This window comes from Pontibacter sp. YIM B11418, assembly GCF_059278805.1.
Genome location: NZ_JCAEMH010000003.1, coordinates 57,672 through 115,342 on the forward strand (window position 1 = coordinate 57,672; position 57,671 = coordinate 115,342).

The 57,671-nt window shown below is 50.2% G+C and carries 50 protein-coding genes and 2 tRNA genes (1 of these 52 only partly in view); 27 read left to right on the plus strand and 25 right to left on the minus strand.

What is annotated here, in order from left to right; translation table 11 throughout:
* Positions 1–601 carry the 3' portion of a redoxin domain-containing protein gene (locus AC4QZR_RS07945; RefSeq protein ID WP_494480430.1) on the plus strand. The gene continues 509 nt to the left of window position 1, outside the view, so the window shows 601 of its 1,110 coding nt (coding positions 510–1,110); the start codon falls outside the window, past its left edge; the stop codon is at positions 599–601.
* Positions 602–669: 68 nt separating this feature from the next.
* On the opposite strand, the gene AC4QZR_RS07950 is transcribed toward AC4QZR_RS07945, so the two are convergent.
* The 3 genes from AC4QZR_RS07950 to AC4QZR_RS07960 form a co-directional block, all read right to left on the minus strand.
* On the minus strand, positions 670–1,329 hold the full coding sequence (locus tag AC4QZR_RS07950; protein WP_494480431.1) for a hypothetical protein: 660 nt from the start codon (positions 1,327–1,329) through the stop codon (positions 670–672).
* 15 nt (positions 1,330–1,344) lie between these two features.
* Positions 1,345–1,875 carry an acyl-CoA thioesterase gene (locus AC4QZR_RS07955; RefSeq protein WP_253406535.1) on the minus strand — a complete coding sequence of 177 codons (531 nt, stop codon included), beginning with the start codon at positions 1,873–1,875 and terminating at the stop codon, positions 1,345–1,347.
* 86 nt (positions 1,876–1,961) lie between these two features.
* The gene (locus tag AC4QZR_RS07960; RefSeq protein ID WP_494480432.1) at positions 1,962–2,624 is read right to left on the minus strand and encodes a protein-L-isoaspartate(D-aspartate) O-methyltransferase; all 663 of its coding nucleotides are present in this window, start codon (positions 2,622–2,624) and stop codon (positions 1,962–1,964) included.
* Positions 2,625–2,867: 243 nt separating this feature from the next.
* Here AC4QZR_RS07960 and AC4QZR_RS07965 point away from each other — a divergent pair, with 243 nt between their 5' ends.
* Positions 2,868–3,455: a riboflavin synthase gene (locus AC4QZR_RS07965; RefSeq protein ID WP_494480433.1), complete on the plus strand. Its 588-nt coding sequence runs from the start codon at positions 2,868–2,870 to the stop codon at positions 3,453–3,455.
* 3 nt (positions 3,456–3,458) lie between these two features.
* Here the strand turns inward: AC4QZR_RS07965 and AC4QZR_RS07970 are convergent, their stop codons facing one another.
* The 4 genes from AC4QZR_RS07970 to hemF form a co-directional block, all read right to left on the minus strand.
* On the minus strand, positions 3,459–4,391 hold the full coding sequence (locus tag AC4QZR_RS07970) for a DUF4249 family protein (RefSeq protein WP_494480434.1): 933 nt from the start codon (positions 4,389–4,391) through the stop codon (positions 3,459–3,461).
* Between the two features lie 4 nt (positions 4,392–4,395).
* Entirely contained in the window at positions 4,396–6,768 is a 2,373-nt protein-coding gene (locus AC4QZR_RS07975; RefSeq protein ID WP_494480435.1) for a TonB-dependent receptor, read from the minus strand.
* 43 nt (positions 6,769–6,811) lie between these two features.
* The gene (locus AC4QZR_RS07980; protein ID WP_494480436.1) at positions 6,812–7,399 is read right to left on the minus strand and encodes a phosphatase PAP2 family protein; all 588 of its coding nucleotides are present in this window, start codon (positions 7,397–7,399) and stop codon (positions 6,812–6,814) included.
* A gap of 113 nt (positions 7,400–7,512) precedes the next feature.
* Positions 7,513–8,412: an oxygen-dependent coproporphyrinogen oxidase gene (gene hemF, locus AC4QZR_RS07985; RefSeq protein WP_494480437.1), complete on the minus strand. Its 900-nt coding sequence runs from the start codon at positions 8,410–8,412 to the stop codon at positions 7,513–7,515.
* Positions 8,413–8,606: 194 nt separating this feature from the next.
* Here hemF and AC4QZR_RS07990 point away from each other — a divergent pair, with 194 nt between their 5' ends.
* The gene (locus tag AC4QZR_RS07990; RefSeq protein WP_494480438.1) at positions 8,607–10,685 is read left to right on the plus strand and encodes an alpha-ketoacid dehydrogenase subunit alpha/beta; all 2,079 of its coding nucleotides are present in this window, start codon (positions 8,607–8,609) and stop codon (positions 10,683–10,685) included.
* Positions 10,686–10,750: 65 nt separating this feature from the next.
* Here AC4QZR_RS07990 and tamL read toward each other — a convergent pair whose 3' ends face one another.
* Positions 10,751–13,237: a translocation and assembly module lipoprotein TamL gene (gene tamL, locus AC4QZR_RS07995; protein ID WP_494480439.1), complete on the minus strand. Its 2,487-nt coding sequence runs from the start codon at positions 13,235–13,237 to the stop codon at positions 10,751–10,753.
* Between tamL and AC4QZR_RS08000 the strand changes: the two genes are divergently transcribed.
* Positions 13,196–13,948, plus strand: a complete 753-nt coding sequence (locus AC4QZR_RS08000; RefSeq protein WP_494480440.1) for a TrmH family RNA methyltransferase — start codon at positions 13,196–13,198, stop codon at positions 13,946–13,948. The two genes, tamL and AC4QZR_RS08000, sit on opposite strands and share 42 nt — an antisense overlap.
* 63 nt (positions 13,949–14,011) lie before the next feature.
* Here the strand turns inward: AC4QZR_RS08000 and AC4QZR_RS08005 are convergent, their stop codons facing one another.
* From AC4QZR_RS08005 to AC4QZR_RS08015, 3 genes are read right to left on the minus strand one after another with little or no spacing between them, the layout of a single operon-like run.
* A complete protein-coding gene (locus tag AC4QZR_RS08005) occupies positions 14,012–15,139 on the minus strand; it encodes an outer membrane beta-barrel protein (RefSeq protein WP_494480441.1) in 1,128 nt (375 codons plus the stop codon).
* A 12-nt stretch (positions 15,140–15,151) separates the two neighbouring features.
* Complete coding sequence (locus tag AC4QZR_RS08010) at positions 15,152–16,036, minus strand: hypothetical protein (protein ID WP_494480442.1); 885 nt, start codon at positions 16,034–16,036, stop codon at positions 15,152–15,154.
* Positions 16,037–16,053: 17 nt separating this feature from the next.
* Positions 16,054–16,587, minus strand: coding sequence for an RNA polymerase sigma factor (locus AC4QZR_RS08015; RefSeq protein ID WP_494480443.1), 534 nt, complete (start codon positions 16,585–16,587; stop codon positions 16,054–16,056).
* A gap of 258 nt (positions 16,588–16,845) precedes the next feature.
* On the opposite strand from AC4QZR_RS08015, the gene AC4QZR_RS08020 reads away from it, so the two are divergent.
* From AC4QZR_RS08020 to AC4QZR_RS08030, 3 genes are all read left to right on the plus strand, one after another.
* Complete coding sequence (locus AC4QZR_RS08020; RefSeq protein ID WP_494480444.1) at positions 16,846–17,169, plus strand: DUF6660 family protein; 324 nt, start codon at positions 16,846–16,848, stop codon at positions 17,167–17,169.
* A 103-nt stretch (positions 17,170–17,272) separates the two neighbouring features.
* Positions 17,273–21,670: a CusA/CzcA family heavy metal efflux RND transporter gene (locus AC4QZR_RS08025; RefSeq protein WP_494480445.1), complete on the plus strand. Its 4,398-nt coding sequence runs from the start codon at positions 17,273–17,275 to the stop codon at positions 21,668–21,670.
* A 1-nt stretch (position 21,671) separates the two neighbouring features.
* The gene (locus tag AC4QZR_RS08030; RefSeq protein WP_494480446.1) at positions 21,672–22,844 is read left to right on the plus strand and encodes an efflux RND transporter periplasmic adaptor subunit; all 1,173 of its coding nucleotides are present in this window, start codon (positions 21,672–21,674) and stop codon (positions 22,842–22,844) included.
* A gap of 183 nt (positions 22,845–23,027) precedes the next feature.
* Here the strand turns inward: AC4QZR_RS08030 and AC4QZR_RS08035 are convergent, their stop codons facing one another.
* The gene (locus AC4QZR_RS08035) at positions 23,028–23,747 is read right to left on the minus strand and encodes an arylesterase (RefSeq protein ID WP_494480447.1); all 720 of its coding nucleotides are present in this window, start codon (positions 23,745–23,747) and stop codon (positions 23,028–23,030) included.
* Between the two features lie 145 nt (positions 23,748–23,892).
* Between AC4QZR_RS08035 and AC4QZR_RS08040 the strand changes: the two genes are divergently transcribed.
* Together AC4QZR_RS08040 and AC4QZR_RS08045 are read left to right on the plus strand one after the other, a co-directional pair.
* Positions 23,893–24,609 (plus strand): ABC transporter ATP-binding protein, encoded by a 717-nt coding sequence (locus AC4QZR_RS08040; protein ID WP_494480448.1) that lies wholly within the window; start codon positions 23,893–23,895, stop codon positions 24,607–24,609.
* 221 nt (positions 24,610–24,830) lie between these two features.
* Complete coding sequence (locus AC4QZR_RS08045; protein WP_494480883.1) at positions 24,831–27,341, plus strand: ABC transporter permease; 2,511 nt, start codon at positions 24,831–24,833, stop codon at positions 27,339–27,341.
* A gap of 142 nt (positions 27,342–27,483) precedes the next feature.
* On the opposite strand, the gene AC4QZR_RS08050 is transcribed toward AC4QZR_RS08045, so the two are convergent.
* The 3 genes from AC4QZR_RS08050 to AC4QZR_RS08060 form a co-directional block, all read right to left on the minus strand.
* Positions 27,484–27,846, minus strand: a complete 363-nt coding sequence (locus tag AC4QZR_RS08050; protein ID WP_188499522.1) for a CoA-binding protein — start codon at positions 27,844–27,846, stop codon at positions 27,484–27,486.
* Positions 27,847–27,936: 90 nt separating this feature from the next.
* A complete protein-coding gene (locus AC4QZR_RS08055; protein WP_494480449.1) occupies positions 27,937–29,514 on the minus strand; it encodes an NAD(P)/FAD-dependent oxidoreductase in 1,578 nt (525 codons plus the stop codon).
* A gap of 221 nt (positions 29,515–29,735) precedes the next feature.
* On the minus strand, positions 29,736–30,704 hold the full coding sequence (locus tag AC4QZR_RS08060; protein ID WP_494480450.1) for a tryptophan 2,3-dioxygenase family protein: 969 nt from the start codon (positions 30,702–30,704) through the stop codon (positions 29,736–29,738).
* A gap of 346 nt (positions 30,705–31,050) precedes the next feature.
* Between AC4QZR_RS08060 and sdaAB the strand changes: the two genes are divergently transcribed.
* The 7 genes from sdaAB (at position 31,051) to AC4QZR_RS08095 (ending at position 38,581) form a co-directional block, all read left to right on the plus strand.
* Positions 31,051–31,728 carry an L-serine ammonia-lyase, iron-sulfur-dependent subunit beta gene (sdaAB, locus tag AC4QZR_RS08065; protein WP_494480451.1) on the plus strand — a complete coding sequence of 226 codons (678 nt, stop codon included), beginning with the start codon at positions 31,051–31,053 and terminating at the stop codon, positions 31,726–31,728.
* A 14-nt stretch (positions 31,729–31,742) separates the two neighbouring features.
* Complete coding sequence (locus AC4QZR_RS08070; RefSeq protein ID WP_494480452.1) at positions 31,743–33,221, plus strand: TolC family protein; 1,479 nt, start codon at positions 31,743–31,745, stop codon at positions 33,219–33,221.
* Positions 33,222–33,230: 9 nt separating this feature from the next.
* Complete coding sequence (locus AC4QZR_RS08075) at positions 33,231–34,622, plus strand: efflux RND transporter periplasmic adaptor subunit (RefSeq protein WP_494480453.1); 1,392 nt, start codon at positions 33,231–33,233, stop codon at positions 34,620–34,622.
* Positions 34,623–34,631: 9 nt separating this feature from the next.
* Complete coding sequence (locus tag AC4QZR_RS08080) at positions 34,632–35,621, plus strand: NAD(P)H-dependent glycerol-3-phosphate dehydrogenase (protein WP_494480454.1); 990 nt, start codon at positions 34,632–34,634, stop codon at positions 35,619–35,621.
* An 85-nt stretch (positions 35,622–35,706) separates the two neighbouring features.
* On the plus strand, positions 35,707–36,696 hold the full coding sequence (locus tag AC4QZR_RS08085) for an acyltransferase family protein (protein ID WP_494480455.1): 990 nt from the start codon (positions 35,707–35,709) through the stop codon (positions 36,694–36,696).
* Between the two features lie 37 nt (positions 36,697–36,733).
* On the plus strand, positions 36,734–37,138 hold the full coding sequence (locus tag AC4QZR_RS08090) for a (deoxy)nucleoside triphosphate pyrophosphohydrolase (protein ID WP_494480456.1): 405 nt from the start codon (positions 36,734–36,736) through the stop codon (positions 37,136–37,138).
* Positions 37,139–37,189: 51 nt separating this feature from the next.
* Positions 37,190–38,581, plus strand: a complete 1,392-nt coding sequence (locus tag AC4QZR_RS08095) for a methyltransferase RsmF C-terminal domain-like protein (protein ID WP_494480457.1) — start codon at positions 37,190–37,192, stop codon at positions 38,579–38,581.
* A gap of 131 nt (positions 38,582–38,712) precedes the next feature.
* Here the strand turns inward: AC4QZR_RS08095 and AC4QZR_RS08100 are convergent, their stop codons facing one another.
* The 4 genes from AC4QZR_RS08100 to pdxH form a co-directional block, all read right to left on the minus strand.
* Positions 38,713–39,900 (minus strand): class I SAM-dependent rRNA methyltransferase, encoded by a 1,188-nt coding sequence (locus AC4QZR_RS08100; RefSeq protein ID WP_494480458.1) that lies wholly within the window; start codon positions 39,898–39,900, stop codon positions 38,713–38,715.
* 166 nt (positions 39,901–40,066) lie between these two features.
* A complete protein-coding gene (locus tag AC4QZR_RS08105; RefSeq protein ID WP_494480459.1) occupies positions 40,067–40,648 on the minus strand; it encodes a Maf-like protein in 582 nt (193 codons plus the stop codon).
* A complete protein-coding gene (locus AC4QZR_RS08110; protein WP_494480460.1) occupies positions 40,614–41,912 on the minus strand; it encodes a DUF1015 domain-containing protein in 1,299 nt (432 codons plus the stop codon). Before AC4QZR_RS08110 ends, AC4QZR_RS08105 begins: the two co-directional genes overlap by 35 nt.
* A gap of 61 nt (positions 41,913–41,973) precedes the next feature.
* A complete protein-coding gene (gene pdxH, locus AC4QZR_RS08115) occupies positions 41,974–42,624 on the minus strand; it encodes a pyridoxamine 5'-phosphate oxidase (protein ID WP_494480461.1) in 651 nt (216 codons plus the stop codon).
* A gap of 276 nt (positions 42,625–42,900) precedes the next feature.
* Here pdxH and AC4QZR_RS08120 point away from each other — a divergent pair, with 276 nt between their 5' ends.
* From AC4QZR_RS08120 to AC4QZR_RS08165, 10 genes are all read left to right on the plus strand, one after another.
* Complete coding sequence (locus AC4QZR_RS08120) at positions 42,901–43,470, plus strand: YqgE/AlgH family protein (RefSeq protein WP_253405697.1); 570 nt, start codon at positions 42,901–42,903, stop codon at positions 43,468–43,470.
* Between the two features lie 26 nt (positions 43,471–43,496).
* The gene (locus AC4QZR_RS08125) at positions 43,497–45,656 is read left to right on the plus strand and encodes a DUF349 domain-containing protein (RefSeq protein WP_494480462.1); all 2,160 of its coding nucleotides are present in this window, start codon (positions 43,497–43,499) and stop codon (positions 45,654–45,656) included.
* A 130-nt stretch (positions 45,657–45,786) separates the two neighbouring features.
* Positions 45,787–45,859: transfer RNA gene (locus tag AC4QZR_RS08130), tRNA-Thr, on the plus strand.
* A 22-nt stretch (positions 45,860–45,881) separates the two neighbouring features.
* Positions 45,882–45,954, plus strand: a tRNA-Thr gene (locus AC4QZR_RS08135).
* A gap of 168 nt (positions 45,955–46,122) precedes the next feature.
* A complete protein-coding gene (locus tag AC4QZR_RS08140) occupies positions 46,123–47,289 on the plus strand; it encodes a hypothetical protein (RefSeq protein ID WP_494480463.1) in 1,167 nt (388 codons plus the stop codon).
* 2 nt (positions 47,290–47,291) lie between these two features.
* Entirely contained in the window at positions 47,292–48,311 is a 1,020-nt protein-coding gene (locus AC4QZR_RS08145) for a metal-dependent hydrolase (protein ID WP_494480464.1), read from the plus strand.
* A 10-nt stretch (positions 48,312–48,321) separates the two neighbouring features.
* Positions 48,322–49,092, plus strand: a complete 771-nt coding sequence (locus AC4QZR_RS08150) for an SDR family oxidoreductase (RefSeq protein ID WP_494480465.1) — start codon at positions 48,322–48,324, stop codon at positions 49,090–49,092.
* Between the two features lie 147 nt (positions 49,093–49,239).
* Positions 49,240–49,482 carry a hypothetical protein gene (locus AC4QZR_RS08155; RefSeq protein WP_188499541.1) on the plus strand — a complete coding sequence of 81 codons (243 nt, stop codon included), beginning with the start codon at positions 49,240–49,242 and terminating at the stop codon, positions 49,480–49,482.
* Between the two features lie 67 nt (positions 49,483–49,549).
* Positions 49,550–52,102, plus strand: a complete 2,553-nt coding sequence (gene gyrA, locus AC4QZR_RS08160) for a DNA gyrase subunit A (RefSeq protein ID WP_494480884.1) — start codon at positions 49,550–49,552, stop codon at positions 52,100–52,102.
* A 73-nt stretch (positions 52,103–52,175) separates the two neighbouring features.
* A complete protein-coding gene (locus AC4QZR_RS08165; protein WP_494480466.1) occupies positions 52,176–53,309 on the plus strand; it encodes a tetratricopeptide repeat protein in 1,134 nt (377 codons plus the stop codon).
* 193 nt (positions 53,310–53,502) lie between these two features.
* Here AC4QZR_RS08165 and AC4QZR_RS08170 read toward each other — a convergent pair whose 3' ends face one another.
* From AC4QZR_RS08170 to AC4QZR_RS08195, 6 genes are all read right to left on the minus strand, one after another.
* Complete coding sequence (locus AC4QZR_RS08170; RefSeq protein WP_494480467.1) at positions 53,503–53,640, minus strand: hypothetical protein; 138 nt, start codon at positions 53,638–53,640, stop codon at positions 53,503–53,505.
* A gap of 245 nt (positions 53,641–53,885) precedes the next feature.
* Entirely contained in the window at positions 53,886–54,320 is a 435-nt protein-coding gene (locus AC4QZR_RS08175) for a phage holin family protein (protein WP_494480468.1), read from the minus strand.
* A gap of 93 nt (positions 54,321–54,413) precedes the next feature.
* Entirely contained in the window at positions 54,414–55,046 is a 633-nt protein-coding gene (gene msrA, locus AC4QZR_RS08180; RefSeq protein WP_494480469.1) for a peptide-methionine (S)-S-oxide reductase MsrA, read from the minus strand.
* Between the two features lie 160 nt (positions 55,047–55,206).
* Entirely contained in the window at positions 55,207–56,202 is a 996-nt protein-coding gene (locus tag AC4QZR_RS08185; protein ID WP_494480470.1) for a cation diffusion facilitator family transporter, read from the minus strand.
* A 120-nt stretch (positions 56,203–56,322) separates the two neighbouring features.
* The gene (locus AC4QZR_RS08190) at positions 56,323–56,670 is read right to left on the minus strand and encodes a GIY-YIG nuclease family protein (RefSeq protein ID WP_494480471.1); all 348 of its coding nucleotides are present in this window, start codon (positions 56,668–56,670) and stop codon (positions 56,323–56,325) included.
* Positions 56,652–57,062, minus strand: coding sequence for a hypothetical protein (locus AC4QZR_RS08195; RefSeq protein ID WP_494480472.1), 411 nt, complete (start codon positions 57,060–57,062; stop codon positions 56,652–56,654). Before AC4QZR_RS08195 ends, AC4QZR_RS08190 begins: the two co-directional genes overlap by 19 nt.
* A 180-nt stretch (positions 57,063–57,242) precedes the next feature.
* Here AC4QZR_RS08195 and AC4QZR_RS08200 point away from each other — a divergent pair, with 180 nt between their 5' ends.
* Complete coding sequence (locus AC4QZR_RS08200; RefSeq protein WP_494480473.1) at positions 57,243–57,662, plus strand: hypothetical protein; 420 nt, start codon at positions 57,243–57,245, stop codon at positions 57,660–57,662.
* Positions 57,663–57,671 lie beyond the last annotated feature (9 nt).

Genomic DNA, 57,671 nt, shown 5'->3' on the forward strand with positions numbered 1-57,671 from the left:
GGTTAAAAAATTCATTGCCAGTCACCCGCAATCCATCGTGTCGGCTTTTGGAACACTGAGCCTGGTAAACCCACAGCTAGACTTCGCTTTTGCCGATAGCATGCTTACGCTTTATACCCAGCACCTACCAGAGTCGAAGTACACAAAAACATTGACGGAGCGACTAGGATCTTTGCGCACGACGGCCATTGGCTCTGCTGCGCCGGACTTTAAGCTCCCGACACCAGAAGGCGGAGAAATTGCCTTGTCCTCACTCAGAGGCAAATATGTTCTGATCGACTTCTGGGCTAGTTGGTGCGCACCATGCCGCAAAGAGAATCCGAACGTGGTGAAGATGTACAACAAGTATAAAGACAAAGGTTTCGAGATTTTCGGTGTATCGCTGGACCAGTCACGTGAAAAATGGCTGAAGGCAATCGCAGATGACAAATTAACCTGGCCGCAGGTTTCGGACCTGAAAGGCTGGGAAAGTTCTGCGGCTCAACTTTACCAGGTAGATGCCATCCCACAGACCATCCTGCTTGACAAAGAAGGAAACATTATCGCCAAAGGTTTAAGAGGAGAAGAACTGGAAGCTAAAATTGCTTCGCTCGTTCAATAAGGTATAGCTATACCTCTAAAACGAGAAAAGCCCTTCCGTACAGGAGGGGCTTTTCTCGTTTATAAGCATTATTTTTTAAACACGCGTTGCAGCGCTCCCCAAAGCAGCTTTTTCTGCTCCTGATCACCATCGAGCACAGCTAAAGATTGCGTAAACACTACAGGTACACTACCAACCAGCACCGGATTGTAAAGCGTAAATTTATCGTGTGGCAGCTCAGTATCCAGGCGGCTGGCGAAGCTGAGGATATAATTGGTTTGAAGTGCATCACAAAGTGCCTCAAACCTGGTCGTGGCACCGGATACGTTATTTACAAAAGCGACATCGGCAGGTCCAAAACCAATTGCGGCCAGAATCTTGATCAGGAAATCGGACTGCGGTAAAGCTTTAAATGCTGGCTCTGGCAACGTGACCAAAACGACCAGACCTTTACGGTTTTCACCGATCACCTCAAAAGACTTTGGCTGTTGCGTCTTTTCAACTTTTGGTATTTTAGGTATAGCTGCAGCAGGAACTGGGGAAACCGGGGCTGTAGTTGCCTGGCTGGCAGACTCGGCTGGTTGTTCGGAACTTCCTGAAACAGGGAAATCTGATGCACTCCCTGCTTCAGGCGCAACAGCAGGCACATCGAGCCCAGCTACTTGATCTTCTGCAATCAGGTATAGCGTTTCCGGCATAAAATGTCGGAGAAACTCGCTGTTTAGTTGCTCTGGGGTGAGTGCGGTCATTGGTATAGGTATAAATTAATCCTGATCTTCCTTCAGATCGAAAATGGAGCGCAATTCGTTTGCTTCACTCGGCTTCATACGGCCAGCCAGCACCAGGCGCAGCTGGCGACGACGCAGCGCACCTTCATAAAGCTTGATTTCTTCTTCTGTTTCAGGTATAGCCTCTGGCACATCGATCGCTTTGCCGGACTGATCAACTGCAACAAAAGTAAAGAATGCCTGATTTGACATTACTTTTCTTCCGGAAGGTATGTCCTCGGCATACACCACGATGTGCACCTCCATGGAAGAAGAGAAAGCGCGGGTTACTTTGGCTTCGAGGGTGATTACGTTGCCCAGTTTTATACTCTCAGCAAATGACACGTTGTCCACCGAAGCCGTTACCACGATGCGGTTGGAGTGGCGCTGAGCAGCGATGGCCGACACAATGTCCATCCAATGCATCATTTTGCCACCCATCAGATTATTCAGGGTGTTGGTATCGTTAGGCAATACCAGCTCGGTCATGATCACGTAGGATTCGCTTACTTTTTTCTGTTTACGCATGTCTCTTCTATAAATTCTGCCGCAAAGATAGGTGACGGAGGTCCAAACAAAAAGCCGGGTATAAATTAAGAGAGTTTTACTTTATCTTAAAATGAAGGCTTGTCCCAGCCGGATTTGCCGAGCAACGGTACGAATTTGAAATCGGTGAAAGCCTCCTGTGAAAATTCACTTTCGCTGGTACGGGTAATGCGCAGCATTTTCTGGCTCGACTCGCCTCCGACAGGAATAACCAGAATGCCGCCAATGTTCAGCTGACTGACCAGTGTTTTCGGTATACCTGGCGCACCTGCCGTCACAATGATCTTATCGTAAGGGGCATGTGCTGGCAATCCCTGAGAACCATCGCCGTGGAAGGTATGCGGAAATAAGCCATACGTTTTGAAAAACTTCACTGCTTTCTCATAGAGGGGCTTGTTGTACTCGATGGTGTATACCTTTGGCGTGATCTGCAGCAGCACACAGCATTGGTAACCGGAACCGGTTCCGATCTCGAGCACTTTATCGGTTGGCTGCAGCCTTAAAAGCTCCGTCTGAAAGGCCACGGTATATGGTTGCGAGATGGTCTGGCCCTCGCCAATCGGGAAGGCTTTGTCCTGGTAGGCTTGCTCAAGGAACGCTTTCTCAAAGAAAAAATGCCGTGGTACAGTTTCAATTGCCGCTAACACCCGTTCATCGCGTATACCTTTGTCTCTCAACTGTTTTACCAAGGCGCGGCGCATGCCTTTGTGCTTGTACAAATCTGTCTGCATTTCCCTCTGAATCTGTAAAATGAAAAAAATAAAGCAAGCTGAACAGTTTCAGGTATAGAAATTCTGCTATATCTTGTCTGAACCCCGCCTGAAACTCGTGTATTGCGAAAATAAGCATACCTGCCCACAGTTACCTAACCCAATCGCAATTTAATCTTGCCAGCGCACGCATTTGCAGGGTATGACCGTGCATTTGAGCGAAATCATGGTTAATTTTGTATTCAGACAACCATTCAGAAAACCATGTTCACAGGTATAATAGAAGGTATGGGCCAGGTACAGGCCATTCAGGAAGAAGGCACCAACAAGCATTTCACGCTGTCGTCTCCTTTCACGCATGAATTGCAGATCGACCAGAGTGTGGCCCACAATGGCATTTGCCTGACGGTCGTGAATATTTCGGAAAATGACTATACGGTAACGGCAATCGACGAGACCCTGCAGAAAACGAACCTGAACAGCCTGAAGGTGGGTGACAAAGTGAACCTGGAGCGCTGCATGAGTGCCAACGGCCGCTTCGACGGGCACATCGTGCAGGGTCATGTAGATCAGGTTGCCACATGCGAGTCTGCAGAAGACCAGAACGGAAGCTGGGTTTTTACATTTCGATATGATCCAACTTTAGGCAATGTGACTGTGGAGAAAGGCTCTGTGACGGTGAACGGCATCAGTCTGACGGTAGTCAATTCGCAGGAGGACCATTTTTCTGTGGCGATCATCCCTTATACATACGAACATACCAATCTGCACCAGGTAAAGCCGGGCTCCACCGTTAATTTGGAGTTCGATATTATCGGGAAGTATGTGGCGAGGTTGCTGGGGAAAGCTTAAACCTTACTCCACCACAATCTGATGATACGTTACCCCGTAGCCACCCCACACGCCCAGTCCACCATTAATATTTGAACGCGTGGTATTAGGAGAGCCGATGGGGCTGCCATTGTTGTTTCGCTCGTTCTCCAGGGTATACCAGAAGCGGTAATGTTCAATGTCGATCGCTGCCCAGCGCACCACAATTGTGTCTCCTTTGCCGAAGTAGCTGAAAGTATCGAGGTCCACTTCCTGTCCACGTGGCTCGCCACGGTCTAGTGGGAAACTCAGACTCTGTACGCCGTTTATCAGCTCGTCATTGAAAACAGAAGCGAAATAACCCGGGTAGAAAGGCTCGCTGTTGCGTTTTGTAAAGTAACGAATGCTGTTTCCGAGTGAATCTGGATCTTGATAGCGGTAAAACAGCGTGAACAAACTGTCCTGACTTGGATCGGGATGGGGTTGCAGAAAAAGCTCCTGCAGCGGATTCAGATTGGGGATAGTAGTAGAAGAAGTCAGCACCCGTCCTTCATGACTAATCCGCAACTGGTAGCTTTTGCCTACTTTACCCAGCAACTCCTCAGAGGTATAGACATAGAAAATAAAATTGCTGTTGCCAGTCAGCTGCTCTTCAGGTATAGCAAACTGCTCCGAAACCACCCGCCGCAACTCAGGCCAGAAGGCAGCGGCTGGCACTTCTTTTAAGGTATAGCTTTTCCCGCCACTCGACACCACCACCTGCGCACCGTGCACGAAACTGTCTTCGAGATCGGCAGGAGAGAAGCCCGCAAAAACCGGCCTGCTGCGCGTGAGTACCACCACCGGGGGCGCCCCCTGTTCAATATGTCCTTCCACCACCAATTGCTCCTGCCCGGCAGGTATGTCAATGGTCAGGTTCTCTTCGCAAGCGGTGAGAAAAGTAAGGAACAGCAAAAGCAGAGGATATCTTAATCGCATCGTTTTACCATTTAAAATTCCAGGTGACAGATGGCAGCGGAAAAGGAATCAGCGACACCTTTTTGGCCTGCACTTTTGTATCCGTGCCGTAAGGCGCTCCTTCGCTGTCGATGTAATACAGAAACGGATTGCGACGGCCATACACGTTGTAAATCGCAAAGGTCCAGCTCGACTGTAGCCTACGCTGCGCTTTACCCTCCAAAGTGGCCGACAAATCCAGTCGGTGAAAGGGCTCCATCCGGAAGCTGTTGCGGTCGCCGTACTGGTAATTGACCGTGCCTTCAATCAGGTAGCGACGCTCGGGCATAGTGGTCGCCTGTCCGGTTCCGTAGACGAAGCTGCCGCCAAAGGTCCAGCGCGGATTATAGGTATAGGTGGCTACCAGCGACACATCGTGCCGGCGGTCGAAGCGGGCGGGGAAGGTACGGCCTTGGTTGATGTCGGGGAATGTGCGGTCGGTACGCGACAAGGTATAGCCGATCCAACCCTGGAGGTCGCCATAATTCTTGCGCAGGAAAAACTCCGCTCCGTACGACTCACCGCTGCCCCGCACAAATTCATACTCCAGATCGCGGTTGCTCGGACCGGCCACAAAACCTTCGCGATACTCGAGCTGGTTTTCCATGGTTTTGTAATAAAGCTCCATGGAGCCTTCGTACATGTTCTGGCTGAAGCTCTGAAAATACCCGATCGCATATTGGGTCGCCCTTTGCGGCTCCACAATGGCTGAGCTTGGCACCCAGACATCCAGCGGCAAGGTGGTATAGGCATTGGATACCAGGTGTAAGTACTGTGCCGAACGGGTATAGCTGGCCTTGACAGACGATGCCGCACTCAAGGTATAGCGTGCCGATACCCGCGGCTCCAGCGCCTGAAAGGTCTTCACGCGTTCTCCATCGCCATATGCTACCGAATCGACGGTCCGTTGATTCTGGTCGAATTCATAAAAAGTAAAAGGCCCCATCTGCGCAAAATAACTACCGCGTATACCCAGGCTCAGCAAAAGACGGTCCGTCACGTTCCAGTCATCAGAAAAGTATAGCGCTGCCTGATGGGCTGTTTTTGACAGTATCTGATCCGTAGTGAATACATCACCCTCAGCGGTTTCGGCGCTGCCCGTGCGGGGGCGCAAGGTATGGTGCGTGTACTGCAGCCCATATTCCAAATGATGCTGCGCTGATGGAGTATAGGCAAAATCTGCCTTGACCGTATAATCCCTAATTCCGGTTTCCACTGAGGTCGTAATATCGCCGAAATCCCAGGTGAAATCAAAAGCGTAGTTGCTCAGTATACCTGACACATCCACGGAGTGCCTGTCCGAAAACTGGTGATTCCAGCGAGCCGTGGCAGCGGCATTTCCCCATTGAAAGTCAGCCTCAAAGCGTCCGGAAGAAAGCGTGAGCGTACCCACATCCTTGCCATAGTAACCACTCAGGTATAGCTTATCTTTGGGCGACAAGGTATAGGAGACTTTCCCATTGAAATCATAGAAATAATAAGGCACTCCACCTTGTTCGGTGTTCCGCAGAAAAGGGCCGAAAAGAACATCCACATAGGTGCGGCGGGCCGAGAAGATAAAGGCGGCTTTGTCTTTTACAAGCGGCCCCTGCACCGTCAGGCGGGAGGCAATCAGCCCAATGCCGCCTTCAGCCTGTAGACTGTCAGCACTACCTTCGCGCAACTCCACATCCAAAACTGACGAAAGTCGTCCCCCATACCTGGCCGGCATGTTGCCTTTAATCATCGTGGCATTGCTGATGGCGTCCCTGTTGAAGACTGAGAAGAAATTGAGCAGGTGTCCCGGATTATAGACGACCGCCTGATCGAGCAGAATCAGGTTCTGATCGGACCCGCCGCCGCGTACATAAAAGCCCGTATTGCCCTCGCCACCAGATTGAATTCCCGGCATCAGCTGCACTGTTTTCATGATGTCCGTTTCGCCAAACAGCACCGGCAGCGTCTTCACCGACTGCATGGGGATGTCCAGTTCGCCCATCGTGGCGGTTTGCGTGATGGGCTTAAGTCGCGTGCCGATGATTTCCACCTCACGGGTGCTGTAAGTAGCAGGAGTAAGTTTAAGGTCGAGCGTCTCGTTGCGGAAGAGTTGCAGCGGCGTTTCCTGGTTTTCGTAGCCGATATAGCGGATAACCAGGGTATAGCTCCCGGCCGGCGCACGCAGGCTATACCTGCCGTCGGGCTCCGAGACGGTGCCGATAGAAGGGCGTTCTTTCAAACTGATCGAGGCGCCTGCCAGCGGTTCTGCTGTGTTTGCGTCTAACACTTGGCCGCGCAGAACAAAGCCATCCTGTGCCAAAGCGGGTAGCAAAGGCAGGAGTAATAGCGGCAGAATCAGGTATAAGAAGCGTCGTAGTTGCAAGTCCGGAAATCAGCTGTTCTAACAATACGACAGAAACAGCGGATTATGCCAAAGGTTTATGCTGAAAGCGGGTATATTTTCGCAGCCACAACCGGTAGCCCACCACAGCCAACATCGCCGTGCCAGTACCGACCAAAGCGCCCCCAATAATATCACCAGGATAATGTACGCCCAGGTAAATACGACTATAAGACACAAGCACCGCCCAGATCACCAGCACAATTTTGAAAATCAGGTAACGGTCGGAGAGGATCAGGTTAAAAAAGACAGCCAGCGCAAAACCCGTGGAGGCGTGGGAAGAGAGGAATCCGAATTTACCGCCGCAGCCTTGCACCAGGTTCACCATCGCCGAAAGCTCCGGATCGTGGCACGGACGCAGACGGGCAAAATACGGCTTAAAGATACCAGAAGCCACATAATCGGCCAATCCTATACCTGCCACGGCCATCAACAGCATCGGGATACTCTGCATTCTATAGCGCCAGATGATGTAGCCGATCAGCAAAAGATAGAAGGGAATCCAGAAATACTTATTGGAAACCGTGACCATAACGGTGTCCCAGAACGGACTCTGCTGTTCGTTCAGGTATAGGAACAGTTCCTGGTCCAGCTTCTCCAGTTGATCGAGCATGTGAACGCTACCTTAATTAAAAATTAGAAATTCTAAATTAGAAATAATGGTTAGAGATCTGCCTTTCATCTACCAGAAAATAAACACGATCTAACATTTTTTGCAATGCAGCGCTAAGCTATGTTGATCCAGTCAATTTCCTTCTTGAGGTAACCCAGCGTTTTTTCTTCTGGACCACCCGCTTCCGGTTTGTGGTTGTATACCCAGGAGGCGTGCAACGGCAGACTCATCAAAATCGACTCGATTCGTCCGTTGGTGGCCAGTCCGAACTTGGTGCCGCGATCGTACACGAGGTTGAACTCCACGTAGCGCCCACGGCGGATCAGTTGCCACTGTTTTTCGTGCTCCCCAAAAGGTAAATGGCGGTATTCGTTGATGATCTTGGTATAGAAAGGCGCAAAAGCATAGGCCACATCGCGTACAAAGGCAAATCGTTCTTCCATGCTGATCTCGTCAGTGGCCATCAGCCGGTCGAAGAAGATGCCGCCCACACCGCGTGTTTCCTGGCGATGTTCATTATAAAAATAGTCGTCTGCCCATTTCTTGAACTCCGGATAATAGGAGGGATGATGCTTGTCGCATACGGCTTTCATGGCCTCGTGAAACTCCCGCGCCTGTTTCAAATCAACATAAATAGGTGTCAGGTCGATGCCGCCGCCGAACCAGGCCGTACCGTCGCCCGCCTCAAAATAACGCACGTTCATATGCGTGATCGGCACCATCGGGCTGTGCGGGTGCATCACCACCGAAACACCCGTGGCAAAAAACTTCGGGTCGGGCATCTGCAGCATTTTCAGGAATTGGGGAGATAGCTCGCCCTGAACGGCAGAGAAGTTGACGCCGCCTTTTTCGAGTACGTTTCCATTCTCAATAATGCGGGAAATGCCGCCACCGCCCTGTTCGTGCTGCCACTCGTCTTTCTGGAAAGTAGCACCGCCATCGCAGTTTTCAAGGTCGCGCACCAAATCCAGCTGGAACTGGCGCATAAAAGCTTCAACTTCTTCTCTGAACATTTTATAGATGTTAGTTGTAAGACAATAGACAGCAAATTTTGGACGACAGCTATACCTGAAAACCAGCGTATAGCGCCACATACCCAAAATCCGAACACAAAATTACCAAAATAACGCCGCTCTACCGAACATTCGTAAGGATTTCAGAAAAAGGGCTTTTTTGCTTAACTTCGGGCATAAACTAAGCGCAACCTATGTCAAAAGAACTGATGGAGGCTTTTAAGATTGACACTGCTATCCTTAAAAGGGCCTACCGCCTGATGATAACTGCCAAAACCATGGCAGACACCTACGAAGAAAATAAAACGATTTGCAGCAAGTATGTGCACAGCACATCGCGCGGTCACGAAGCCATCCAACTGGCCACTGCCTTTCAGCTGAAGCCCTACGACTACGCGGCGCTTTACTACCGCGACGACTCCATGCTGCTAGGTATAGGCATGCAGCCATACGAACTGATGCTGCAGCTGATGGCCAAGGCAGACGATCCGTTCTCAGGTGGCCGTACCTACTACGGACACCCGTCACTGCGTCGCGAAGGTTTCCCGACCATTCCGCACCAAAGTTCTGCGACCGGCATGCAGGCTATACCTGCTACAGGTATGGCACATGCTATATCTTATTTCGAATCGCAGGGCTTGGCCAACGGTGAGGAAAAGCCTGTTGTGCTTTGCTCACTCGGCGATGGTTCTGTAACCGAAGGCGAAGTAGCCGAGGCTTTCCAGATGGCGGTTCTCAAGAATCTGCCCATCGTTTACCTGGTGCAGGACAACGACTGGGGCATTTCGGCCACAGGCAAAGAAATGCGTGCTATGGATGCTTACGAATATGCGGCAGGCTTTAAGGGGATGGAACGCCTGCGGGTGAACGGCTCTGAATTTACCGAGTCTTACGAGGGCATGCGGGTAGCATTTGAGTATGTGCGGGAGGTACGCAAGCCGATCCTGGTGCATGCCAAAGTACCTTTGCTGGGCCACCATACCTCCGGCGTGCGCCGGGAGTGGTACCGCGGCGACAACCTGCAGGAGCACAGCGTGAATGACCCGATTCCGAAACTGCGTCAGGCGCTTCTAGAGTCTGATGTGACAACAGAAGAAATACAATGGCTGGAGCAGGAGGCACAAAAAGCAGTGGCCCAGGACTACCAGCGGGCTTTGGATGCTCCTGTACCCGATCCCGTTACATTCGACCAGCACGAGTTTGCCCCGACACCCGTAACTGAGGAAAAAGGCGAGCGTAGCCCATCCGGTGCTGAAAAAACCATCATGGTGGACGCCGCCCTTCATGCTGTAGATGATATCCTGCGCACCTATCCGGAGGCGCTGTTTTATGGTCAGGATGTAGGGGGGGAACTAGGGGGTGTATTCCGTGAAGCTGCTTTGCTGGCCAAGAAATATGGTGACAACCGCGTCTCCAACACCCCGATCCAGGAAGCTTATATTGTAGGTTCCACCGCAGGTATGTCCGCTGTAGGAGCAAAGGCGATTGTAGAAATCCAGTTTGCGGACTATATTTGGCCGGGTATGAACCAGTTAGTAGAAGAACTTTCCAAGAGTTGTTACCTGTCGATGGGCAAGTTCCCGGTGCAATCGCTGATCCGCGTGCCGATTGGGGCCTATGGTGGTGGCGGTCCATACCACTCAGGCAGCATTGAATCTACTTTGCTGACCATACGCGGTATTAAAGTAGTATACCCAAGCAACGCTGCTGATATGAAGGGTCTGATGAAGGCCGCTTTCCTGGACCCAAACCCGGTGATCATGCTCGAGCACAAAGGCCTGTACTGGTCGAAAGTAGCTGGCACAGAAGATGCCAAAACCGTAGAACCGGACGAGAACTACATCCTGCCGCTCGGCAAAGCCAATGTAGTGCAGCATGCAAGCGATGAGGAAATGCGGATGGGTAACTCCATGACCGTAATTACCTACGGCATGGGCGTGTACTGGGCCAAAACAGCTTCTAAACAGTTCAAGGGTAGCGTAGAGATCCTGGATCTGCGTACCCTTAACCCGCTCGATTTTGAAGCAGCAGTAGCTTCGGTTCGCCGCCATGGCAAAGCTTTGGTACTGACCGAGGAACCACTGATGAATTCATTTGCTGAGTCACTAGCCGGCCGAATTTCGAAAGAATGTTTCCAGCAGTTGGATGCGCCAGTCTATACCTTGGGTGCCGCCAACCTGCCGGCTATACCTTTGAATGTCGAGCTGGAGAAGATGATGCTACCGAATCCAGACAAAGTAGCAGCTGCCATAGAAGAGTTGCTGAATTACTAATCTCAGGTATAGGATAATTGAAAAGCCCCACCATGTTCTGGTGGGGCTTTTTTGTAAATCAGGAATTAGAAAGGATAACCAATGCCGATGTTGAGGTTTGTCCGTCGCTCAGCAGGGTCCGTTTGACGGAAAAAATCGGAGAAGCGAAAATCGCGGATCACGAATTTGTTGCCATTTACATCCCCAGCCGGATCGTATACCTGCGTAGCAAAGTCAAATCGCAAAATCACGACTGAGAAGTTTAGACGCAAACCAAAGCCGGTACCAACTGCCAGTTCTTTGTAGAAGCGGTTGAACTTAAAATCGGAGCCAGGCCGGTTATCAGGTTTAAGCATCCATACGTTGCCGGCATCCACAAACAGTGCCCCGTTCAGGAAGCCGACCATATTAAAGCGGTACTCGGCGCTGGCTTCCAGTAGTACCTCGCCCGGTTGCTCTGGCACTACTGTCTTATCTTCTACATCAGAGCGAAGTGTAGCGTAGGAACCTGGTCCCAAACGACGGGCTGTCCAGGCGCGAACGCTCGAAGCGCCCCCGGCAAAAAAATACTTATCATAAGGCAGGGCGGTTGAACCAAAGAGCGGAGCACCCACCCCCGCATTGACTCTGTAAACGAAATAGCGCTGCCCACCCAAAGGGATGTAACGGCGATAGTCCGGGTTGATCCTGGCGTATTGAAATTGACGCAAATTGCCCGTCTCAGGCATAATACCGAGCTTAGAAGTAATACCACCCACCTCGGTCAGCACGCGCAGGTACCGTGCATTGCGGGACTGTATGAAATCGTTGGTGTTGTAGATGAGGCTAAAGCTGACAAATGAAATAAAACCACTCCTGAAACTTTCGCTGAAAGACCGGATACTTGGGTTCTGTAAGAACGTACTGTCAAAATCAGGGTTAATACGACCTACCTGAATGATGTTCACGTTGACAGGAGAAAATATATATTGCACCGTCGGTGTCAGCAATGGACGAGGGTACTTGAACCAGATGTAGTCAAGTGAGGCTTCGTAAATGGAACGGGAGAATTCGGAACGATTTACATTGGTGTAACCAGTATAAATCCTTGTTCTGGGATTATAGTCCTCCAAAATGTTCCTGCCGCCAAAAGGCAGCACAAAGGTTGGGAAAGTGAGAGCTGCATCACCGCCAAACTCCCGGATCATGACTGTCTCATTAGGATCCGAAATATTTATCTGCCCTTCCAAGCCACCACGTATCCCAAAATCCAGGTTCTCAGCGCCACCAAACACGTTACGCACCTTTAGCCTGACACTTGAAAAAGGGCCGGGGCGTCGCTCTGTAAAGTTCATGCCCAGCTCGGTCGTTTCCTGAAACTTTTTCGAAGGTACGGCATTGATGAAGGCATTGAGCTGATTACCGGCCAGTGAATCCGTCAGGTCCGTGATTTTGCTGTAGCTGACGTTGTTGAACTGAAACACGTCTATTTCGGAGAGGCGCCTTTGCGTAAGAGAAGTCCTGAACTGGCTGTAGCGCTGGCCAGGGTAAATGGATACCTTTTTGTCCAGTATGTGGGGCGAAAACTTCTGGTCGTAGGCCAGGTACTGCACATTGCTATACTCCAGCGTGTCTCGTACCAGGCCAAAGCGGTCTGCGTCTGTTTTAAAGTATACATTCCGGAGGGTATAGGCCTTGTGAGCCTCCTGATCTTCAGGGTTCTGGATAATGGTGTTCACCCTGACCGTATTACCCCCAAAGCTGGTATCCACGTCGAACTCGATATAAGCGCGGACAAAGTCAAAATAGCCGTTGTGGCGAACCATCTCATATAAGCGGTCACGCTCGTCACTGATCAGCTGCTCGTCGTACACATCGCCGACTTTGAGCAAAGACCGGTCTTCATACCGCTTCACAACCTGCAACAGCGAATCGTCTGGAATGGTATAGCTGAACTCACTGTAGCGGTAGGGTTCGTTTTCATCAATATTAAGCGTGATGTATACCTTCTTGCCCTTTTCCTGCTTTTCGTAGTTCAGTTCGTGGTTAAAGAAGCCTTTGGTGTTCATGTAGATCTCCACCTGGTCCATGGTGCGCTCCATCAGCAGAGAGTCGTAAATGGCGGGAGGCTCGCCGATCTGCATCAGCAGGTTGCCCTCTTCCTTACGATCGCGCTGTCGGGCAATTCGGCGGTCAAACCGATCTTGTATGCGGCGGGATTTAGTGGAGTCGCCGGCTTCGGCTATTTTGCTAGCTCGCTTCGTCCGTAGTTCCTCAATCCGCTCGTCAATGCGCGAAGGACTGTAAAACTTTTTCCCGAAATTATAAATGGCCAGATAAGGGGTAGAGCCTAGGAAAGTGCGGTTTGGCTGCTGTTGGTAAACCGCCTCAATATCAGTCTGGCTCACATGGTTGATCCCTTTGGGCTCTATACCTAGCAGGAGTTGCTCGTTCTCGCCCAGATTTTTGGTGGGCACACAGGCAGCTAAACTAATAATTGTAATTACCAGCCCGAATATGTAACATCGTGTTCTCAAACGATTCTCTGCTCTATGTTGTCGAAAGCAATTGTAAAGTACGTTAATGCCCTGCAAGTAAAAAAATACCGCAACCAACACCAAGCCTTTGTGGTGGAGGGAGCCAAAAGTGTGCTCGAGCTGCTAGACTCAGACTTTGAGCTGCAGCACCTGTTCATAACCGAAGGATTCCTGCAGGAGCATGGCAACAGACTAAGCAAAGGTACACGATACGAACTTGTTACGGAACAGGATTTGACAAAGGCAGGTACTTTTTCAAGTAATAATGCAGGATTGGCCGTAGCCCACATGCGGCAGCTTCCCAATTTAGCGTTCAAATCCGGCAATTTTACAATAGCGCTGGACGATATACGCGATCCGGGCAACCTGGGCACCATCATCCGCATCGCGGACTGGTATGGTATCCAGAACATCATATGCTCCGAGACTTGTGCTGATTTTTATAATCCCAAAACCATTTCAGCCACCATGGGATCGTTTACCCGGGTCAAAGCCTATTATCTCAATCTGGATGAATGGTTACGTGGCCTTCCGGAGGGCATCCCCATATACGGAGCATCTCTGGACGGCGAGAACCTGCACCAGATGCAGTTGCAGCCCAACGGCGTTGTGGTGATGGGAAATGAAGCCAATGGCATACGTCCGGAGGTCGCCAGTGAAGTGAACCACCTCATCAAGATACCTGCTTTTGGCAAAGCCGAGTCGCTGAACGTAGCCACCGCCACCGCCATCATCATCGACAATTTTATGCGTCATACAGGCATCTAAAACAGAAAAGCCTCCTAATGGAGGCTTTTCTGCAAACAATATACTCACCTAATTTACAGCTTATTAATTCAGCAACCTTAAACCAAAGCTGATCACGTTGGCATCCGGACCACGATTGTCTTTGAACAGGTCGTTCATGTTGTATTTCACGAACAGGTCCAGGTTGCCGTAGCCTACCACCCCGGTCAGACCATACTGGAAGTCGCTCAGGTTATAGCTGCTGCGTATCTTTTCCTTCTGCGTCTTGCCGCCGTCTTCAAACTTGAACTTAGAGTGAGCACCCAGGCGGTAACCTGCAAAAGGACCAACCCCGATTTTAAATCCTTCTTTTCCGTTCTGGCGCTTGAACTTCAGCATCGGCATCAGCGGTACGTTCACAGACGAGTGGGTCAGTTTGGACTTGTCGTAATTGATCTCCATTTCGCGTCTGAAGTAAGTCACATTGTTCACATCCTCTTCAATCACGAAGTTGCGGTCAAACATATAGTTGTTGAATGCGAACTCCAAACCGGACATCAGGTAAAACGGGCTCTTGCGACCGCCAATCTGAGAGTTCAGGTGCCAGTTGAGACTCACGTAGCGGGAACCAAGCGGTTTCAGGTCCGGAACCTGCTGGTTGTCCGTGTTCAGAAAGGTGTTCAGGCCCAGGTCCAGGTCAAAATTATAACGGGTGGCTTTGTACTTTTTCTCTTCATTGTGGGTGCGGATGCTGTCACGTTCGTCCCGGTTCGGCACGTTCACGTCGACTTTGGTGTTACCGTCCTTTTCTTCTATCTCTACATCAATCTTGATGTTCTTATTAATGCGGATCTCGTGCTTTTCTTTCGTTACCTTGCCATCCTGATCCGTTTCCTGCACGGTAAAGGTGACCGTTTCAGGGTTCTTGTCATCCTTGCCAAACACCACCGTCGTTTCCTGTGACTTTAGCTCCTTGTTGGCGCCGTCCATGCGGTCCACCTGGTCTACATATTTATTCAGCACACGCATCAAAGAGTCGAGGCTATAGTTTTCGAAAGCTTTGAGTTGCTCTATGTTCTGAAGGTATAGCACCATTTTTGCGCCATTGGCCATTTTTACAACAATCGTATCCTGCTGGCCGAGTCGCTCGCCTATGGTTTGACCGCCTTTAGCAGACGCACCGGTGGCTGCAGCCATGATGATGGCTGTTACGAGAAGTAGTATCTTTTTCATGGTTTTAAAAGATTAGAGTTGAATGACTTTTGATATTTTCTGTTTTCCTATTTGCGTTTCCAGTGCAATTCTGTCTGCGTTGATGCCGAGCTCCGACAGCTCCACCCGTTCCCCGTTCGAGAGGTTGCGAACTTGCTTGAAGATGTTCTTGGCCAGTTTCTGCTTCTTTTCAAAGCCGCTTAGCTCTTCATCAGTTTCCACCTCCTGCACCGCGACAGCACGCTTTATTATAATTTCAACGGGTTGGGCGTTCATGTCCACCGTGTTAGCTGCTAAAACAACCGGGGTAGTTCCTCCTGTGTTATCGAAATTTGCTTTCTCAAGCTTTTCAGGTATAGCGGACTTCACAACCTGCGCTGCCAACTGTTGAGCAGACGCCGAGTTTCTTGTACTGTTTTTCGGGCTAGCCTTTATTACATCCGCTTTTGGCGCTGCTTTCGCGATCACTTGCTTCGTAACTGTTGCAGACGGTTTGGTAACCGGGGCTGTAGTAACGGCTGGTGTGGCAGGCTCAACCAATACTTCATCTGATGAAGCTGCAGTAGCCGAATGCTCAGTTACTTGTGCCAGGTGTTCTTCCGTTCTAGCGGGTTCATTGATAATGAGCGGCTGCTCAGGTTTCAGACCGTCCGCTTCGGCCAGGCCGTCACTGTCAACTGGCACGGTGCCGTTCTGCACGTTATAGAACACGATGCCCACAGAGAGTAGCAGAGTAATAGCAGCCGCGATAGAGTAGGAAAGCCACATAAACCCGCGCGGTTTTGCTTCGCCTTTGCTGGCGGCAGGCATCTCAGTCTCTATCCGGTCCTGCAGTCTGTTCCAAAGGTCGGCAGGGGGGGGGGGCGATGTGTGGCCCAAACGATCCCTGAATAGTTTGTCTATGTCTTCTGGTTTCATAATCGAACCTCCTTTTATTAGTTAGCGACTGCTTCCTGGCCGGTGAGTCTTCGCTGCAGCATGGCGCGGGCTTTGCTCAGTTGCGATTTCGAAGTACCTTCCGTGATATTCAGCATATCGGCTATTTCTTTGTGGGAATATCCCTCAATTGCATACAGGTTAAAAACTGCCCTGTAGCCGGCAGGTAAGGTGCGTAACAACTCCAGTAGTTCGCCTTCCGCCAGATCTTGGTCGGCTCCCATGCCGCCCGCCACTTGTACGTGGTCGTCTTCTATCGACAGGTATAGCGACTCTTTTTTTCTCAAAAATCCCAACGCTTCATTCACCATAATGCGTCTTACCCAGCCTTCGAAGCTACCTTTGCCCTCAAACTTATCTATATTCTGGTATACCTTCATAAATCCGTTCAGCAAAGCATCTTCCGCGTCCATTTGGTTTTTGAGGTAACGCAGGCACACACCGTACATCGGCGAGGCAAAGCGCTCGTAAAGGCATTTCTGCGCTTTACTTTCGGCCTTTTGGCAACCTGCTATTAACTCCTGTTCCGTCACGCTGGGTAAAATTTTATCAAATAATGTCGCTTGTCTGGCCTTTTTCTGAGCTGTTTTGTTGCCCTTTACCTCTTAGATGTGGATACTCGTCCGGAGGTTGCCTAAGCATAAATAAATTTCTCATATTTTTTCAAGTAACAGGAATCTTCCACTCTAAATATTTGATCATCAACCAGATTTTATTTCAGTTTCTTAAGAATAATTCTGAATTACAGCTATTGGAACCTCTTTAAAATAGAATGGCTTATATTTGTATAGATGAAATTCGTAGCAATCATTTTTTCCCTTTTCCTTTTCTGGACGGCCTGCCTTCCGTGCACGGATAAGATCATGGAAAGCCACGAGCATCATCCCAATCTGACAGATGTAGCTGACACGACTGGCGAATCGCCTTTTCACGAAGACACCTGCCCACTATTCTGCAGCTGCGGCTGCTGCGCTACTTTTACTTTAGCCATAGAGCCGGAGCACATTGTATTTCGCATACTTGTCATTCCACAGACCAAGCCTCTCATTTACCCGGAGTTAGGCGAAATCAAGATCGCCTCTGCCTGGTGGCATCCGCCGCGGCTGGTAGCCTGATCCTAAACTCAATTTAAATGCAGTGAAAGTATTTCCACAGGCCCGAAACAGCGCCTGCGGTTTTGCTGCATATCTATTCCATTGATTTAAAATCAAGCTTACCATGTTTAATAAGATCATCGATTTTTCGATACACAACAAACTGGTGATCGGGCTGATGGTGCTGGCATTGATCGTCTGGGGAACCTATTCCCTGACACAGCTGCCTGTAGACGCCGTTCCCGACATCACCAACAACCAGGTGCAGGTGGTCACATCTTCACCCACACTAGCCGCTCAGGAAGTGGAGCGCTTTATTACCACCCCCATCGAAATGGCACTCGCCAACGTGCCGGATGTAGTTGAAATGCGCTCTGTATCGCGTTTCGGGCTTTCTGTCATCACGGTCGTGTTTAAAGATGAGGTAGACCAGTACCTGGCCCGGCAAATGATAACAGAGCGACTGGGTGATGCGGCCAGGCAAATACCCGAGGAGATGGGCACGCCTGAACTGGCTCCTGTAACAACCGGCCTGGGCGAGATCTACCAGTATGTGCTGGTGACTGATCCTGAAAGTGGAAAAAAGTACAGTCCGACAGAGCTTCGCACCATCCAGGACTGGATCGTGCGGCGGCAACTGCTTGGAACGCCAGGCGTGGCGGATGTGAGTAGCTTCGGCGGCTTTCTGAAGGAGTATGAAGTGGCCGTAAACCCGGCAAGCCTCCGTAGCATGAACCTGACCGTGACCGACGTGATCGGGGCACTGGAGCAGAATAACGAAAACACCGGCGCAGCTTACATCGAGAAAAACCAGAACGCTTTCTTCATCCGCGGTCTAGGGCTGGTTAGTACGCTGGAGGATATCGAGCAGATCGTCGTATCCAACCGAAACGGCCTGCCCGTACTGGTGCGCGATGTGGCCAAGGTCCAGTATGGCCATCCAGTGCGCTACGGTGCCCTGACCCGAAACACCGAAGGAGAAGTAGTGGGCGGTATTGTGTTGATGCTGAAAGGCGCCAGTTCTTCTGAGGTGATCAAAAACGTGCAGGACAAAGTTGCTAGCATCCAGTCCTCGTTGCCGGAAGGCATCATAATAGAAGCATACCTGGATCGAAGCGATTTGGTGAGTAAGGCAATCAACACGGTGGCCACCAACCTGATCGAAGGCGGCCTGATCGTGATTTTCGTGCTGGTGCTTTTGCTTGGCAACCTGCGGGCAGGACTCGTGGTAGCCTCTGTTATACCTTTATCGATGCTTTTCGCACTGGGTATGATGAATGTGTTCGGCGTGTCAGGTAACCTGATGAGTTTGGGCGCCATTGACTTTGGTTTGATCGTGGACGGAGCCGTGATTATCGTGGAGGGCGTGCTGCACTTCATTGTCGTTAAGAACAAGGACCTGCCACTCCGCCGTCTGACGCAGCGCGAAATGGACCTGGAGGTAAAGGATGCAGCTTCCAACATCATGAACTCCGCTGCCTTTGGTATGCTCATCATCCTGATCGTATACCTCCCGATTATGGCGCTAGTAGGTATAGAAGGTAAAATGTTCAAGCCGATGGCACAGACCGTAAGCTTTGCCATTCTGGGGGCTTTCATCCTGTCATTGACTTATGTGCCGATGGTTTCGACGCTGGTGTTAAGCAAGACCACCAAGCACAAACCAAACATTTCTGACAGGCTAATGGGTTTTCTAGAAAGGGTATACCGTCCCGTGATCACGTTCGCCCTGCGTAGCAAGGCAATTGTCATCGGAGCAGCCCTCATTCTTTTTGCATTCAGCCTATTTGTGTTCAGCCGCATGGGTGGCGAATTTCTGCCTGATCTGGAGGAAGGTGACTTTGCCATGGACCTGCGACTGGTACCCGGTGCCTCACTCAGCCAGACAATCGAGACAACCACTAAAGCCAGCGAAATTCTGTTGACCCAATTTCCGGAGGTAACTGAAGTGATCGGCAAGATAGGAACAGCAGAGATCCCAACCGACCCGATGCCGATTGAGGCAGCTGACGTGATGATCCTGCTCAAGGATAAAGACGAATGGACCAGCGCAAGCACTCGTCAGGAACTTGCCGCCAAAATGGATGAGGCCTTGAAAGTGCTGCCAGGCGTAAACTACGGCTTCCAGCAACCGATCCAGCTGCGTTTCAATGAACTGATGACCGGAGCCCGACAGGATGTGGCCATCAAGATTTTTGGGGAGGACCTGGACCAGCTTTCTGATCTGGCTGGTCAGGTAGACAAACTGATCGCTCCCGTGGAAGGTGTGCAGGATATCTACGTGGAGGAAGTAACCGGTTTGCCGCAGATTGTGGTAAGCTATAACCGGGCCCGTATGTCGCAGTACGGTCTGCAGGTGGCGGACGTGAACGCGGTACTGCGCACAGCCTTTGCCGGACAGACAGCCGGGGCCATTTACGAAGGTGACCGCCGCTTCAACCTGGTTGTGCGCATGGAAGGCGGTTCCCGCAACGACCTGAATGATATCGAAGACCTGTTTGTGTCACTGCCACAGGGCGGACAAATACCGCTTCAGCAAGTAGCAGACATTAAGTTTGAAGAAGGTCCGATGCAGATTTCCCGTGAGGATGGCCGTCGCCGCATTGTGGTGGGCTTCAATGTGCGCGAGCGCGATGTGGAGTCGATTGTGTCGGAAATTCAGGAGAAGTTGAACCGCGAACTGCCACTCCCGGCGGGCTATTTCATTACATATGGCGGTCAGTTTGAGAACCTGGTGCATGCCAAGCAGCGATTGTCGATTGCCGTTCCGGCCGCCCTGCTGCTGATCCTATTGCTCTTATACTTTGCCTTTAAGTCCGTAAAGCAAAGTCTTCTCATTTTCACTGCTATACCTTTATCAGCCATTGGCGGAATTTTTGCGCTCTGGTTGCGCGACATGCCTTTCAGTATCTCAGCTGGCGTGGGCTTTATTGCCCTGTTTGGAGTGGCGGTACTGAACGGCATCGTACTGATCGGTTACTTCAACCAACTCAAGCGGGAGGGGATGACCGATGCATACGAACGCGTGCTGCTAGGCACCAGCGTGCGCCTTCGCCCCGTGCTGATGACGGCCTCCGTAGCGGCACTGGGCTTCCTGCCAATGGCCCTATCCGGCTCTGCTGGAGCAGAGGTGCAACGCCCGCTGGCAACGGTAGTGATCGGAGGCTTGTTTACCTCCACTTTGCTGACGCTTGTGGTGCTGCCGGTGCTTTACTATGTTTTCTCTTCCAATGAAAAACCCGCTGAAGAGGAGGTACACCGCAAAGCTGTACCAACACACTTCATCACATTGTTGCTGCTTGCAAGCGGTGTGTTGTTCGCCGGCCACGGTATGGCGCAGTCTGCACAGGCCCCTTTGAATCTGGAGCAGAGTATCAACTACGCCCGGGAGCACAACCTGGGCCTAAAGAGCGCTGCCTACAGTGTGGAGCGTGAACAGGCTTTGCGCGGGGCGGCCACCGATCTCCCGAAGACCAACCTTTCCTATAGTCGCGGGCAGATCAATACCACCAACCAGGACGAGTACATTTCCGCATCCCAGCATTTCGCATTCCCGACGGTATACCGCGACCAGGCCAAACTGGCAGACGCCACCATCCAACAGGCCGAAGCGCAAAAGCAGATAGTGGAGCGGGAGCTGATCCGGGATGTTAAGCATGCCTGGTACCTGCTGCAATATCAGAACGAACGCCTTCGCCTGCTCCAGCAGCAGGATAGCCTGTACGGTCGTTTCACCAGGGCCGCAACCATTCGTTTCCAGACAGGTGAGACAGGTTACCTGGAACAGGCCACCGCCGAAACCCGCAGTCTGGGTATAAAAACAGAGCTGCAGCAGGCACAGGCAGACCAGCAAATTGCGGAGCGCCGTCTTCAACAACTCCTGCAGGCGCAGGAGCCGCTTCAGTTTGCAGAAGAACGATTAAGCAAGCGCGAACTGCTCCTGCAGGCCGATAGCACAGCCCTAGCGGCTAATCCATACCTGGCCTTTTTGCAAAGCGCCACGCAGGTAGCCGAAAGGCAGAAGCAACTGGAGCAATCGCGTATCCTACCAGACTTTACGGTAGGTTACTTCAATCAGACCTTTAGAGGAGAGGCTCCGCGTGACAATCCCAACAGAGTGTATGGCGCTGGCGACCGCTTCACGGGTTATGAAGTAGGTATAGCCGTTCCGCTTTGGTTTGGTGCGCAACGATCGCGCATTAAGGCGGCTAAAATGAATGAGGAGGCCGTGAAGAGCCAGGTACGCTACCAGCAGCAACTGCTCTTGACGGAACTGCAAAATCTGGCGCAGGAACTTCAGAAGCATAGCAATACCCTGGCTTTCTTTGAGCAGGGCGCCTTGCGCCAGGCAAACCAGATGAACAAGGCAGCCGAGCTCAGCTTCCAGACCGGTGACATCGACTACGTGGAGTATGTACAGGCGCTGGACCAGGCTTACCAACTGCGCAGCAATTACCTCAACGCGCTTCGCGACTACAATCAAACCATTATCAGTTTAGAATTCACAGCAGGAATCGAATAACATGACAGCATATAAAATCAGAATCATCACCCTTTGCGGACTTATCAGTCTGGCGGCATGCTCTAAGCAGGCACCTGCCGAAGAAACGGAGACCGCCACAACGGAAGTGACCGCAAGCGCATTACCCTTTGTTGTTACCTTTTCGGAAGAGCAGCAAAAAGTAGGCAACATTGAATTGGGATCAATTGAGAACAAGCCGCTATCGGCCCGTATCACAGCTAACGGTCAACTTCAACTGCCACCGCAAAACATAGCCAGTATCAACCCTTTAATGGGTGGCGTGGTGCGCAGTATACCTGTCAAAGAAGGAGCGTATATTCAGAAAGGGAAAGTGCTGGCCACCATCCAGAACCCGGAGCTGATCAAGCTGCAGGAAGAGTACCTGACTACCCGCAACCAGCTGCGCTTTGCCGAACAGGACTACGAGCGACAGCGCACGCTGAGCGAAGAGCAAGTGGGTTCCCGCAAGCGTTTCGAACAGGCCGAGTCGGATGTGCAGGTACAGCGGGCCCGCCTCAAGGCACTTGCTACCCATCTCACTGCTATGGGCGTTTCCCCGAAGAAAGTGGAAGCTGGACAGATCACCTCGTCCTTCGCCATTACGTCGCCTATCAGCGGTTATGTGCGGGTCATCAACGTGAACATGGGCTCCTATGCACAACCAGGTCAGCAAATGTTTGAGATCGTGGACAACCGTCACTTGCACCTGGAACTCAGTGTGTTTGAGCGCGACTTCAATAAGATGAAAGAAGGGCAAAAGGTGCTGTTTACCTTACCAAACGTGGCAGGAGAGCCGCTGGAAGCAGAGATATTTGCTTTGGGAAGAGCATTTGAGGGCGATTCCCGCATGGTAACGGTACATGCCGATCTGGAGAATAACCAAGATGTCAACCTGCTGCCAGGCATGTATGTCAATGCACAGATTTTGGCTGGAAAGCAGGAGCTGCCTGCATTACCCGAAGAGTCAGTGGTGCGCTACAAAGGCAAGCACTACGTTTTTGTAAAAGAGGGGCCTACCACATTCCGGATGCAGGAAGTGGAGACAGGTATAGCCGAAAGTGGTTTTATGGAAGTGAAACCTTTGAAAGCGCTGCCTGAAACAGCACAGGTTATCACCAAAGGTGCCTATTATGTACTAGCCGAGAAGATGAAATCGGAAGTAGCCGAAGAATAACAGGTATAGCATTGATCTAAAAAAATACAGCGCTGGCTCCAATAAAGGGACCAGCGCTGTTATTTTTTGAAAGGATTAATTATTAATTAAACTTTCAACTTTTAGCCATGCTTTTATACGTGGCAGAGGTTGTATTTGGTTACAAATCTTTGAAAATAAATTAATTATTTTTTAAAAAGTGCCTTAGGACGCTCTATTGGCCACTAATATTGGCTCCAGCACAGTCCATACATTGTCCGCCAGAATGCGTTGCCCCTCTATAGTCGGGTGAATGCCATCACCCTGATTCAATGCCCGGTCACCGGCCACGCCTTCCAGCAGGAAAGGTATAAGCACCACATCTTTATCTTCCGCCAGTCGGGGGTATACCTGCTCGAACTCTTTCGTAAAGCGCTGCCCCATGCTTGGCGGCATCTGCATACCTGCCAGGATGATTTCCGCATCCGGATTCTGTTCACGCACCTTGTCGATGATCGTACCGAGGTTATCATAGGTCGAAGCCGGATCTATACCTCTCAAGCCGTCGTTAGCGCCCAGTTCCAGCACAAACACATCGATCGGTTGTTTCAATAACCAGTCAATACGGCTTTTGCCACCGGCGGAGGTTTCGCCGCTCAGTCCGGCATTTACGGCCTTATAAGGCAGACCCAGCGAATCGATGCGCTCCTGAAGAAGGGCAGGGAAGGCCTGGTCGGGCTCCAATCCATAGCCGGCGGTGAGGCTGTTACCGAAAAACACGATGGTCTTGATGCGCTCATTTTTCGGGGCTTCGGCTGTCGTGATTGAGTCATTCTGTACCTGTTGTTCCGTTGCTACCTGCTCTGTGGTGGTTGCCTGTTCGCAGCCTGGCAGGGTAAGGTAGAAAGCTAGAAAAAGGGGGATATACTTACTCTTATTATTCATGTACCTGATTTTTTTCCTAAATTTAGTTTTATCAATCTTAAAACCTATAACGACCTCTATAAGTTATTAGGTTCGGGAATAGCACAGCGTACTTCTATACCTGTAGTGCTATACCTGTCGTTTAATTTCAAAAAACACAAGCTACGTGTCTACTATACTAGAAATCAATAACCTGAAGAAAACCTACGACAGCGGCGACCGTCACCTGACCGTGCTCGAGGGCATCAACTTTACACTGCAGGCCGGCGACACCTGCGCGATTGTAGGGCCATCCGGAAGCGGCAAAACGACCTTGCTGGGTCTGTGCGCCGGACTAGACCGGGCCAGTAGCGGCTCCGTCATCCTCAACGGCGTGCAGCTCGACAACCTGAGCGAAGATGCACGGGCACAGGTTCGCAACCAATACGTGGGCTTCATCTTTCAGAATTTTCAGCTTATACCTACGCTCACAGCACTTGAGAACGTGATGGTACCGCTGGAACTACGCGGAGAGCGAAACGTGCAACGCGAAGCCATGGACTTGCTGGCTCGTGTAGGCCTAGCCGAACGCCACGACCACTATCCGACGCAACTGTCAGGAGGGGAGCAGCAGCGCGTGTCGCTGGCAAGGGCTTTCTCGAACCGACCTACCATTCTTTTTGCCGATGAGCCAACGGGTAATCTGGATGAGGAAACCGGCGATAAGGTAGAAAAGCTCCTATTTGAGCTTAACCGCGAAGCCGGTACCACGCTCGTGCTTGTGACCCATGACCTGGAGCTGGCCGAAAAGACGCAGCGTATCATCCGCATCAAAGGTGGTCATGTAGTGTCCGACACGATGACTGCTGAAACAGTTCATCAACCGGAAGACTCCAGCCTCTGAGTAGACTCCTGACAAAAGATGAAAGAGGCAGAAGTTTACAGAAAATGTAACAACAGATTTTATACTTTTCACGCCTTTGCCTTTGCCTAAGTACTCTTTTGCCTAATTAAACATAAACAACAGGTTCACAAAGACTTATCTAACTAAACATCAAGTATACCTTGTCTGACAATAAGCCTAATCCGGATAAACCAAAACTGAATATACCCTGGCTTCTCAAAATGGCCTGGCGCGATACCCGTCGCAGCCGGGGCAGGCTGTTGCTGTTCCTTTCGTCTATTGTGCTAGGTATAGCCGCTTTGGTCGCCATCAACTCATTCCGGGACAGTTTGCAGTTAGCCATCGACGAGAAAGCCAGAACCCTAATCGGCGCTGATCTGGTGATGGGCATGAACAAAGAGCCCGACTCCCTTTCCCTGGCCATCATTGACTCCGTGAGCACACTGGGCAAACGCTCTGACGAGAACCGCATGATGTCGATGGTGTACTTTGTGAAAAGCAATGATACCCGTCTGGTGCAGGTGCGGGCACTGGAGGGCGAATTTCCTTACTTTGGAGCCATCGAGACCAACCCGGTAGAGGCCAGCCGCAGTTTTCGGGAAGACAAACGCGCACTCGTAGACTATAACCTGATGTTGCAGTACGAAGCCCAGATAGGAGACTCGATTCGGGTTGGCGCTATGACATTTGCTATCGAAGGGGCGCTTCACCGCATACCTGGTCAAACAGCCATGACCGCTGCCGTGGCGCCTGTGGTATACATTCCCAGACAGTACTTGCCCGAAACCGGCCTGATACAGCGCGGCAGCCGTGTTTCGTATTACTATTACTACGATCTGAACGAAGCCGTGCAACCGGATACACTAGGCAATAAATTGGACCCACGTTTTGAGGAACTTGGCATGTTCTACGACACGGTAGAAACGCGAAAGGCCAGCATGGGTCGCTCTTACGATGAACTGACCCGTTTTCTGGCACTTGTCGGGTTTGTGGCTCTACTGCTTGGCTGCGTTGGCGTAGCCAGTGCGGTACACGTCTACATGCGCGACAAGCTCGCAACCATCGGCATTCTGCGCTGCCTGGGTATGAGCGGCAAGCAGGCCTTTCTGGTATACCTATTTCAGGTGATGGGCATGGGCTTGATTGGCGGAATAGCCGGTGCTGCATTGGGCAGTGTTGTGCAACTGATACTGCCGGAACTTTTTAAAACCTTCCTGCCAGTCAGTGTGGACGCTTACTTCTCACCGGCCGCCGCTACACAAGGCGTGCTAATGGGAGTGGTGGTATCAGTACTCTTCGCACTGTTGCCATTATTGAGCATCCGGCAGGTATCGCCACTGATTACGCTGCGGGCCACTGTAGAGCATTTGACCAACCAGAAAGACCCGCTTCGCTGGGCGGTATATGGTTTGCTGCTTGGCTTTATTGTAGTCTTCTCGCGTTGGCAATTAGGCACCTGGTGGCAGGCGCTCTATTTTACAGGAGGTGTCATTGCGGCCTTCCTGGTGCTGGCTTTGCTCGCCAAAGGCCTGTCCTGGACCGTTAAACGCTTTTTCCCGACCCAATGGGGCTACGTATGGCGCCAAGGCCTAGCGAACCTATACCGCCCAAACAACCAAACTTTGTTGTTGATGGTGTCGATCGGCCTGGGCACGGCACTGATCGGTACGCTCTTCATGGTGCAACGCACTTTGCTGAGCGAGGTGTCGCTCTCTGGCACTGAGAACCAGCCCAACCTGGTACTCTTTGATATCCAAAACAGTCAGCGGGACCAGGTAGCCAACTTAACCAAAGAAGAAGGACTACCGATACTGTACTTCGACCCGATCGTGACGGTAAGGCTGGAACAGATCAATAACCTGACGCTGGCGGATGTGCGCAAAGACACAACTTTGGAGATCAGGCCGAGGAACTTCACGCGGGAATACCGAGTGACCTACCGCGACCATTTAAGTGATTCTGAGAAGACGGAAGCCGGTGAGTGGAGCGAAGGACAGTATAAAGCTGGCGTCAGGGTGCCTGTCTCGCTGGAAGAAGGGTATGCGGAGCGCATCAAAGTGAAAGTGGGGGATTCCCTTATTTACAATGTACAGGGAGCAACTATACCTGCCCGTGTGGCCCACATACGCCGCGTGGACTGGAACCGGGTGCAGACCAACTTCCAGATGCTTTTCCCGAAAGGCGTGCTCGAAGAGGCGCCGCAGTTCCATGTGCTGATGACCCGCAGCGACAACGAGCAACAGGCCGCGCAATTCCAGCGCCGTGTCGTAGAGGCTTTTCCGAACGTATCCGCCATAGGCCTCGACCTGATCCTGCGTACGCTGGAGGAAGTGGTTAGCCAGATTTCCTTTGTGATTCAGTTTATGGCGCTCTTTAGCATTTTCACCGGATTGCTGGTACTGGTGGGCTCTGTCAATGTCAGCAAATTTCAACGGGTGCAGGAGAGTGTGCTGTTACGTACCCTGGGCGCGAACAAAAAACAGATACTAGGTATAACACTGATGGAGTACGCCATGCTGGGCATATTGGCTGCCGCTGTAGGTTGCGTAATTGCCTTCGGGGCTGCCTGGGCCTTGGCGGTATTCAGCTTCGAAATGGAGTTTGTGCCAGTGCTCTGGCCTCTGCTGATTATTTTTGCGGTAGTGACGCTGCTAACTGTGGCGGTAGGCTTACTCAATAGCCGTGGCGTGCTGAACAGGCCGCCATTGGAAGTGTTGCGGCGGGAGGCATAAAAACAAAAAAGGGATCTCTTGAAAGATCCCTTTTTCTCAAGTTTCCATAGACAACAAATGCCATCTGCAAACTTTGATTATATTGGTTTATACGCCCACCTTTTTAGGAGGTTACAGCTCCCAAATAAAAATTCCGAAAAATTTAATAGGTGCTGGATGCCAGCATCACCAGCGTACAGTGGTGCATGGTTTCTATACCTGCGTCCTCAGCCATTTGCTCTAATTCCCGATTTTCGGTGCCCGGATTGAAAATGATGCGCTTCGGTTGCAGCGATATAATGTAATCGTACCAGGTCGGCTGATTCTGCGGTCCTACATAAAGTGTTACCGTGTCAACTCCTTCAATTTTCTGTTCTTTATCCGTGATAATGGGCTGCCCGCCAACTTCTCCTTTGCGGATGCCCACTGGCACCACCTCATGTCCGTGTTGTTGCAATCGGTGAATGGCCTTGTAGGCAAAGCGGGAAGGGTTATCGGTAGCACCCAGTACAAGTGTCTTTTTCATGGTTCAGATATGTTGATCTAACTATTTAACCCTGATCAGCACAGAAACGTTACAGCGCAAGGAGGTATAAACCGAATACAATACCATCGGCTATACCTGTTGCAGCACTTTGGCTGCGATCTTCTCGGCGCAGCGCTCCCCATCCATGGCAGCCGACGCAATTCCACCTGCATAGCCCGCGCCCTCTGCGCAAGGGTATAGGTTTTTGATCTGCACGTGTTCCATTGTCTCACGGTCGCGCGGTATACGAACCGGGGAGGAGGTGCGGCTTTCAACTCCGATGATTTGGGCATCGTTGCTCAGATAGCCGCGCATTTTATTGCCAAAGGCCTTGAATCCTTCCCGCAGGCGATAGGCCATGGCTGGTGAGAACAGTTCGTTCATATCTACAGGCGTGAGACCAGGCTGATAAGATGTTTCCAATAAAGCGCCGCCGGTTTTCTGGCGGGTGAAGTCGAGAAGGAGCTGGGCGGGGGCTTTTTGGGTGCTACCGGCCATTTCGCAGGCTTTGCGCTCCAGCGCTTCCTGCATCCGCAGTCCGGCAAGCGGACCGTACTTGTCCAAATCCATGTCTTCCAACTCAATCGCCACGACTATACCTGAGTTGGCAAACTTAGAGTCGCGGCGACTCGGGGACATACCGTTTACTACCACCTCGCCGGGAGCCGTAGCTGAGGGCACGATAAAGCCGCCCGGACACATGCAGAACGAAAAAATGCCACGCTGTTTGTTGTCGTATACCGTCTGGTGCACCAGCGCGTACGAAGAGGCCGGAAGCCAGCAACCACGGTCCTCGCACTTGTACTGGATGCTGTCGATCAGTTTCTGCTGGTGCTCCACACGCACGCCCATGGCAAAAGGCTTAGCTTCGATGGTGACGCCTTTATGATGCAACAACTCAAAAATATCACGGGCGCTGTGGCCGGTGGCCAGAATCACGGCTTCACCGTTGTATACCTGTCCGTCCTGCGTCACGACACCTTTTATTTCCTCCTGCTCTAGGATAAAATCAGTCACACGCTTGTCAAACAGTACTTCACCGCCGGCGGCTTCGATGCTTTCGCGGATAGCGGAGATAATGCGGGGCAGTTTGTTAGTACCGATATGCGGATGGGCATCAAACAGGATGTCGCGGGTAGCGCCGTGCTGCACAAAGATCTCAAGAATACGCTGCAGATCGCCGCGTTTTTTGGAGCGGGTATAGAGCTTGCCATCGGAGTATGTACCGGCGCCGCCTTCTCCGAAACAGTAGTTCGAGTCAGGATTTACTATGTGGTCTTTGTTGATGGCTGCCAGGTCACGACGGCGGGAACGAACGTCTTTGCCGCGCTCCAACACGATAGGCTTTAATCCCAGTTCAATGCAGCGCAGAGCTGCAAACAAACCCGCAGGACCCGCGCCCACAATGATGACCTTTTTGGCTGAGCTGACATCCGGATAGGTATACCTGGCCGAAAGGATATCGGCAGGAGGGGTATCCAGGTATAGATCGGCCCGTACACGGAGCAAAACCTGGCGACCGCGCGCATCAATAGAGCGCTTGATGCGGTGGATGTGCTTGACGTCTTCCGGCTTGAGACCGGCACTTACAATAAGCTCACGCTCCAACAGCTCGTCGTTGTACGCCACTTCCGGCGATAACACGACTTCAACTTCTTTCTTATTCATTTACAGTTAGTAAGGTAGTTATCCTTAAAGTTTAATTGAGTGGTTGAGTGAGTTAGTGAATGAGTGATTTTTATTATTTTTGATTGAGTAGTATACAAAGAGAAAGCTGACACTTTATATTGATAAGTAAAAAGTAAATGCAAACTGGCCAGCAATCAACCCATTAAACAATTCAACCATTTTTAAATCACTCATTCACTCAATCGCTTATTCACTAACTTCTAAATATCCCCATTCAGCACTTTCTCAACCCAGCCTTTGCCCCAGTTCTCGAGTTCTTCTTCATTCCAGAGTTCGGGGTAGAAGATGCGCTTCTGGAACTTTGGAGGCAGGTACTTCTGCCAGTTGGTGCCCCCGGTAGCGGCGATCACTTCCGGATCGCGCTGCAGGTAGCGAACGGCCGATTTGTAGTGCATCAGCGGCCAGTTCACGTTCACGTTGCTGTCCAGTTCACGCAACTGACGAATGAGTCGTGGGTTTTGCTGTTCCTCTTCAGACAAACGCTTGTAGGCAGACCATACGTTCATGTCCTGATACTGCCTTGCAAACTGAATCAACTGTTGCGTGTACTTTTCCTCAAAACGGATCAGGGTGAGTGTCTTGGTACCGGAAGAAACTTCTGTAGCGCCTTCTTTCCAATAAATGCAGCCCATCATTTCTTCATGAGTACTCTGCAATCCCAGCGCTTTGCGTTTCTCTTTATCAGTCAGGTTGCGTAATTCTGTAGATGCGATCTCGATCATCCGGTACTGTACCGACTGGAAACCGCTGGCCGGCATTAGTGCCATTCTAAACTGCAGGAATTGTTTTGGATCCATGCCGTCCACCATCACATCAAATGAGTCGATCAGGTTTTCGAAATAGCGGTTGATGCGCTTCAAGCGTTTCAGGAGCACATCACCTGTAAGCTCCTTATCTTCACCTATTTGCCTGTATTCTTCCAGACAGAGCTTAAAGTACAGTTCCGTGATCTGGTGATACATGATAAAGATCTTTTCATCAGGTATAGACGTGCGCGGATTCTGCAGACTCAACAAGGTATCCAGGTGAATGTAATCCCAGTAGTTGAGGTAGTCTGTGTAGTAAAGCCCTTCCAGATAGGCAGCCAGGTCCTGCCCGAGCGGCACGTACTTGGCTTCCAGTCTTCTGAGCTGCTCCAGCACTTCCGGCTTAAAAGGTTGTTGCTCCATGGTATACAGATGGGGGTTGATGAGTCGCCATTAGCTTACAAATAAAGTAAAACAATCGCATAGATTCCGGCATCAAGCAAATTTTTATCGCGCTCTATCTTCAAAACATAAATCAAGGGAAATAAATCCACGACTCGCAGGCAACCTTCTGTGTGTTACGAACATCCTGTGTACAGGAATCCTGTGGATTAAACTAATACAATCGAAAGTTAATGGTCTTAATGACTCTTTTAATAGAGTAAATCTGACTGTTGGTAGAAATCCAGAGAATATAACGGCGAAAAAATGTTATCATTAGCCTTATTTGTTAAATTTGGGTTTTACGATATTTATCCGCTCTATCTCCATGGCAGAAAAAAGCAGTGTCTTTGATATGATAGGTCCCATCATGATTGGTCCTTCAAGCTCCCATACCGCTGGTGTTGTTCGCATTGCGCGCGCTGCGATTCGCGTATTAGGGATTGCTCCCGAAGAGGCCATCATTACTTTCTATAATTCCTTTGCTCAAACTTATGAGGGCCACGGTTCTGACCGCGCCATCGTGGCCGGCCTGCTGGACTTCAAAACGGATGACAAGCGCATCAAGGAGGCTTTTGACCATGCCAAAGAGCGCGGCCTGAAATATACCTTCCGTTCAGTTGGCAATGCCTCTACCATGCACCCCAACACCATCAAGTTGAATCTGAAGGCAGGAGACCGCCAGGTAGAGGTGATCGGGCAGAGCCGGGGAGGTGGCGTGATCAATATTGTGGAGGTAGACGGGTTCACAGCCAGCTTTTCGGCCAACTTGCATACCCTCATCATCGACGCGGATGACGTGAAGGGCAGTATCGCTTTTATCGCTACCGTAATCGCGCACGATGACTGCAACATCGCCACAATGAACGTGTCCCGCAAGGGCAGAAACGAGATGGCCCGCCAGTTCATCGAGATGGACTCGGGCATTAAGCCCATCACATTGGAGTACCTGAAGCAGTTGAGCTGGGTGAAGCATGTGATCTACATTCCGAATATCGATCTCTAAGAAGAAATCATACTATGAAAAAAATGTCAAACAAAGTGCTGTTACTGGCTCTTGGCTTAACTGTAGGTGGATTTGGTTCTGCCATGGCACAGCAGCAGGGAGCAGGGGGCGATGGCATCTGGTCGCTGCAGGAAGCAGTTGAATATGCCAAGGCAAACAACCTGAATGTGCGCCAAAGCAGCCTTAATCGTGATCTTGATAGAGCCGATCTGAATCAGTCGCGGGCTGCCCGACTGCCGAGCATCAACGCAAGCGGCAACTATAGCTTCAACACGGGTTCCTTCCAGGATCCGGTGTCATTTAACCTGCAAACACAGAACGCACGCACATCCAACGTCTCGATCAATGCATCGCTGCCGCTGTTCTCAGGTTTTCAGCAGGTGAATCAGATCAAGCAGAATAGTCTGAATCTGGAGGCAAGTGAGCAGGAGTATCTGTCTGCTCAAAACGACATTACGATCCAGATCGTGACCGCTTACCTGAACATTCTGTTTGCCAACGAGCAAATGCGTGTGTCTGATTTGCAACGCAACCTGACTAACCAGCAACTGAGCCGCACGCGTGTCCTTTTCAAAGCAGGCAGCTTAGCCGAAAACTCTGTACTAGACCTTGAATCGCAACTGGCAACAGACGAACTGAATCATATCACAGCTCAAAATCAGCGCGATATTTCCAGGTTGACCTTGATGCAGTTATTGAATATACCTACCAATCAGGAGTTTCAGGTAGAGATACCTAACATCCCGGAGCCAGATGAGAATCCGGTGATCGTGGATGGAAGCCAGGTATACGATGTAGCCCTGCAGACACTTCCCGCCATTCGTGCCACAGAGCTGCGGTTGCGCAGCGCCGAAACTGGTCTTAGTGTAGCACGGGGCGCCTACTACCCACGTCTAAGCCTTTTTGCAGGTGCAGGAAGCAGATATGCCAGTACCAGTCGCAGATTGGTAGATATTGAGCGGGTAGTAAATGGCCGTGTGCCCCAAACCGTATACTTAAACGAAACAGGCACTGCCTCCCAGACACTTTGGTTTGAAAACGTGGAAACACGCCGTATTGATGAGCACTATGGCATGTTCCGCCAGTGGGATGACAACCTGAACACGCAGGCAGGTGTGTCGCTTCAAATCCCGATTCTGAACAGCCTGCAGGTACGCACCAATGTGCAGCGCGCCAAGCTACAGCAGCAGAACGCCCAGCTCAATGCCGATATTGCTAAAAACAACCTGCGCCAGACGATTGAGCAGGCGTATGTGGATGCCCTTGCGGCGCAGCGTCGTTATGCAGCGGCCCGTCAGCAGGTAACCGCCTCTGAAAAGAACTTCCGCAATGCTGAACTAAGGCTTCAGGGTGGTGTGATCAATACCGTAGATTTCAACGTGATAGCGAACACCTATCGCTCTGCCCAGTCCAGCTTGATACAAGCTAAATATGAATATACCTTTAAACTAAAAGTTCTGGATTTCTACCAGGGCAAAGACCTCTCTTTCTAATATAAAATTATGGCTGCAAAAAAATCTAATAAGCTTATTTACACCCTGATAGGCGGACTGATTCTGATTCTTGTACTGGCTCTCGTAGCTAAAAAGGCAGGTTGGATTGGTAAAGAAGAAGGAACGGAGGTTGTGCTGGCGGATGTCAAGCGCACCGAAATCGTTGAAAAAGTAAGCGCCTCAGGCAAAGTGCAACCTGAGACGGAAGTAAAAATCAGCCCCGACGTATCGGGTGAGATCATTGAGCTGACCGTGCAGGAAGGCGACTCCGTGGTAAAGGGACAGTTGCTGGTGCGTATACGCCCTGATAACTACAAGTCGCTGGTAGACATGCAGACGGCCGGGGTAAACCAGGCCCGCGCTAACCTGTCGCAGTCGAAGGCGCGTTTGGCACAATCGCGTGCTAATTTTGCGCAGGTAGAGCAAAACTACAAGCGTAACAAAAGCTTGTTTGACCAGAAAGTAATCTCTGAGGCTGAGTATCAGCAGATCAAAGCGCAGTACGAATCCGGTAAGCAAGAGATAGAGTCACTGGCGCAGAGTGTACGTGCCGCCGAATTTGGTATTCAGAATGCGCAGGCCTCTTTGAACGATGCCCGCGAAAACCTGAACAAAACGACCATCTACGCACCAGTAAGTGGCACTGTGTCAAAACTTAATGTAGAGAGAGGAGAGCGCGTGGTGGGTACTTCTCAAATGGCTGGTACGGAGATCATGCGCATCGCTAATCTCAACAACATGGAAGTGCGTGTGAACGTGAACGAGAACGATATCATCCGGGTAGGTATGGGCGACTCCGTTATTGTGGAAGTAGACTCATACACAAGCCGCGACGAGAAGTTCAAAGGCATTGTGACCTCAATTGCCAACACTGCGAAAGACGCTGCTTCGCTGGAGGCAGTGACCGAATTTGAGGTGCGCATCCGTTTGCTGAACGAGTCTTACAGCCACCTGGCAGATAAGAACGCCCGTCCTTTCCGTCCGGGTATGACGGCCTCGGTTGACATCATCACGGAGCGCAAAAGCAATGTTTTATCTGTACCTTTGTCGGCAGTGACGACTCGTTCGAACAAGCCAGCCAAGGCTGAAGGCGAAAATGGTGACGAAAAAGACGCCGACAAAAATGTGGAAGAGGCTCCTGTAGCACCTGCCGGCCCGATCGAAGAAGTGGTGTTTGTGCACGATGCTGACAACACGGTTAAATCTGTGAAGGTGAAAACGGGCATCAGCGACTTCGATAACATCGAAATTCTGAGTGGTCTGAAAGAAGGTCAGAAAGTCGTTTCCGGTCCATTCAGAGCGGTGTCGAAAACTTTGAAAGACGGTGCCAAAGTGGCTGTGAAAGACGAGAAGTCACTGAACAAATCAGCTTTGGCTGATGCGAATGGTGAAGAAAAATAAACATCCGATTTGGAAAAAATTGCAGTAATAGGAGGGGGAAGCTGGGCCTCGGCGCTGGTGAAGATCCTCTCAGAGAATAAATCGCAGGTACACTGGTGGATGCGCAACGAGAACGATGTGCAGCACCTGATCAATTACCGCCATAACCCGCGCTACCTGAGCGGCGTGACCTACGACCTGAACTACGTAAAGCCCTCAACGGACTTGCGCAGCGTCGTGGCCGTGGCGGACTGGGTTATATTGGCAGTACCGGCGGCTTTTATACAAGAGGCTTTGAGCGGTCTGGAGCAAAATGCCTTGGAAGGTAAAGTTCTGATTTCTGCCATCAAGGGGATGATCCCGAAGCAGAACATCCTGATTACCGATTATCTGGGCCAGCAGTACGGCGTACCAAACAGTCACCAATTGGTCATTGCCGGTCCGTGCCATGCCGAGGAAGTGGCAATGGAGAAGCAGTCATACCTGACCATCGGCTCATATGATCTGCCTACGGCGGAGCGCTTCTGTGAATTGCTGCGTAACCGCTACACGAAAGCCAACCCACTCGAAGATCTGGACGGGGTCGAGTACTGCGCCGTGATCAAGAACATCATCGCGCTGGCTTGTGGTATAGCCCGCGGCCTTAACTATGGTGACAATTTTCAGGCAGTACTGGTATCGAATGCAATGCAGGAGATCGAACGTTTTCTGCATGCCGTCATGCCGATCCACCGTGACCTGAACGGTTCGGCGTACCTGGGCGACTTGCTGGTAACAGCTTACTCGCAGTTCAGCCGCAACCGTACTTTTGGAAACATGATCGGCCATGGCTATACCGTAAAATCAGCCCAGATCGAGATGAACATGGTAGCGGAGGGATATTATGCTGTGCAGAGCATTTACGAGCTTAACAAAAAGCTAAAAGTAAATATGCCGATCACAAAAGCGGTATACCTGATTCTGTATGAGCGCATCGCGCCGGCAGTGGAGTTTGAGATTTTGAAAGAAAAGCTCACCTAAGTTGAGCTGTCAAATAGCGCGAAAGGCATACCCGGTGGTGTGCCTTTCGCGTTTAAAGTCCATGCCAATTGGCCGAGCCTGACACATGAAACAGCATTTTCAGCAAATCGACATCCTAAAGGGTCTGGCCATCATTGCCGTGCTTCTCTTGCACTCGCTCTCGCGTGAGCAGCTGGTGGCGAGCTACGCGGTCTTTCACATTTGGCAGGCCGTTCCGATTTTTATGGTGCTGATGGGTTTGAATCTGGGGATGTCCTATGGCAGCAAGACCCTGCATTTTGGTCAGCTCTATACCTTGCATTATTTCCAGAAGAAAGCCCTCCGCATCATCTTTCCGCTTTTGATCATGTATGGCATCTCCCTGATGGCGGGCTATGTCTGGGAACAGGTATACGCTCGGGATGTCTATACCTTGGATTGGAAGAACCTGATCGGAGTATTGCCGGTATCGGGTAAAGGCAATTACTTTATCACGCTTTTGCTGCATTCCCTGTTTGCCCTTCCGCTGATCGGCTATACCTTTAATCGCTGGCCAGTGCATACAACTTTAGTGCTGGTGCTCACTGAAATTGTCTTTCAATTGGTAGCCTACCAGATCAGCTATTTCCGAGAAGACCGCTACCTCTACGATGCCGCTCTGTTCCGGTATTTATCAGCCATTGGCTTAGGCCTGTGGCTCTCTCGTCTGATCACCAGTTCTGACAACAGGTATAGCTGGCTCTTGCTCCTGACTGGAATTGCCAGTGGGGTATACCTGTATTTTTATCAATATCAGGGTATCAGTCTCCCTTACTTCAGACCGGAATGGCTGGCGCAGGTGTTTCTTACTTTTTCTTATGCGGCTTTGCTGATCTACCTAGGAATACTGGCTTTTCCAAGGCAATCAGACTTTATAGCATTCCAGGCTATGGCGACCCTTGGCAAAGCATCTTACCACATTTTTCTGGTACAGGTGCTTTACTTTGGCCTGGTGCAGGACGATACAAATATTACGCTGAATCTGGCGATTTGCCTCGTGGCAGGTATGGTGTTCTACTGGTCAGAATCATATTTAAGCAAAAAAATATCAAAGTAAAAGTATATTCATCCGCATAATCTTTATACCTTAAGCTATGATTACAAGAGTAACCTGTGCTTTGATCGAGCAGTTTGGACGCGTGCTGATCACCCAGCGCAGCGAAACCATGCCGCAAGCCATGCTTTGGGAATTCCCGCGCGGAAAAATAGAAGAAGGTGAGACAGAAGAGGCCTGCCTGGTACGAGAAATACAGGAAGAGCTAAACCTGAGCATCACTCCGGTGCGGCGGCTTACGCCTGTGGTACATACCTACGGCGACAAAACCATTGAGCTTATACCTTACATTTGCCAGTACAACAAAGGAGCGATTAACCCCGAGGAACACCGGTCTTACCACTGGGTAGTGCCTCAGGATCTGGCCAATTACGATTGGTGTCCGGCCGACATCCCCGTTATGCAGGAATTCATGGCGCTGGCAGAAAAACAATTTTCTGAGTAACAAGTAAAGCCAACCTTTTCACGAAAAGGTCAAATTGCCGTACCTTTGGGGATGGAATTACCACAATCATTTGCGCAGCGCATGAAAGGGCAGTTGGGTCCTGACTATACCCGATTTGAGGAGGCCCTGCACCAAGCCGCTCCCACCAGTATCCGGTTAAACAGAAACAAGCTGACTGGACAGCCAAACCTGCCGCGTATACCTTGGACAGAAACGGGCTATTATTTACCAGAGCGCCCGCAGTTTACGCTGGATCCGCGCCTGCACGCCGGAGCCTACTATGTGCAGGAGGCCAGTTCCATGTTTTTAGAGCAGGCCCTGCGTCAGCATGTGGATCTCAGCCAGTCGCTCCACGTTTTGGACCTCTGCGGCGCTCCCGGCGGCAAGTCGACCCACATCGCCAGCCTGATCTCACCTGACAGTCTTCTGGTAGCTAACGAAGTGATCCGTAGCCGCGCCAGTATTCTGGCCGAGAACGTGACTAAATGGGGTAGCGGCAATGTGGTGGTGACAAACAACGACCCACGCGATTTTAACCGGCTACCTGAGTTTTTTGACGTGATGGTAGTAGATGCTCCCTGCAGTGGCGAAGGTATGTTCCGCAAAGACCCGCAAGCAGTGAACGAATGGTCAGACGAGAATGTGAACCTCTGCGCCCAGCGCCAACAGCGCATCTTAATGGACGTATTGGAATCCCTACGGCCGGGCGGCATCCTGATCTACAGTACCTGTACCTGGAACCTGGCTGAAAACGAACAGAACATTGCCTGGCTAGCTGAACAGGAAAAGGCTCAACCACTCTCACTTGCGCTGGACCCGGCATGGGGAGTAGAGGCGACTTCGCTTAATGGCGTTTCCGGCTATCGCTTCTATCCGCACCAGGTGCAGGGTGAAGGCTTCTATTTATCCGTTCTCCGCAAAGCAGGAGAGTATGAGGCACCACAGCGATCATCGAAAAAGAAAAAGTATAAGCTGTCACTAGCTGGCAAAAAAGAACAGGCCCCGGTCAACGATTGGCTAGTGACGTCAGACCGCTTTGCATGGGTGCAGCATGGGGAAGTGATTTCGGCTATACCTGAAAATCTGTTTGAAGAGGTGGACGAGCTTTACCAGAACCTATATGTGATTCACGCCGGCACCAAAATAGCCGAAGCGAACGGCAAAAAACTGAAACCTCTGCAGGACTTGGCGCTGTCACAGCACCTCAACAAAGCAGCATTTCGCGTCGAAGAGCTCGAACTGGAAGCAGCATTGCGCTACCTCCGCAAAGAAGACATCGGCATCAGCGGCAACAGTAATGACTGGATCCTGCTGCAATTTGAAGGCTTGCCCCTCGGCTGGGCCAAACAAGTAGGCAGCCGCCTCAACAACTACTATCCTAAAGAGTGGCGCATCCGCATGGAATTGCCCTCAGTTTTAGAGTTTAAGAGTTGGGGAGTTTAGGATATTATCAATATAGAGAACTTATATTGATGCAAAAGGCCCACCATAATGGCGGGCCTTTGTATTTGTTTCAATTGAAGAAATTAAAATCTACACAGTAATTCCCAAACTCTCCAACTCCTAAACTTGCTTTACTCCACAAACAACACCAGCCCCTTCAAATACTCGCCTTCGGGGTGGAAGATAGAAATGGGATGATCGGCGGGCTGGGAGAGGTGGTGCATGATTTTGATATTACGGCCGGCCTCGATGGCGGCTGCCATCACCGTGTTGTTGAACAGGTACTTATCTACCACCTGAGAGCACGAAAAGGTGAACAGGATACCGCCCGGCTTGATGCGCTTCATGGCCTCGGCGTTCAGACGCTTGTAGCCCATCACGGCATTGTGGCGCACTTTCTGGCTCTTGGCAAAAGCAGGAGGGTCCAATATGATCACGTCGTAGCGGTCTTCCTTTCCTTTCAGGAACTCAAACGTATCAACGGCAAAGGCTTCGTGGCGATCAGGAGCCTGACTCAGTTCTCCGTTTTTGATCGTTAGCTCAATCGCCTTCTTCGACACGTCTACTGAGTGTACCTCTTTGGCACCGGCGTTGAGGGCGTATACCGAGAAACCACCGGTATAGCAAAAGGTGTTCAGCACCGATTTGTCTTTCACATAGCGGGCCAATAATTCCCGGTTCTCGCGCTGGTCGATGAAGAAGCCTGTTTTCTGGCCACTTTCCCAATCCACGAAAAAATGGTGCTCGTTCTCGGTCACCACCACGCCACCACTTGACTCGCCGAACAGATAGCCGTTCTCAGCCTGCACCGGCGACTTGGCGGGAAGTGACTCTGCGCTCTTGTCATATACCGCTTTCAGGTGCGGACCGTAAATTTCCTGCAGAGCTTTGGCAACGTGCTCACGTACCGAATACATGCCCACAGAGTGGGTTTGGATCACAGCCGTGTCTTTGTACACGTCCACAATCAGGCCAGGCACGCCATCGCCTTCGGCGTATACCAGGCGGTATACATCGGTGTGCGGATTGTCGATCAGGCCGAGGCGCTTGCGGTAGTCGTAGGCTTGCTGCACTTTGCTTTTCCAGAAGGTATAATCCGACTCGACCTGCTCAAAAGAAAACACCCGTACCGCAATGGAACCCGGCGCCCAATGACCTATGCCCAGGAACTCACGCTGGTTGGAGTATACCTCTACGGTGTCGCCCTCTTCCGGCTCCGTTCCTTCAATTCTTTTGATAGCGCCAGAGAAAACCCACGGGTGAAAACGCTTCAATGAGTGTTCTTTTCCTTTGGCCAGGTATAATTTGCTATATGGCATCCAATATAAATATGATGATTATTTAATGAGCTGATGTTGAAATGATGCTTGTGCTAAAGCATTATAGTAGTATGAAAGGCTAGAGACCAGGCAATTTGTTCCGTATAAGACCGGAATTTTAATAGTGCCATACCTGTAGCTTTGTATTTATTTATGTATCAGGGAGTTACAATGCAATTACCTGCAAGTCTTTGAGATAGGTATAGAGTTTTTGAACAGGCAACCCGACAACGTTAAAATAGGAACCCTCAATCTTTTCGATCCCGATCTTGCCGATCCATTCCTGTATACCATAGGCACCCGCTTTGTCGTAGGGCTGGTAGTGCTCTATGTAGTAATTGATTTCCTCGTCACTTAGCTTTTTAAAGTATACCTTGGTCGCATCATGGAAGATGGTCTTGGAATCCTTTGTCAGGATACAAACACCCGTGATCACTTCGTGATGGGTGCCGGATAAAGCGCGCAGCATAGCAAAGGCTTCCGCAGCATCTGCAGGCTTGTTCAGGATGCGCTCACCCAGGCAAACGATGGTATCGGCCGTAATCAGTACTTCGTTTTGCAAGTCGGAGGTATAAGCATCGGCTTTGTGGGAGGCCAAAAACTCGGCTACCTGCTCGCGCTGCAGGTGTTCCGGAAAATCCTCGTTTACTTCCTTCACCCGCACCTCAAACTGAAGTCCGAGCCCGGCTAAAAGTTCTTTGCGGCGCGGGGAGTTAGAGGCAAGCAGTATCGGGCGAGATGAATTCATTTTCTTTGATTGAGCTGAATAAGAATCCGCAGATTGTTTTCGGGTAAAAGAAGGTGGACTTCTGTGGCATGATGGCCCCGCTGTAGCATACCCTTTTCACCTGTTCCATCGACACCTCGTTAGTGATAAGAGCCAAACGCGATTTGCCGGAGTCCACCTGGCTGACACAGGCCGTGAAATTACGCACGTAACTCAGGCCAGGATAGTCGCGTTGAGCTTCACGGTCTATACCTAACACCTTTTCGAAAACAAAATAATGCATCACGGTCAGGTCCAGGTCTTTCACTTCCTGGGGAACCGCCCATTCAATCAGGTGGTGCACTTCCGGCTTGAGGCGCAGTTTGTAGGCATTGCCTGACAGGTATAGCCCGAAGGCCCAGTTCTTACCCACGATCACTTCATTGAGTTCGTACGCATCCTCTTTGGGTGTTACCACAAAATAAGCACGCAGTCGCTCCAGAAACTCCTCGTCCGTCAGGTCTATTCTCTCCAACACCCTGTGCGTGGGCAGAATGCGCAAGTCGTCGGCCTCGGTGTTGGTCAGGTACATCAGGTGGTAGTTGTAAGCCTCCGTGCCGGTGTGATTCGGATTAGCAGCCATACGCTTCTTACGGTACTCGAGCGAACCCTCATAGCGGTGGTGCCCATCGGCCAGCAGCACCTGCCGCGATTCCAGCACCTCCAGGAAGTGCCTGATCACGTCGTGGTCGTGGATCACGGCCAGCACATCGCGCACGCCCTGGTAGTCCTCGGTCACATAAAGCGGCGTCTGGATGCTCTCGTCCATGTAGCGCTCCAGTACGAAATCCGGATCGGTATAGAGTCCGTGGGTAGCGCTGGTATTCATCAGCGTCTTATCCAGGAGATCGATGCGATCGTTCACGGCACTTGGTATAGTGTTTTCGTGGCGCAGGAGCACGCCTTCGTTCCAGTCGTAGGCTTTGATGTGGCAAATGAATCCCTTGCGGCAGTACTCGCGGTCGTTGCCGGGCAGCCTGAAATACTGGTAATACACATAAATGCCGGGCAGCGGGTCCTGCGCAATCGTACCGGTGGCTTTCCATTCCTGCAGCATGTCGGCCGCAGTATTGGCTGGCGTTTCGCCACGAGGTACCGAGAGGTGAATGCTGTTAATAGGATTCTGGTACAGCGCTTCCCGCTGTTTTGCGGACACTACATCGAAAAGGGGAGAGGTCAGTTCTTCAATCGACTGGCTCAACTCTTCTTTGTAACGCCACGCTTTAATGGGTAATATTTCGGCCATCAGGTTTGCTTACAGGTATAGATATAGCTCTTAGAAGTATAGGTTTTTTTCAGGTATAAAATCAGGGAGCAAGTCTTTTTCGGGACCACTGTGAATCGGCTCTCTCAAACACGATGCGGTCGTGCAAGCGGTTCGGACGGCCCTGCCAGAACTCGATGCGCTCGGGCTTCAGTACATAGCCTCCCCAGTGCTGCGGTCGCGGCACTACGTCCAAACTGGCAAAGTCTTTTTCATACCTCGCTTCCGCCTGCTCCAGTTCTACACGGCTGTCTATCTCACGGCTTTGCGGGGAGGCCCAGGCCCCGATCTGGCTGCCGCGCGGCCGACTGTGGAAGTACACATCCGACACATCCGCTGCCACTTTCCCAATCGTTCCTTCTATACGCACCTGTCGCTCCAATTCAGCCCAGAAAAAAGTAATCGAAGCGTAGGGGTTTTCAGCCAGCTGCTGTCCTTTGCGGCTGTCGTAATTGGTGAAGAACACAAAACCATCCGAGGAGACCTCCTTTAATAGCACCACCCGCGCCGAAGGCCGGCAATCAGCCGACACAGTGGACAGCACGAGCGCCGTCGGCTCCAGTACTTCTGAAAGAATGGCTTCGTTGAGCCATACCTTAAACTGGTCGAGCGGGTCGTTGGAGACCGATTCTTCTGTAAGCGCCTGCCGGGAGTAGTTCTTCCGGATAGAGGCAATGTCGTGTTGGAGAGGCATAGCGAAAGCGATGATTTGCCCAAAATTATAAAATAATCAGCTGAGGCTTAAATTTTAATTAATATTGCAATAATTTAAAAATATTTTATAAAATTAGAAGACTTATTTCCAGTGTTGGCAGACTTTATGTGGAACGGCGGATGTTTTTGAACTCAGTTGGCATTTGACAGGATTTGTACCCTTATGTGTTGTTTCCGTAATAGGTATAAATAGCAATTGCCAGGCCTGCCAGGCCAGAAGTTTATGTAAGGTAAAGCAATTAAACCCTGGAAAACAATGGAGGAAGAAAGCGAGAATAAACCACAAAACGGCAGTATTCTGATATCGGAGCCATACCTGGGCGATCCCAATTTTGAGCGCACCGTGGTTTTGATCTGCAGCCACGTGGAAGGGGAGGGAACGTTTGGGCTGGTACTGAACCGTTTGTCAAACCTTAAGCTGTCTGATGTGGTTGATGTATATAACGATACCTTTGAGGCCGAACTAGGTATAGGGGGGCCAGTGCAGTACAACACCCTGCACTACGTACACCAGATAGCGGACTTGCCTCAGGCAGTGCAGTTAAACAACAACCTGTATTGGGGGGGCGACTTCGAATCGCTGCGCACTTTGATTGGCACCGGCGAGGTGACACCGGCAGATATCAAGTTTTTTCTTGGCTACTCCGGATGGACACCCGGCCAGTTGCAGGAGGAGATCGACAAAAATGTTTGGATCGTAAACAACAATGCTGCGAATAAATTATTTAATTTGGAAGCAGATACACTTTGGCGGAACATATTGCGCCAAATGGGCGGAAAATACAAGGTACTTTCAAACTACCCGGTAGACCCCCGCCTGAACTGACAAAAAGTGGACTAAAAACTGAAGTCATGACAACTGATAAACAGCACACCGACGCAAACGGAGCTGAGGCCAACAAGCCCCGGCCTCAAGACGAAGCACAAGCCAACGGGCAACAGGCCTCGTCTCCGATGGACATTGTAGAACAGCGCCTCGCCGAGATCAACGCACAGAAGGAAAGCGCACAGGAAAAGCCATCCGATGCAGGTGTGCCCAAAGAAGACCAGCCTGAAATCAACCCAGCACTGGCTTCCGAGACAGAGACGTCAGAAACAGAAGAAATAATCGAGGTATTTGCTGAAGCAAACCTCCCTGAGGCTGAAGCTGAGGCACCAGCTACAGAAGCAGCCCCTCCAACGGAAACAACAGATACTAATTCATCTGCCACCACGGCAGCACCTGAGGCAACTGATACGAAGGCGCCTGTAGTACCTGCTGATGAGCACCACGATGAAGAAGAACTGGATGAGGATGACCACACAGACTATAGCCAGATGCCTCTGGAGGATATACGCCATCACCTGACCCAACTTCTCAAAGTGCCTGACGCAAAGCGCAAGTACAAAAAGATACAGGAAATCCATCGCCAGTACGAGGATAAGTTTCAAATTGAAAAGGGCCAGGCACTTGATCGTTTCCGACAGGAGGGAGGCACCGAAGAAGACTTTGACTACCATGTACCCGTAGCGCACACTGAACTTGAGCAGCTCTACGCCGCTTACCGGGAGGCTCGCTACCAGGACCGGCAGCTCAGTGAAGAACAGCGCGTTCGCAACCTGGAGCGCAAGCGCGAGTTGCTACAGCAACTGCGTACCCTAGTGGAGTCTGCAGAAACCAAAAACAGCAGCGACGAACTGAAGAAGCTGCAGGGCGAGTGGAAGAGCATCGGACCCGTGCCGCCAGGTGAAGCGCAGGAACTGTGGGATTCGTACCATGCCCTGCTCGACATCTTCTACAACAACCGCAGCATGTTCTTCGAAATGAAAGAGCTGGACAGGCGCCGTAACCTGGATGCCAAAGTGCAGTTGATCGAACGTGCAGAAGCCCTTCAGAACGAGCCATCCATCAACAAAGCCCTGCAGGAACTGCGCCATTTGCATGAAGAGTGGAAGAACATAGGGCCTGTGCCAAACGAGCAGCGTGACGCGATCTGGGAGCGTTTTATACAAGCTTCAGAGAAAGTGCACGAGCAGCGCCGTTCGTACATGGAAGAGCGCAAAACCATTGAGATGGCTAACCTGGAGAAGAAGCGCGGGCTGCTGGCCCGTTTGCAGGAGTTCCAGACCTTTAACACAGACCGCATCAACGAATGGCGTGACAAGACGGACGAGATCCAGAAGCTCAAAGAAGAGTGGGACAGCGCCGGCCTTGTACCGAAAGAATACGCTGAAGAGGTTAACAAAAATTTCTGGGGCAATTACAAGGCTTTCTTCCAGCACAAGAACCAATTCTTTAAAGGCCTGGATGAGCAGAAAACACAGAACCTGCGCCTGAAGACGGAGTTGTGTGAGCAGGCCGAGAGTCTGAAGGAAAGCACAGACTGGAATACGACCAAAGAGAAAATGATCCAGCTTCAGAAGAAGTGGAAGACCATAGGCCGTGTGCCGGATAAGCATTCTGATAAGATCTGGCAGCGTTTCAGAGCAGCTTGCAACGAGTTCTTCGACCGCAAGCAGGCCCAGGAGCAGCAGAAGGGTGCCGAAATGGAAAAACTCTCTTCTGAAAAACTGGCCCTTTGCGACCGTATAACAGAGGAACTGACACAACCCAACACGACGACTTCACTGGATGACTTCAACAGGATCGTAGCAGAATGGGACACCCTGGATGCCGGCAACAAGCGTGTAAACACGCGGATAGAGGAGCGATTCCTTTCTCTGATGGAACGGTACCTGGAGCGCGTTCCTGACCTGCCTTACGACGAACGTATGACCATCGTGGCGCAGTTGCAGGTGGACCGCCTGAAAAACAGTCCGGATGCTTCGCAGAAGCTATACCAGAAAGAACAGACAATTCGTCGCGAAATTGGCCAGCTACAGAACGATATACAGACCCTGCGCACGAACCTCGACTTCTTTGCCCGTTCCAAGAACGCCGATAAGCTACGCGAGGAATATGAAGGCCGCATTGATGACACGCAGAAACGCATCGATATCTTGCAACGGCAGCTGGCCGCTTTCAGAAGATAAAAATTTCTGTTTGATACTCAAAAGCTTATCGCAAAAGCGCGAAAAATCCAGTAGCGGGTGTTTGTATATTAAAAACCTTATTATACCTTTGCAACGCTTTAGAACGATAGGGCAACATAAATAAAGTATCGCCTCCTTAGCTCAGCTGGTAGAGCAACTGACTTGTAATCAGTAGGTCGCTGGTTCGATCCCGGCAGGGGGCTCAACTTTATTTGCACTTTTACCGCCTCCATAGCTCAGCTGGTAGAGCAACTGACTTGTAATCAGTAGGTCGTTGGTTCGATTCCGACTGGGGGCTCTTAAAAGGCTTCAGAGAAATCTGAAGCCTTTTTTGTATTTATACCCTTCCAACTTCTACATCAGCTGTCCCTCTCAACGTTTTTGGTTCTTTACAACGGAGGCTATATATGCTTTTTCAAGTTTTATGACTTATTTTGGGGAATCATCCAAGCACCGAATACATCCTATGCGACTGATTGAAGTAAACACCCCCGAACTGGCCGAAGAATTTCTTAAAGTACAAATAAGGCTTTATCGCAAAGACCCGAATTATATCCGCCCGCTTGACAAGGATGTAAACCAGGTGTTCGACCCTAAGAAAAACAAACTCCTGCGCGACGGTGAAGCAATCCGCTGGATTTTAAAGGACGAAGAAGGGGAATCTATCGGCAGGGTGGCCGCTTTCATCAACAAGAAAACAGCGAACTCCTTTGAGCAGCCAACCGGCGGCATGGGCTTCTTTGATTGTATAAACGATCAGCAGGCGGCCAACATACTTTTCGAGGCTTGCCGCAACTGGCTGCAGGAACGGGGCATGGAAGCCATGGATGGCCCGATCAATTTCGGGGAACGGGACAAGTGGTGGGGCTTGCTGGTGGACGGCTTCCTGGAGCCTACCTATTGCATGAATTACAATCATCCCTACTACCAGCAATTGTTCGAGAACTACGGCTTTCAGCTATACTTCAACCAGTACGTTTACTATCGTACTGTAGAAGATCCGCTTACGCCTGAATACCATGAAAAGGCGCAACGCATCCTGTCTGACCCGGACTATACCTTTCAGCACATCGACAAAAACAACCTGGACAAGTACGCCGAGGATTTCCGGATCGTATATAACAAAGGCTGGGTGAAGCACGAAGGCGTGAAAGCCATGGGTGAAGCGCAAGCCAAGTCTATCATGAAGGCATTGAAACCGGTGCTGGACGAAAAGATCATCTGGTTCGCCTACCACAAAGGAGAGCCCGCCGGATTCTTCATCGCTATACCTGAGCTGAATCAGCTATTCAAACACGTGAATGGAAAACTAGATACGTGGGGCAAAATCAAATTCATTTACCACCGCTGGAGAGGTTCCTGCAAGACGATGTATGGCATTGTGTTCGGCATCACGCCGGAGTGCCAGGGAAAAGGCGTGGAGGCCGCTATGGTGGTGTCTGCAGCCAAGCTCGTACAAGGCAACCCCAACATACCTTACTATGATCTGCAAATGAACTGGATCGGGGACTTTAACCCAAAAATGATGAAGGTGGTGGAGCAGGTAGGCAGCCGCGTCCTCAAAACATATGTGACCTATCGTTTCCTCTTCGACCGCGAGAAAGAGTTTAAGCGCGCACCGATCATTAAATAGGCATGGATTCACTAACACAGATCGTACTGGGAGCCGCTGTAGGCGAAGCGGTGGCCGGCCGTAAGTTGGGCAACAAGGCGCTGCTTTGGGGCGCCATAGCCGGCACTATACCTGATCTGGACGTACTGGCCAATCCTTTGCTGGACATGGTGGGACAACTGAGCTTTCATCGTTCCATCACGCACTCCTTCTTCTTTGCCATCATCGCCTCGCCCTTGCTGGGCTGGGTGCTCTGGCGACTTTACAAAAATGAGCACGCCACCTTCCGGGACTGGACCCTGTTGTTTTTTCTGGGCTTCACGACCCATGCCATACTGGATAGCTTCACTACCTGGGGCACCCAACTTCTATGGCCTTTCAGCAACTACGGCGTAGCCTTCTACAACATATTCGTCATCGATCCATTTTACACGGTTCCTTTCCTGATCTGTGTGATCGCTGTGCTGTTTTATGACCGGCGAAACCCAAAGAGGCGACTCTGGAATATTGCCGGGTTGCTCATCAGTTCACTCTACATTGTATTCTCTTTCGGGGCACAGGCCTATGCTAAAAGCGTTTTCAGGGATAGTCTGGAAGCGCAAGGTATACGTTACGACTCAGAGATCGTGAAAGCCACTCCCATGAACACCCTGCTCTGGTCTGTTACAGCGGCAGCAGAAGACGGCTATTACAACGGCTTCTACTCCTTGCTGGACCAGGACCAAATCATCAGGTATAGCTTTGAGCCTCGCCAGGAACAATTGCTGGATGCGTTCCGGGGCGATCCGAAAATGGAGCGTCTGCTACAGATTACTAAGGGCTATCATGCGGTAGAGGAAGCAGCAGAGGGCATTCACATCAAAGACCTGCGCTTCGGTCAGTTTGACGGCTGGCAGGAAGGCAAGGGACAGTATGTGTTCGTATACCATGTATGGCGTAAGCAGGATGGTTCCCTTCAGTTCGAGGAGATCAACAACCGTCCCAAAATAGACGGCAATTATCTGAAAGCTTATTTGCACCGGATACTGGGTAATAAAAATTAAAGTCAGGCATATGACATCAGCGAGATGGTTGCTTAGCGGCAAAAAAGCTGTGGTAACAGGTGGCTCTAAAGGTATAGGCGCCGCCATAGTGGAAGAGTTTATCGGGTTAGGCGCCGAAGTGCTGGCAGTGGCGCGCAAAGAAGAGGACCTGCAACAGCTGCAGGCGAAATTTCCGGAAGGATTGGCAGTGTTAACAGCCGATGTAAGCACTGCAGAAGGCCGTCAGTCGCTGCTTGACAAGGTTCACAACAACTGGGGAGCGCTGGACATACTGGTGAACAACGTAGGCACCAATATCCGGAAGCCAACCACCGACTACACAGAGGCAGAATACGATTTTGTGATGAGCACGAACCTGCGCTCTGCATTTGAACTGAGCCGTAGTTTTTACCCCTTGCTCAAAGCATCCGGACAGGGTAATATCATCCAGGTGACTTCCGTAGCAGGGCTGACGCATGTGCGGACCGGTGCTATTTATGGGATGACCAAAGCCGCGCTGGTGCAACTAACTAAAAACCTGGCAGGTGAGTGGGCTGCAGAAGGGATTCGTGTGAACGCCGTGGCTCCTTGGTACATCAGCACACCGCTTGCCCAGACGGTGCTGCAGAACGAACAGTACCTGCACGAAGTGCTCACCAGAACACCGATGCGAGTGATTGGCAAGCCGGAGGATGTGGCAGGCGCTGTGGCCTTTCTCTGCATGCCGGCGGCAGCCTATATCACGGGGCAGACACTGGCAGTTGACGGCGGTTTTACAATAAATGGTTTTCACCCTTTCTGAGCTGCAAAACAGGTATAAAACCAGTGTTTTGGGTAGCTAAACTATCCCCTGAAACGCTGGTTTATTAATCCAAATTTCACTACTTTTGTATGATAAGGATACAAGAGCAAAACACCTGTTTCCAGCGCTCTTCTTAACCCGACATGCATGGCAAAAATTAGATTGCTTTTACTCTTTAGCGCTGCTCTGCTGCTTCTGACTGTTTCATCCTGCAAACCGATGTGTCCGATCTCTTCCTGCCAGGTGCGCATGGAGCACTTGCATGGCGAACAGGAGTTTCGCGGCCAACCCATTTACAAAAAGCAGAACCCTAAGATAGGCGAAAAGCTGCCGAAGCAAACAGGGGAGGTGCGCAAGCGCAGCAACGACAAGAGCCAGCGCAAGAATTAACGAATAGTGCAGGCATTTGCCTGATTAGTATATTAACCAACACAAAACTATTATTTAGACCTTGAACATGAACGAAGGCGAACGAATAATACCGATCAACATTGAAGACGAGATGCGCGGTGCATACATCGATTACTCAATGTCTGTTATCATTTCCAGAGCCTTACCTGACGTGAGAGACGGCTTGAAGCCAGTACACCGTCGTGTACTGTACGGTATGTCTGAACTGGGGGTATCCTATAACAAATCCTACAAGAAATCAGCCCGTATCGTAGGAGAGGTACTGGGTAAGTATCACCCGCACGGTGACTCCTCGGTATACGAGACCATGGTGCGTATGGCACAGGAATGGTCGCTGCGCTACCCGCTGGTTGACGGACAGGGTAACTACGGCTCGATAGACGGCGACTCGCCGGCTGCGATGCGTTACACGGAGGCCCGCCTCAAACGTATTGCCGACGAGATCCTGGCTGACCTGGAGAAAAACACGGTGGACTTTGTGCCCAACTTCGACGACTCCCTGAAGGAGCCGTCTGTGATGCCGGCCAAGTTCCCGAACCTGCTCGTGAACGGCACGTCCGGTATCGCGGTAGGTATGGCCACCAACATGGCGCCGCACAACCTGACAGAAGTGATCAACGGAACGATCGCTTACATCGACAACAGAGAAATCACAGTAGCTGAACTGATGCACTATGTGACGGCCCCTGATTTCCCGACAGGTGGTATCATCCATGGTTACGACGGTGTAAAGGCTGCTTTCGAGACAGGCCGTGGTCGCGTACTGATGCGTGCTCGTGCCAACTTTGAAACGAATTCCGCTGGTAAAGAGCAGATCATTGTAACGGAAATCCCTTACATGGTCAACAAGGCTTCTCTGATCGAGAAGACTGCGGCCCTGATCAACGACAAGAAAATAGAAGGTATATCGGACTTGAGGGACGAGTCGGACCGTGACGGCATGCGCATCGTGTATGACTTGAAGCGTGATGCTATACCTAACGTAGTGCTCAACAACTTATACAAGTATACTGCGCTGCAATCTTCGTTTGGTGTCAACAACGTGGCCCTGGTAAAAGGCCGTCCGATGACACTGAACCTGAAAGAGCTGATCCATTACTTCGTAGAGCACAGACACGAGGTGGTGATCCGCAGAACACAGTTTGAGCTGGACGAAGCCAGGAAGCGCGCCCACATTCTGGAAGGCTTGCTGATTGCCCTCGACAACCTGGACGAAGTGATCAACCTGATCAGATCGTCACGTGATCCGGAGATTGCCCGCAATGGCTTGATGGAGCGCTTTGCACTATCAGAGATCCAGGCACGTGCTATACTTGATATGCGTCTTCAGCGCCTGACCGGTCTGGAGCGCGACAAAATTCAGGCAGAGTATGCTGAGATCATGAAATTGATCGACTACCTGACTTCTGTTTTGAACGACGAAGGCCTGCGTATGCAGATCATCAAAGACGAGTTAAACGAGATAAAAGAGCGCTACGGTGACGGGCGCCGTACTAGCATAGAGGCCTCCACTGGCGACATATCCTATGAGGATATGATTCCGGAAGAGAGCATGGTGATCACCATTTCGCATGAAGGCTATATCAAGCGCACTTCGCTTAGCGAGTACCGCAGCCAGAGCCGTGGTGGTGTTGGTTCGAGAGGCGTTGCTGCTTCTAAGGAGAGTGATTTCACGGAGCACCTTTTTGTTGCCAGCACGCACCATCACATGCTGTTCTTCACCGAATTCGGTCGTGTGTTCTGGATGAAAGTATATGAGATTCCGGAAGGAGGGAAGACCACCAAAGGACGCGCCATTCAGAACCTGATGAACATTGAGAAAGACGACAAAATCAGGGCGGTTATCAATGTGCGTGACCTTAAGAATCAGGATTTCGTACTGAACCACAACCTGGTATTCTGTACGGAACACGGCACAATCAAGAAGACAGTGTTGGAGGCGTACTCAAGACCTCGCACCAATGGCATCAATGCAATTACAATCAACGAAGGCGACCGTTTGCTGGATGTGCAACTCACAACCGGAAACAGCGAAGTGATCATTGCACTTGGCTCTGGTCGTGCCATTCGCTTTAATGAAAGCCAGGTTAGGCCGATGGGACGTAACGCTGCTGGTGTGCGCGGCGTAACACTAGCCGGACCAAATGATAAAGTTGTTGGTATGGTTTGTGTAGAAAACGAGGATACCGAACTGCTGGTTGTTTCCGAAAACGGATACGGCAAGCGCTCTTTGCTGGAAGAATACCGTATAACGAACCGCGGCGGAAAAGGAGTGAAGACCCTGAACGTGACAGACAAAACCGGTAAGTTGGTGGCTATTAAGGGCGTAGTAGATACAGATGACCTGATGATCATCAACCGCTCAGGTATAACGATCCGTCTGCGTGTAGCCGATATCCGTGTAATTGGTCGTGCTACCCAAGGCGTAAGACTAATCAAACTCACGGAAGGTGACCAGATCTCATCTGTAGCAAAAGTAGAAATGGAGAACGAAGAAGAAGTTACGGAAGCACTGATGGAACAGTCAGAATTGAAACCGGAAGACTCTTTGCAGCCAGATACTCAGATAGACCCTGAGGTTGCTGAAGATGAAGTTTAATCTGTAAATGGAATTTTATTTTATTTAATTATCGTTTAACAAACAAATAAACAAAAACCAATCTCTGAACAGTATGAAAAAAATATTGATGACAGCCATGGCAGCTGTAACCGTTCAGGTTGCTGTCGCTCAGAACTCGGCAGTAAATAGCGCCGTGCTTAACCACAAGAATGGCACGCTGGACAAAGCGCTGGCTGACATTAACAAAGCAACCGAGCACAAAAAGACGCAGGATAAAGCGAAAACCTGGTTCTACCACGGTGTGATCAACCAGGACCTGATCGGTAACCCGATCTATGGTAAACTGGCTACTGAGCAAACACCAGAAGTGGCGCTTGCCTCGTTTAACAAAACGCTGGAAATTGACGGTGAAAACGGACAATTCGGTAAAATGGTGCCTGAGCGTATGGAGATGCTGTACGGTCAAATCCTGAACCAGGCAGTTGAATTTCACAACAAGCAGGACTGGGATAATGCCATCGCCAAGTATGACATGGCTTCTAAGGTAAACCCTAAAGATACAACAGCTGTTCTTTATGCTGCTTATGCTTCAACTGCCAAGCAGGATTATGCCTCAGCGGTGAAGTATTATGATAAGTTGATCAGCATTGGCCACACAACGGAAGATGTATACAAGAACAAAATTCAGTTGCAGCAGGCCACTGAAGCACCCGATGATGTGGTAATGGCGTCTATAGCTGCTGGTTTGGAGAAGCATCCAAACAGTGTATACCTGATGCAGGAAGAACTGCGTTACTACCTGAAAAACGACCGTGCAGAAGAGGCGATGGCGAAGCTTGACAAAGCGATCGAAGCTGACCCGAAGAATGCCAGCCTGTACGCCGTTCGTGGTAACCTGCATGAGCGCAAAGGAAACATTGACGAGGCTTACAAAAATTACAAGAAAGCTGTAGAAGTAGATCCAAACAACTTCGACGGATTCTTTAACTTGGGTGTGTTAGAGTACAACAAGGGCAGCGAATTTAACAACAAAGCAGCCAAGATGGACTACGCTACCTACAAGAAGAAAGGTCCGGCACTCGAGAAGCAGGCAGTAAAGCACTACGAAGCTTCATTACCATACTTCGAGAAAGCTCTTGAAATTCAGCCAGAAGACCAGGCTACACTAGCAAACCTGCAGCGTGTGTATACGCGCCTGAAGCGTACTGCTGATGCGGAGAGAATCGGTAAAAAACTGAAGAACTAATCTCTGTTCTGATTAATTTCTGAGAAGAAAGGGAGTCCCGAAAAGGCTCCCTTTCTTATTGCCACACTACATACTTAACATAATATAAATTATAAGACTGATTATATACGCGTAAGAATACTCTAAAATAAGTGTCACTGATAATATACTTTATGTTAAGTAGATGCATTTGGATTCCTAAACTAGAAATTGATTACATGCTTCTTGATTTGATTTTGAGCAGCATCTGCTGCAGCCAGTCCGTCGATGTGTTGTTTTGTTTGGTGAGCAAAATGGCAGACTGTATGATAGACTCAGCCTCTTTGAAGTCCTCTTGTCTGTGAAGCAACATCGCATAGGTATAAAACTAAGCAGCTGTTGGATCCAACCCCATAGTACGATTGCTCCAATTTGCAGCATCTTTAAGGACCAGTTTGTTTAGGATGTTTTCATGCTATGGTTAATATAATGTCTTTCTTCTCTTAAATAAAGCTAAAACAATATAATGGACGGATTCCCAAATTAAGTTTATCATTTAGCAAAAAAAAGTAGCCAGACGACAAATCTGGCTACTTTTTCTTTACCTGTTGCAGCTTCTTAAGCTAGACGAATCGTAGTTGCTTCATTGATCTCGGACTTGACAAGGTACTGCTCGAGTTTTGGTTGGTTTTCGAGCATGGAATATTCTTCGTCGCCTCCTCTAGCCCAGCCAAGCAGTGCCAGGGCTATGGCTGTTGCGATGGCGATAACAAAGGCAGGCCACCAGCCATCTACCTTAAAATTACGCACCAGCATGTCAACTAGCTTGATCATTAGAGTCGTAACGATGAGGCCGATTATGGCTTCGAGAAGAAAGAATGACACCAGATTAAGCACACCGCGTAGCAGCCAGCCAATTGTCGCATTGAAAAGACCAATCAGAAAAGCCACCCAAAGAGCTGTTAGAAAGCTCTTCACGTGCACTTGTGGCAGTGCGTAGGCCAATAACAGAATGACACCGGCACTTACTAATAAGTTGAGTAAAAAGTCCATAGTTTGTAGTGATTTAGTTACAATTTTTTGTCCTAATACGGATACAAAATTTTATGGATATTCTCAACTAGAGTTTATGTGATCTTCAGTACGCTATTGTTGTTTCAAATAGCTGTCTTTCAACTTGCTACGGAAAGCGTCTTCAAACTTTAAAACCTTGGGTTTGGCAATGGATACGACATAAGGGTCGTCGGGATTGTTACGGTAATAATCCTGGTGATAATCCTCAGCAATCCAAAATTTGCCCGCCGGTTTGAGTTCGGTTACAATCTTGTTGCGGAATGTACCGGCATCCTCAAGCGCACGCAAGTAGTTAGTGGCCTGGCTTCGCTGCTTGTCATCATGGAAGTAGATGGCAGATCGGTACTGCTTGCCTACATCAGGTCCCTGGCGATTTAAAGTAGTCGGATCGTGTGTGGCAAAAAACACTTCCAATAGCTCCCGGTATGTGATTACTCTTGGCCGGTACCAGATGCGCACCGCCTCAGCATGGCTCGTTTTACCATAGCTTACCTGCTCGTAGGTGGGTTGGTCCTCTCTCCCACCGGTATAGCCGGACTCTACACGGTCAACACCCTTAAGTCTTTCGAAGTAGGCCTCCGTACACCAGAAACAGCCACCGGCAAAAGTTGCTTTGCTTAGCCCGAGGGTATCTGGGCTGTCACCGTAACTGTAGGCGCTTTGCTGCAAAAAAGTACGCTGCTCCCCTCCGGATTCTGTACACATCCAAAGCAGGAGTAAAAGAGGGAACAAAAGAAAGGTATATTTCCGAACCATACGCCACAAGCCTTATTATTGGCTACGCTAATTTAACCGCGGCGGATGGGTTTTGTTAAAAAAATCCAGCAATCCCCTCCCACGTTTTCATTTATCCGTTATCCGGCACCTAAATAGCATGTTTTTTATCGGCGATCACTTTATCCAGGTCCCATTCCACCCGCTTTCTGAGCGGTGCCCGCCGCACGTTACAATCCGATTTGGTGCAGATAGGACAGGACACTTCTACACAAGGGTCAGTATGAATAAATAGCTCAATATCAGGATCGATCTGTTCCCGTACGAGCGCTCCAACGGCCTCCACTTCTTCGTGCGCCTCCAATACGGTGAGGTACCACGGCACGGTCAGGTGGCAGTCTATGTGCAGCGTATTGCCATATTTGATCACGCGCAGGTTGTGAATATCGATCCAGTTTTCGCGCCGGTTATCGTTCAGCACCCGCACAATGCGCTTCAGTAATTCGTAGTCGGCCTCATCCATGATACCAGCCAGAGAAGCCCGCAGAATACGATAGCCGGTGTAACAGATGAAAGCGCCAAACAGGATAGCCACCGCACTGTCCAGCCATACCTGTCCGGTCAGGTATAGCAGCAGCAGACCAATCAGTATACCTGCAGTTGAATAAGCGTCGGTTTTGAGGTGCTTGCCTCCCGCCACCAGCACCATGGAATTAGCTTTATTGCCACGTCGCTCGGTAACGTAACCCACTATGAAATTAATGATGCCCGAAATCGCGATCAGGTATATACCTGAGTCGAGTCTGGAAATGACCTGTGGCTCAAAGAGGTTATAAAAGGATTTCAGAATAATGGCCCCTCCTGCCACCAGGATCAGGGAGCCCTCCAGCGTGGCAGCCACAAACTCTATCTTGCCGTGCCCATAAGGGTGGTTGAGATCCTTTGGCCTAGCGGAAAGAACCAGACTGTAGAGTGAAAAACCACCGGCCACCACGTTGATAATGGATTCTAAGGCATCGGTGAGAATCGCATTGGAATTGGTAAGGTAATATGCCAGGAACTTGGCAAACAGCAACAACACACCCACAACCAGCACAAGTAGTTGCATGCGTACGTTCTCGCTTTGCTGCGGCGGCATTTTATTCATTGCGATAGCTAGATTCCGGCAGGTGCATGGCACACCGTCCTATACCTGACAAGATACAAGGTACAGTCGCCTGAGACAAACTTAATGTAAAATAGTGGGTAGAAATGGCGGCCAATTAACCTAGCACAGTGTATCTGTCAGGTCAAGCCAATTAGGATTCATGGACTCCACAAGACGCAGATGATCCTCAGGTCCGGCCGATTTGATGCGCTGTTCACGCACCCGTGCTATTTCCTCCAGGTCGTAGTGCTCGTAATACACCAGTTTAGCTTCTCCAGAGCGGCCTTCATTGCCGGACATTTGCTGGAGTAGGTCTTCAGAAACGCCAATGCTCAGCTGTAGCTGGGACTGATCGCCCATGATGTATACATAGAAGTGATTGGTGTGCTGGTTTGGCTGCATAGCATAAGTGAATTTGTAACCAGGTATACGAAAGAAGGTATACCTGGTTAGGAATCCTGCAGCCACTGCCGGGCATCCTCCGGAAGGAAGAAAGTGCGCATGGCAATACCGGAGCTATTGTCCACCGTGTTGTCAATCTCAAGCTGTGTGAAGAATTCATAAGAATACACCCATGCAAAATACTGTACGCCTGCTTCACGCAATCCGGGTATCCATACCTTGCCCATCCATTTAGTGTTTCCCGAATGGCCTGTCACCTTGGAGTTGTTATTCAAAATTTTAGTAATCTTATATTCATTTACAAAATCTAGAATTTTCATACAACCTGAGTGTCCTTTTGCTGAGTCCAGCCAGCCCTGCCAGTCAGATAGTAACAATTTTTCTCCTGCATTCACCCTGATCTCAAGGTAATTGCTACTGTGCACCAAATGTTCTTTATTTTCATGTACATAGAACATAGTAATAGTTTGGATTATCTTTTTGTTAGTATTTTTTACCCAATCAATTGACTTAAAGTTACTTATAGCAAGATATTCATTTAATTATCCTACTTATCAATCTTTAAATGTAAAGCTTATTGAACTATAGCACCCCTAATTATTATTGTACTGATACAGCCTACTCACTTGAAAACATACATGAAGCAATATAGAGACAATTATTGCCAAATCAGCTACGACTCTAACTCCAATCAGGTATACCTAAAATGGTTGCTTCCACCAGATGAACAGGCGCTCCTGTGCAGCTACGAAAAGGGTCTTGACATGGCCATTTCAAATCAGGCTGCGAGTTGGGTGACAGATAACAGCATTGGATTTCAGGTAAATATATCGATGCAGCACGCCCTGGCCCAACTGGCTGCCAACCGGTTAAAGCAAACTTCGCTGAAGCGGTTTGCACGCGTTACGCCCATCGATGTATTTCAGGAAATTGTCACGCATAAAATTTGTAATCAGATCAACGACCTGAGCACAAAACGCATTGAATTCGAGGTTTTTCATGACGCGAAGGATGCCCAGGTCTGGGGTACGCTGGCAAGTCATTTATCTTATAATTGAATTTCTGTA

Coding starts and splice junctions, on each gene's coding strand:
- AC4QZR_RS07950 (WP_494480431.1), bottom strand. CDS start 1,329: ATGACCGCACTCACCCCAGAGCAACTAAACAGCGAGTTTCTCCGACAT.
- AC4QZR_RS07955 (WP_253406535.1), bottom strand. CDS start 1,875: ATGCGTAAACAGAAAAAAGTAAGCGAATCCTACGTGATCATGACCGAG.
- AC4QZR_RS07960 (WP_494480432.1), bottom strand. CDS start 2,624: ATGCAGACAGATTTGTACAAGCACAAAGGCATGCGCCGCGCCTTGGTA.
- AC4QZR_RS07965 (WP_494480433.1), top strand. CDS start 2,868: ATGTTCACAGGTATAATAGAAGGTATGGGCCAGGTACAGGCCATTCAG.
- AC4QZR_RS07970 (WP_494480434.1), bottom strand. CDS start 4,391: ATGCGATTAAGATATCCTCTGCTTTTGCTGTTCCTTACTTTTCTCACC.
- AC4QZR_RS07980 (WP_494480436.1), bottom strand. CDS start 7,399: ATGCTCGATCAACTGGAGAAGCTGGACCAGGAACTGTTCCTATACCTG.
- hemF (WP_494480437.1), bottom strand. CDS start 8,412: ATGTTCAGAGAAGAAGTTGAAGCTTTTATGCGCCAGTTCCAGCTGGAT.
- AC4QZR_RS07990 (WP_494480438.1), top strand. CDS start 8,607: ATGTCAAAAGAACTGATGGAGGCTTTTAAGATTGACACTGCTATCCTT.
- AC4QZR_RS08000 (WP_494480440.1), top strand. CDS start 13,196: ATGTTGTCGAAAGCAATTGTAAAGTACGTTAATGCCCTGCAAGTAAAA.
- AC4QZR_RS08005 (WP_494480441.1), bottom strand. CDS start 15,139: ATGAAAAAGATACTACTTCTCGTAACAGCCATCATCATGGCTGCAGCC.
- AC4QZR_RS08010 (WP_494480442.1), bottom strand. CDS start 16,036: ATGAAACCAGAAGACATAGACAAACTATTCAGGGATCGTTTGGGCCAC.
- AC4QZR_RS08020 (WP_494480444.1), top strand. CDS start 16,846: ATGAAATTCGTAGCAATCATTTTTTCCCTTTTCCTTTTCTGGACGGCC.
- AC4QZR_RS08025 (WP_494480445.1), top strand. CDS start 17,273: ATGTTTAATAAGATCATCGATTTTTCGATACACAACAAACTGGTGATC.
- AC4QZR_RS08030 (WP_494480446.1), top strand. CDS start 21,672: ATGACAGCATATAAAATCAGAATCATCACCCTTTGCGGACTTATCAGT.
- AC4QZR_RS08035 (WP_494480447.1), bottom strand. CDS start 23,747: ATGAATAATAAGAGTAAGTATATCCCCCTTTTTCTAGCTTTCTACCTT.
- AC4QZR_RS08045 (WP_494480883.1), top strand. CDS start 24,831: ATGGCCTGGCGCGATACCCGTCGCAGCCGGGGCAGGCTGTTGCTGTTC.
- AC4QZR_RS08050 (WP_188499522.1), bottom strand. CDS start 27,846: ATGAAAAAGACACTTGTACTGGGTGCTACCGATAACCCTTCCCGCTTT.
- AC4QZR_RS08055 (WP_494480449.1), bottom strand. CDS start 29,514: ATGAATAAGAAAGAAGTTGAAGTCGTGTTATCGCCGGAAGTGGCGTAC.
- AC4QZR_RS08060 (WP_494480450.1), bottom strand. CDS start 30,704: ATGGAGCAACAACCTTTTAAGCCGGAAGTGCTGGAGCAGCTCAGAAGA.
- sdaAB (WP_494480451.1), top strand. CDS start 31,051: ATGGCAGAAAAAAGCAGTGTCTTTGATATGATAGGTCCCATCATGATT.
- AC4QZR_RS08070 (WP_494480452.1), top strand. CDS start 31,743: ATGAAAAAAATGTCAAACAAAGTGCTGTTACTGGCTCTTGGCTTAACT.
- AC4QZR_RS08075 (WP_494480453.1), top strand. CDS start 33,231: ATGGCTGCAAAAAAATCTAATAAGCTTATTTACACCCTGATAGGCGGA.
- AC4QZR_RS08085 (WP_494480455.1), top strand. CDS start 35,707: ATGAAACAGCATTTTCAGCAAATCGACATCCTAAAGGGTCTGGCCATC.
- AC4QZR_RS08090 (WP_494480456.1), top strand. CDS start 36,734: ATGATTACAAGAGTAACCTGTGCTTTGATCGAGCAGTTTGGACGCGTG.
- AC4QZR_RS08095 (WP_494480457.1), top strand. CDS start 37,190: ATGGAATTACCACAATCATTTGCGCAGCGCATGAAAGGGCAGTTGGGT.
- AC4QZR_RS08100 (WP_494480458.1), bottom strand. CDS start 39,900: ATGCCATATAGCAAATTATACCTGGCCAAAGGAAAAGAACACTCATTG.
- AC4QZR_RS08105 (WP_494480459.1), bottom strand. CDS start 40,648: ATGAATTCATCTCGCCCGATACTGCTTGCCTCTAACTCCCCGCGCCGC.
- AC4QZR_RS08110 (WP_494480460.1), bottom strand. CDS start 41,912: ATGGCCGAAATATTACCCATTAAAGCGTGGCGTTACAAAGAAGAGTTG.
- pdxH (WP_494480461.1), bottom strand. CDS start 42,624: ATGCCTCTCCAACACGACATTGCCTCTATCCGGAAGAACTACTCCCGG.
- AC4QZR_RS08120 (WP_253405697.1), top strand. CDS start 42,901: ATGGAGGAAGAAAGCGAGAATAAACCACAAAACGGCAGTATTCTGATA.
- AC4QZR_RS08125 (WP_494480462.1), top strand. CDS start 43,497: ATGACAACTGATAAACAGCACACCGACGCAAACGGAGCTGAGGCCAAC.
- AC4QZR_RS08140 (WP_494480463.1), top strand. CDS start 46,123: ATGCGACTGATTGAAGTAAACACCCCCGAACTGGCCGAAGAATTTCTT.
- AC4QZR_RS08145 (WP_494480464.1), top strand. CDS start 47,292: ATGGATTCACTAACACAGATCGTACTGGGAGCCGCTGTAGGCGAAGCG.
- AC4QZR_RS08150 (WP_494480465.1), top strand. CDS start 48,322: ATGACATCAGCGAGATGGTTGCTTAGCGGCAAAAAAGCTGTGGTAACA.
- AC4QZR_RS08155 (WP_188499541.1), top strand. CDS start 49,240: ATGGCAAAAATTAGATTGCTTTTACTCTTTAGCGCTGCTCTGCTGCTT.
- gyrA (WP_494480884.1), top strand. CDS start 49,550: ATGAACGAAGGCGAACGAATAATACCGATCAACATTGAAGACGAGATG.
- AC4QZR_RS08165 (WP_494480466.1), top strand. CDS start 52,176: ATGAAAAAAATATTGATGACAGCCATGGCAGCTGTAACCGTTCAGGTT.
- AC4QZR_RS08170 (WP_494480467.1), bottom strand. CDS start 53,640: ATGTTGCTTCACAGACAAGAGGACTTCAAAGAGGCTGAGTCTATCATA.
- AC4QZR_RS08175 (WP_494480468.1), bottom strand. CDS start 54,320: ATGGACTTTTTACTCAACTTATTAGTAAGTGCCGGTGTCATTCTGTTA.
- msrA (WP_494480469.1), bottom strand. CDS start 55,046: ATGTGTACAGAATCCGGAGGGGAGCAGCGTACTTTTTTGCAGCAAAGC.
- AC4QZR_RS08185 (WP_494480470.1), bottom strand. CDS start 56,202: ATGAATAAAATGCCGCCGCAGCAAAGCGAGAACGTACGCATGCAACTA.
- AC4QZR_RS08195 (WP_494480472.1), bottom strand. CDS start 57,062: ATGTTCTATGTACATGAAAATAAAGAACATTTGGTGCACAGTAGCAAT.
- AC4QZR_RS08200 (WP_494480473.1), top strand. CDS start 57,243: ATGAAGCAATATAGAGACAATTATTGCCAAATCAGCTACGACTCTAAC.